Origin of the sequence: Rhodococcus sp. NPDC056743 (assembly GCF_042790355.1) — a bacterium.
Taxonomy (GTDB): domain Bacteria; phylum Actinomycetota; class Actinomycetes; order Mycobacteriales; family Mycobacteriaceae; genus Rhodococcus_F.
Window position 1 is genome coordinate 569,865 of sequence record NZ_JBHTZI010000002.1, and the last position, 52,154, is coordinate 622,018.

At 60.0% G+C, this 52,154-nt stretch carries 46 protein-coding genes (1 of these 46 only partly in view); 18 read left to right on the plus strand and 28 right to left on the minus strand.

Annotation, left to right across the window (positions count from 1 at the left end):
* The 3 genes in view from ACFRFQ_RS07205 to ACFRFQ_RS07215 are tightly spaced (at most 10 nt apart) and all read right to left on the minus strand, a layout consistent with a single transcriptional unit that may run on beyond the window.
* Window positions 1-169 carry the beginning of a glycerate kinase gene (locus tag ACFRFQ_RS07205; RefSeq protein WP_378655100.1) on the minus strand. The gene continues 794 nt to the left of window position 1, outside the view, so only the first 169 of its 963 coding nucleotides appear in the window; its start codon is at window positions 167-169; its stop codon lies off the left edge, out of view.
* Window positions 166-1,155, minus strand: coding sequence for a 2-hydroxyacid dehydrogenase (locus tag ACFRFQ_RS07210; protein WP_378654923.1), 990 nt, complete (start codon window positions 1,153-1,155; stop codon window positions 166-168). The genes ACFRFQ_RS07205 and ACFRFQ_RS07210 overlap by 4 nt, the downstream gene beginning before the upstream one ends.
* 10 nt (window positions 1,156-1,165) lie before the next feature.
* Window positions 1,166-1,831 carry a 4-carboxy-4-hydroxy-2-oxoadipate aldolase/oxaloacetate decarboxylase gene (locus tag ACFRFQ_RS07215; protein WP_378654924.1) on the minus strand — a complete coding sequence of 222 codons (666 nt, stop codon included), beginning with the start codon at window positions 1,829-1,831 and terminating at the stop codon, window positions 1,166-1,168.
* Between the two features lie 248 nt (window positions 1,832-2,079).
* Between ACFRFQ_RS07215 and ACFRFQ_RS07220 the strand changes: the two genes are divergently transcribed.
* Window positions 2,080-2,724: a GntR family transcriptional regulator gene (locus tag ACFRFQ_RS07220; protein ID WP_378654926.1), complete on the plus strand. Its 645-nt coding sequence runs from the start codon at window positions 2,080-2,082 to the stop codon at window positions 2,722-2,724.
* Between the two features lie 32 nt (window positions 2,725-2,756).
* Here ACFRFQ_RS07220 and ACFRFQ_RS07225 read toward each other — a convergent pair whose 3' ends face one another.
* On the minus strand, window positions 2,757-4,061 hold the full coding sequence (locus ACFRFQ_RS07225; protein ID WP_378654928.1) for a diacylglycerol/lipid kinase family protein: 1,305 nt from the start codon (window positions 4,059-4,061) through the stop codon (window positions 2,757-2,759).
* A gap of 1 nt (window position 4,062) precedes the next feature.
* A complete protein-coding gene (locus tag ACFRFQ_RS07230) occupies window positions 4,063-5,316 on the minus strand; it encodes a M23 family metallopeptidase (protein ID WP_378654931.1) in 1,254 nt (417 codons plus the stop codon).
* 171 nt (window positions 5,317-5,487) lie between these two features.
* On the opposite strand from ACFRFQ_RS07230, the gene ACFRFQ_RS07235 reads away from it, so the two are divergent.
* Both ACFRFQ_RS07235 and ACFRFQ_RS07240 read left to right on the plus strand, forming a co-directional pair.
* The gene (locus ACFRFQ_RS07235) at window positions 5,488-6,114 is read left to right on the plus strand and encodes a DUF5701 family protein (RefSeq protein ID WP_378654933.1); all 627 of its coding nucleotides are present in this window, start codon (window positions 5,488-5,490) and stop codon (window positions 6,112-6,114) included.
* A 65-nt stretch (window positions 6,115-6,179) separates the two neighbouring features.
* Window positions 6,180-6,524 (plus strand): hypothetical protein, encoded by a 345-nt coding sequence (locus tag ACFRFQ_RS07240; RefSeq protein WP_378654934.1) that lies wholly within the window; start codon window positions 6,180-6,182, stop codon window positions 6,522-6,524.
* Here ACFRFQ_RS07240 and ACFRFQ_RS07245 read toward each other — a convergent pair whose 3' ends face one another.
* From ACFRFQ_RS07245 to ACFRFQ_RS07270, 6 genes are all read right to left on the minus strand, one after another.
* Window positions 6,525-7,223, minus strand: a complete 699-nt coding sequence (locus ACFRFQ_RS07245) for an IclR family transcriptional regulator (RefSeq protein ID WP_378654937.1) — start codon at window positions 7,221-7,223, stop codon at window positions 6,525-6,527.
* Between the two features lie 47 nt (window positions 7,224-7,270).
* Window positions 7,271-8,632, minus strand: coding sequence for an MFS transporter (locus ACFRFQ_RS07250; RefSeq protein WP_378654939.1), 1,362 nt, complete (start codon window positions 8,630-8,632; stop codon window positions 7,271-7,273).
* A gap of 50 nt (window positions 8,633-8,682) precedes the next feature.
* Window positions 8,683-9,627 carry a 3-carboxyethylcatechol 2,3-dioxygenase gene (locus ACFRFQ_RS07255; RefSeq protein ID WP_378654941.1) on the minus strand — a complete coding sequence of 315 codons (945 nt, stop codon included), beginning with the start codon at window positions 9,625-9,627 and terminating at the stop codon, window positions 8,683-8,685.
* Entirely contained in the window at window positions 9,624-10,490 is an 867-nt protein-coding gene (locus tag ACFRFQ_RS07260) for an alpha/beta fold hydrolase (protein WP_378654944.1), read from the minus strand. The genes ACFRFQ_RS07255 and ACFRFQ_RS07260 overlap by 4 nt, the downstream gene beginning before the upstream one ends.
* Before the next feature lie 36 nt (window positions 10,491-10,526).
* Window positions 10,527-12,251 carry a bifunctional 3-(3-hydroxy-phenyl)propionate/3-hydroxycinnamic acid hydroxylase gene (locus tag ACFRFQ_RS07265; RefSeq protein ID WP_378654947.1) on the minus strand — a complete coding sequence of 575 codons (1,725 nt, stop codon included), beginning with the start codon at window positions 12,249-12,251 and terminating at the stop codon, window positions 10,527-10,529.
* A 304-nt stretch (window positions 12,252-12,555) separates the two neighbouring features.
* The gene (locus ACFRFQ_RS07270) at window positions 12,556-13,404 is read right to left on the minus strand and encodes a fumarylacetoacetate hydrolase family protein (RefSeq protein WP_378654950.1); all 849 of its coding nucleotides are present in this window, start codon (window positions 13,402-13,404) and stop codon (window positions 12,556-12,558) included.
* A 157-nt stretch (window positions 13,405-13,561) separates the two neighbouring features.
* Between ACFRFQ_RS07270 and ACFRFQ_RS07275 the strand changes: the two genes are divergently transcribed.
* Together ACFRFQ_RS07275 and ACFRFQ_RS07280 are read left to right on the plus strand one after the other, a co-directional pair.
* Window positions 13,562-14,548: an alpha/beta fold hydrolase gene (locus ACFRFQ_RS07275; protein WP_378654953.1), complete on the plus strand. Its 987-nt coding sequence runs from the start codon at window positions 13,562-13,564 to the stop codon at window positions 14,546-14,548.
* A gap of 86 nt (window positions 14,549-14,634) precedes the next feature.
* Window positions 14,635-15,948, plus strand: coding sequence for a YhgE/Pip domain-containing protein (locus ACFRFQ_RS07280; protein WP_378654955.1), 1,314 nt, complete (start codon window positions 14,635-14,637; stop codon window positions 15,946-15,948).
* A gap of 13 nt (window positions 15,949-15,961) precedes the next feature.
* Here the strand turns inward: ACFRFQ_RS07280 and ACFRFQ_RS07285 are convergent, their stop codons facing one another.
* On the minus strand, window positions 15,962-17,227 hold the full coding sequence (locus ACFRFQ_RS07285) for an RNA polymerase sigma factor (protein WP_378654958.1): 1,266 nt from the start codon (window positions 17,225-17,227) through the stop codon (window positions 15,962-15,964).
* A 3-nt stretch (window positions 17,228-17,230) separates the two neighbouring features.
* Entirely contained in the window at window positions 17,231-17,659 is a 429-nt protein-coding gene (locus ACFRFQ_RS07290; RefSeq protein ID WP_378654961.1) for a YciI family protein, read from the minus strand.
* A gap of 225 nt (window positions 17,660-17,884) precedes the next feature.
* Here ACFRFQ_RS07290 and ACFRFQ_RS07295 point away from each other — a divergent pair, with 225 nt between their 5' ends.
* On the plus strand, window positions 17,885-18,844 hold the full coding sequence (locus ACFRFQ_RS07295; protein WP_378654963.1) for an alpha/beta hydrolase: 960 nt from the start codon (window positions 17,885-17,887) through the stop codon (window positions 18,842-18,844).
* A gap of 21 nt (window positions 18,845-18,865) precedes the next feature.
* Window positions 18,866-19,930: a helix-turn-helix domain-containing protein gene (locus ACFRFQ_RS07300; RefSeq protein WP_378654966.1), complete on the plus strand. Its 1,065-nt coding sequence runs from the start codon at window positions 18,866-18,868 to the stop codon at window positions 19,928-19,930.
* A gap of 20 nt (window positions 19,931-19,950) precedes the next feature.
* On the opposite strand, the gene ACFRFQ_RS07305 is transcribed toward ACFRFQ_RS07300, so the two are convergent.
* The gene (locus tag ACFRFQ_RS07305) at window positions 19,951-20,604 is read right to left on the minus strand and encodes a TetR/AcrR family transcriptional regulator (RefSeq protein WP_378654969.1); all 654 of its coding nucleotides are present in this window, start codon (window positions 20,602-20,604) and stop codon (window positions 19,951-19,953) included.
* 139 nt (window positions 20,605-20,743) lie between these two features.
* Here ACFRFQ_RS07305 and ACFRFQ_RS07310 point away from each other — a divergent pair, with 139 nt between their 5' ends.
* Window positions 20,744-21,973 carry an oxygenase MpaB family protein gene (locus tag ACFRFQ_RS07310; protein ID WP_378654972.1) on the plus strand — a complete coding sequence of 410 codons (1,230 nt, stop codon included), beginning with the start codon at window positions 20,744-20,746 and terminating at the stop codon, window positions 21,971-21,973.
* Between the two features lie 25 nt (window positions 21,974-21,998).
* Window positions 21,999-22,610, plus strand: coding sequence for a DUF4304 domain-containing protein (locus ACFRFQ_RS07315; protein WP_378654975.1), 612 nt, complete (start codon window positions 21,999-22,001; stop codon window positions 22,608-22,610).
* A 2-nt stretch (window positions 22,611-22,612) separates the two neighbouring features.
* Here ACFRFQ_RS07315 and ACFRFQ_RS07320 read toward each other — a convergent pair whose 3' ends face one another.
* Window positions 22,613-23,770 carry a glutamate--cysteine ligase gene (locus ACFRFQ_RS07320; protein WP_378654977.1) on the minus strand — a complete coding sequence of 386 codons (1,158 nt, stop codon included), beginning with the start codon at window positions 23,768-23,770 and terminating at the stop codon, window positions 22,613-22,615.
* 341 nt (window positions 23,771-24,111) lie between these two features.
* Window positions 24,112-25,002, minus strand: a complete 891-nt coding sequence (locus ACFRFQ_RS07325; RefSeq protein ID WP_378654980.1) for a LysR family transcriptional regulator — start codon at window positions 25,000-25,002, stop codon at window positions 24,112-24,114.
* 102 nt (window positions 25,003-25,104) lie between these two features.
* Here ACFRFQ_RS07325 and ACFRFQ_RS07330 point away from each other — a divergent pair, with 102 nt between their 5' ends.
* Window positions 25,105-25,728, plus strand: coding sequence for a LysE family translocator (locus ACFRFQ_RS07330; RefSeq protein WP_378654983.1), 624 nt, complete (start codon window positions 25,105-25,107; stop codon window positions 25,726-25,728).
* Window positions 25,729-25,871: 143 nt separating this feature from the next.
* Window positions 25,872-29,174 (plus strand): protein kinase, encoded by a 3,303-nt coding sequence (locus tag ACFRFQ_RS07335; RefSeq protein WP_378654986.1) that lies wholly within the window; start codon window positions 25,872-25,874, stop codon window positions 29,172-29,174.
* A gap of 12 nt (window positions 29,175-29,186) precedes the next feature.
* Here ACFRFQ_RS07335 and ACFRFQ_RS07340 read toward each other — a convergent pair whose 3' ends face one another.
* Entirely contained in the window at window positions 29,187-30,107 is a 921-nt protein-coding gene (locus tag ACFRFQ_RS07340; protein ID WP_378654988.1) for an alpha/beta hydrolase, read from the minus strand.
* 285 nt (window positions 30,108-30,392) lie between these two features.
* Between ACFRFQ_RS07340 and ACFRFQ_RS07345 the strand changes: the two genes are divergently transcribed.
* From ACFRFQ_RS07345 to ACFRFQ_RS07355, 3 genes are all read left to right on the plus strand, one after another.
* Window positions 30,393-30,785 carry a VOC family protein gene (locus ACFRFQ_RS07345; RefSeq protein WP_378654991.1) on the plus strand — a complete coding sequence of 131 codons (393 nt, stop codon included), beginning with the start codon at window positions 30,393-30,395 and terminating at the stop codon, window positions 30,783-30,785.
* Between the two features lie 76 nt (window positions 30,786-30,861).
* Window positions 30,862-31,845, plus strand: coding sequence for a hypothetical protein (locus ACFRFQ_RS07350; protein ID WP_378654993.1), 984 nt, complete (start codon window positions 30,862-30,864; stop codon window positions 31,843-31,845).
* Between the two features lie 53 nt (window positions 31,846-31,898).
* A complete protein-coding gene (locus tag ACFRFQ_RS07355; RefSeq protein WP_378654996.1) occupies window positions 31,899-33,467 on the plus strand; it encodes an ABC transporter substrate-binding protein in 1,569 nt (522 codons plus the stop codon).
* Here the strand turns inward: ACFRFQ_RS07355 and ACFRFQ_RS07360 are convergent, their stop codons facing one another.
* The 7 genes from ACFRFQ_RS07360 to ACFRFQ_RS07390 form a co-directional block, all read right to left on the minus strand.
* The gene (locus ACFRFQ_RS07360; RefSeq protein WP_378654999.1) at window positions 33,468-34,253 is read right to left on the minus strand and encodes an IclR family transcriptional regulator; all 786 of its coding nucleotides are present in this window, start codon (window positions 34,251-34,253) and stop codon (window positions 33,468-33,470) included.
* 117 nt (window positions 34,254-34,370) lie between these two features.
* Window positions 34,371-35,201, minus strand: coding sequence for a fumarylacetoacetate hydrolase family protein (locus ACFRFQ_RS07365; protein ID WP_378655002.1), 831 nt, complete (start codon window positions 35,199-35,201; stop codon window positions 34,371-34,373).
* Window position 35,202: 1 nt separating this feature from the next.
* Window positions 35,203-36,132 carry a VOC family protein gene (locus tag ACFRFQ_RS07370; RefSeq protein WP_378655005.1) on the minus strand — a complete coding sequence of 310 codons (930 nt, stop codon included), beginning with the start codon at window positions 36,130-36,132 and terminating at the stop codon, window positions 35,203-35,205.
* Between the two features lie 2 nt (window positions 36,133-36,134).
* The gene (locus ACFRFQ_RS07375) at window positions 36,135-37,835 is read right to left on the minus strand and encodes a bifunctional 3-(3-hydroxy-phenyl)propionate/3-hydroxycinnamic acid hydroxylase (protein WP_378655008.1); all 1,701 of its coding nucleotides are present in this window, start codon (window positions 37,833-37,835) and stop codon (window positions 36,135-36,137) included.
* A gap of 139 nt (window positions 37,836-37,974) precedes the next feature.
* A complete protein-coding gene (locus ACFRFQ_RS07380) occupies window positions 37,975-38,808 on the minus strand; it encodes a siderophore-interacting protein (RefSeq protein WP_378655011.1) in 834 nt (277 codons plus the stop codon).
* 132 nt (window positions 38,809-38,940) lie between these two features.
* Complete coding sequence (locus ACFRFQ_RS07385; protein ID WP_378655014.1) at window positions 38,941-40,203, minus strand: MFS transporter; 1,263 nt, start codon at window positions 40,201-40,203, stop codon at window positions 38,941-38,943.
* A 268-nt stretch (window positions 40,204-40,471) separates the two neighbouring features.
* Window positions 40,472-42,187, minus strand: coding sequence for a flavin-containing monooxygenase (locus ACFRFQ_RS07390; RefSeq protein ID WP_378655016.1), 1,716 nt, complete (start codon window positions 42,185-42,187; stop codon window positions 40,472-40,474).
* A 435-nt stretch (window positions 42,188-42,622) separates the two neighbouring features.
* Here ACFRFQ_RS07390 and ACFRFQ_RS07395 point away from each other — a divergent pair, with 435 nt between their 5' ends.
* Window positions 42,623-44,131 carry a tryptophan 7-halogenase gene (locus tag ACFRFQ_RS07395; RefSeq protein ID WP_378655018.1) on the plus strand — a complete coding sequence of 503 codons (1,509 nt, stop codon included), beginning with the start codon at window positions 42,623-42,625 and terminating at the stop codon, window positions 44,129-44,131.
* Window positions 44,128-45,453 (plus strand): cation:proton antiporter, encoded by a 1,326-nt coding sequence (locus ACFRFQ_RS07400; RefSeq protein ID WP_378655021.1) that lies wholly within the window; start codon window positions 44,128-44,130, stop codon window positions 45,451-45,453. The genes ACFRFQ_RS07395 and ACFRFQ_RS07400 overlap by 4 nt, the downstream gene beginning before the upstream one ends.
* Before the next feature lie 235 nt (window positions 45,454-45,688).
* Here ACFRFQ_RS07400 and ACFRFQ_RS07405 read toward each other — a convergent pair whose 3' ends face one another.
* Entirely contained in the window at window positions 45,689-46,681 is a 993-nt protein-coding gene (locus ACFRFQ_RS07405; RefSeq protein WP_378655024.1) for a hypothetical protein, read from the minus strand.
* Window positions 46,682-46,868: 187 nt separating this feature from the next.
* Between ACFRFQ_RS07405 and ACFRFQ_RS07410 the strand changes: the two genes are divergently transcribed.
* Both ACFRFQ_RS07410 and ACFRFQ_RS07415 read left to right on the plus strand, forming a co-directional pair.
* Entirely contained in the window at window positions 46,869-47,585 is a 717-nt protein-coding gene (locus ACFRFQ_RS07410) for a response regulator transcription factor (RefSeq protein ID WP_138873491.1), read from the plus strand.
* Window positions 47,586-49,085, plus strand: coding sequence for an ATP-binding protein (locus ACFRFQ_RS07415; protein WP_185993346.1), 1,500 nt, complete (start codon window positions 47,586-47,588; stop codon window positions 49,083-49,085).
* A gap of 43 nt (window positions 49,086-49,128) precedes the next feature.
* Here ACFRFQ_RS07415 and ACFRFQ_RS07420 read toward each other — a convergent pair whose 3' ends face one another.
* The 3 genes from ACFRFQ_RS07420 to ACFRFQ_RS07430 all read right to left on the minus strand — a co-directional run.
* On the minus strand, window positions 49,129-50,088 hold the full coding sequence (locus tag ACFRFQ_RS07420) for an Ldh family oxidoreductase (RefSeq protein ID WP_378655027.1): 960 nt from the start codon (window positions 50,086-50,088) through the stop codon (window positions 49,129-49,131).
* Between the two features lie 41 nt (window positions 50,089-50,129).
* Window positions 50,130-51,809 (minus strand): thiamine pyrophosphate-dependent enzyme, encoded by a 1,680-nt coding sequence (locus ACFRFQ_RS07425; protein ID WP_378655030.1) that lies wholly within the window; start codon window positions 51,807-51,809, stop codon window positions 50,130-50,132.
* The coding region (locus ACFRFQ_RS07430) for an amidohydrolase family protein (RefSeq protein ID WP_378655033.1) at window positions 51,806-52,154 on the minus strand (349 nt) is incomplete at its 5' end. The genes ACFRFQ_RS07430 and ACFRFQ_RS07425, both read right to left, overlap by 4 nt.

Genomic DNA, 52,154 nt, shown 5'->3' on the forward strand with positions numbered 1-52,154 from the left:
GCAGTCCGAGCGGGGCGACGAGGACGTCGAGGGTTCCCTCCCCTCCGTCCGCGACGGGCATCTCGATTGCCGCGACGCCTGCGGACCGAATTCCGCGGGCAATCGCGACTGCTACGTCGGCGGCGTCATAGGTGCCCTTGAAGCTGTCCGGGGCAACCAGAATCGTCATGATTGCCATGCCTGCGGATTAACCGGATGTGGGGGAATCTCTCTGCGGGACATAGCAATTGCATTGAGTGCACACAGTTCAGCCATTTTCGACCGCACGGATACGGTCGCGCTGCCGACATGAGGAAGCAGAACCGAGTTCGGCAACTCCGCCAACCCCGGAGCTAACCGAGGCTCGTTCTCGTAGACGTCCAGCCCCGCCGCCGCGATGTCGCCGGACTTCAAGGCCGCGGCCAACGCCGACTCGTCCACCACCGGCCCGCGCGCAGTGTTGACGAGGATCGCAGATCGCTTCATCCGGCTCAATACGGCGGCATCGACGAGGTGATACGTGTTCTCCGCCAAGGGAACATGCACGGAAACGAAGTCGCTGGTCTCGATGAGTTCGTCGAACGAAACGCGCTGACCTAGTTCGAGTTCGGACTCTCCCGGCGCAACACGGTCATGCGGTCCCCTGACCGAACAATGCTGGATCACCATGTCGAAACCGGCCGCACGTCGTGCCGTCGCCGCGGCGATACGGCCACTGCCGATCAACCCGAGGGTGGCGCCACTGACGTCACTGCCCAGGAGCAATGAGGGCTTCCATCCGTCGAAAAGTCCGGCGCGCGTGTATGTATCGGCCTCGATGCAGCGTCGCGCTGCCGCCAGAATCAGCAACATTGCGATATCTGCCGTAGGCGCGGTGAGAACTCCGGGAGTATTGCCGACCATGATGCCTGCGCTGGTAGCTGCTGCGATATCGATGTTGTCGAAACCGACGGCGTAGTTGGCGATACCGTCAATCTTCGCATCGGCCAGCTCCGCAGCGCCCAAGCGGTCGGTCAACTGCGACAGAATCACCGAATAGCGGCCCGACGCAGCGGCTTCGGCCAACTCGCCGGAGGAATGCTCGTGCTCCCACACATCGACGGCTCCCTTCGCACTCAGCAGCGCGTGTGCCGGTTCCGGTAGCGGAGTCGTGATCAGAAATCTCGGTTCGGACACAGCCTGGCCTTCAGCGATCACGAGTACGCTCGTAACCGAACTCGTCGAGCCGATCACGCAGCCCCAACAAGTCGGCAAGGGCCGCACCACCACGAAGCTGCTCGCGTAGTTCATCCTCCTTGTGCACTCGTTCCGCCGAAAGTTCCACTGCACGATCGAGATCGGATTGCGGAACCACTACAACACCGTCCGCATCACCGATGATGATGTCACCAGGATTGACGATTGCGCCGCCGCACGTGATCGGAACATCCACTGCGCCGGGCTGGTACTTGTAGGTGCCTTCGATGCAGACTCCCCGACTGAACACCGGAAATCCCATCTCGACGATGTCGCGGCTGTCCCGTACCGAACCGTCGATGACGAGACCGGCAATACCTTGCTGCTGCGCGTAGAGCGAGAGTACGTCTCCCCACGGCCCGGACTCGACGAATGCCTTCGCGTCGACGACGAGAACGTCACCGGGACGAGCAATGGTGACGGCATACTGAATTGCCAGATTGTCCAACGGCGTGCAGTCGACCGTCAGAGCCCTACCCGCTACCCGCATCGCGGGGTCCAGCGGCTTGATCGAGGAGTGCATCGCGCCGATGCGGCCCAGGGCTTCGTGAACCGTTGCGGCGCCGAAGTCGCGGAGACGCTCGTACTGAGTGGGATCTGCATGCGGAGTGGTCACAAGTGCCCTTTCGGCAGTCTTTCGTACAATTTCCATACAATGTTCAATGCTCGATACGAAAGTTACACGATCGGCCCAGTTTCCGAAAGACAATTGCACTCCAGATTGTATTTTTGGCCATGGGCGGTCAGCGGACGCTCGATCGGAGGAAAGTGCGACGTCGGATAAGGTCGCCTCGGCGCAGAACAGCACTGAACACCGCGGCATCGTGGAATACGACGGCGATCACGCCATAGGGAGGTAGTGGAATGAGTCGCGGACGCGAGACGGTGTACGACACGATCCGAATGAAAATCGTCTCCGGAGAAGTACAACCCGGCGGACACCTCGCCGAGGCACAGATCAGCGAGGAACTGGGCGTGAGTCGCAGTCCCGTGCGAGCCGCTCTGCACAGGCTCGCGGAAGAAGGGCTGGTTCGCCTCGAAGCTCACCGGGGCGCATTTGCATCCGCCTACACCCGTGCCGACATCGAGGAAGTGTTCGAACTCCGACGAATACTCGAGGGACGCGCAGCAAGCCTCGCCGCACTGCACCGAACCTCCGACCACATCGCCAGATCCGAGGTTCTTGTGCAGGAGATGGGCAGAATCGTCGACGCACACTCGGACAGTCGAAGGCAAGAACTTCACGACAACAATCGAGGTTTCCACGAACTGATTCTGAGCGCTGCCAACTCTCCCAGACTCTTCCAGATCGTGAAAACGCTGACGCAGACTTCCGTGACACCCGGGACGTTCTTCTACTACTCCGAAGAGGATCTCACGCGAAGCCTTCGCTTCCACACAGATATTCACCAGGCCATCGCCGACCGGCGTGCCGAGACTGCCGGAGAATTGATGTCGCTTCACCTACGCTACGCACGAGATCTCTTCGTGAACAAGCACTTCGCGTAGTCAGTACCCGACCGCTGCATAAGCCGTACAGATCATGCATCGAGCGCTGCGAACCCGGCCAGTTGACGCAACCTCACCAGATCTATTTTCCGCCGCGGCCGCGTCACCCCGGGACGATTGCGCGGAACTCGAACCCGAAGCGCGCCGGGGCGGACCTCACACCGCACGGGAACTGGAATGACCAATGCTTCACCGTCGACACCGACGGGAATTTCCGGTCGGTCGGCGTCGATGATCACCTCCGATGCCGTGGCCTGTGTCAGTCCCCGCCGGTGTGCGCGGCGAAGCAACCCGATTGCCTGCCGCGGACTGTTGACCGACAGTGCGACAACGCCGAGTGTTCCCAGATCCATCCGCGGGCGTTGCCCGAGTCCGGCTAGGTCGTCCATCTCGTATGGACCGTTGCTGATCAACACCGCCTGCGGTGACTCGATCACGCGGTCCTGCACGTGTACAACAAATTTCGCGCCCTGCTGATCCGCCAGCACGTCCGGGAGCATCCTCACGATCGTGCTGGTCTTGGCATCGCGATACGACGGACTCTGCACCACTTCGGCATACGCACCGAACGACGCGTTGTTCACAAACGGTCGATCACCTACAGTCCCCAGATCTACGTAAATGTCGACGCCGTCGCTCAAGGCATCCAGGCATCGCGACGGATCCTGCAGATCCAAACCGAGATCGCCAGCAAAGTGATTACGTGTGCCTGCGCTGATCACCAGGTAGGGCAGGCCGTGCTCGGCGGCGACCGCAGCCACCAAAGCCTGTGTTCCGTCGCCGCCCGCGACGCCGAGCAGATCTGCCCCGTCGCCCACGGCCTTACGCGCGACGTCTGCCACGTCGACGGGGTGGTCTGCATCGAGAACGTAGACCTGCGCACCCAATTCCTGCGCCTTGTCGATCAGCCCGAACTTTCCCACCTTCCCGCCACCTGAGTGTGGGTTCATCACGAAGAAGGGATGCTCCGCAGGGCTCGGAGAATGTTCCGGGACAAGAGAACCCGTGTGATCGTCATGCAGTGCGGTGCGAGCGCACAACGCTGCCAGAGCCAACAATCCGAGCGCAACCAATACCACTGCAAGCAGATTCGCCCGGATCAGAAAGACGAGCACCACTATCGGCGTCGACACCCCGATTGCCAGAGCGAACCAGCGTACAAACCCGCGACTGGTGAGGAACCAGTACGCGGCAACCACACTCACCACCACGGCTCCGACACCCATGATCAGCAACATCAACGTCTTCAAACCTGCGAAGACCAGCAGAACCACCACTGCTGCGAACGCCGCGATCACGGCCGCTCTGGCTAACCATCGCTGCTTGCTCGTTGCCATGTCAACGCCCCTCTTGACCTACGTCGTACGTCATGACGTCAAACGTGAGCGGCATCTGATTGCTGCGCCGGCCCGTGTCCACATCCGGTGCGAACTGCGCCGTGCCACCGGATTCCGTGACTGAATCGAGGTTGTCCTGGTTCACGATTCGCTGCGTCAGCTCGAACGAACCAATCTCGAACGGAAGCCCGTTCGACGCCAGAGGATCCGGGCCGTCCATGATGTGGAAGTGCAGATGCGGAGCATCGGTGTTGCCGGAGTTACCCAACTTGCCCAGAACTTGACCCGCGCTCAGATTGTCACCGACCTGCAGCGGCACACTTCCCGTCTGCAAGTGAGCGTAAAACGCGAATCGACCGTTTCCGAGATCCTGGACAACATGATTTCCGCCGTATTGATCCAGCGTGAGTCCCACGGGATCAGCGCCCGGAGTCTGCTCCGGAAGATCATTCACCATCGAAACAATCTTTCCCTCGGCTACCGCAAGTACGTCACTGCCGTAGTAGGGATAACTGTCGACGGACGTTCGATCTCCGTTGAACAAGTTCCCGTCGGAGGTTAGTCGAACGTAGTCGACGGCAAACCGCTCGGGCGCAAACAGCCGGCCGTCGAGAGGACTTACTGCCCCGCGGTGTGCCGTCAACCCACAACAACCGTTGCCATCCAACCAGTTCTGTCCGTTCAACGGTGGATCGATCACCACCGCAGACTCCGGGGAAACCTTGGTCCGCGCCACGGTTTCCGTCATCTCGGCCGGAAGCAGCGGCGGAATCGGGGTGGCTACCTGCACCGAGATGCGGTGCTCGACGGCCTCGGGAATCTCCGATGTGGACGGCACCACCACGTCCATCCAGGCCAAGGCCGATTGGCCGGGACCAAGCGTCGTTGTCGGTTCGCTCGCACCGAAAACCCTGATCCACGGCAGGAGACCGTCCGCAATCGGGCTCTGCAACGGCACTCCCTTCGACACCGGCTCGATACTCCGCACGGTGAGCGGCTGCGCGAGCGTGTTCGTCATGAACAACTCGTATGCGAGGTGTACCTTTCCGTCGGTTGCCGTCACCGGGATCGGCGGCGTCAGAGCAGCGGCAGTCAACGGCGTCAGAACCGCCGCAGCGGCTCGTGACATCGGCGCGGAACTGCTGGTCGATTCCGAAGGTGGCGTCTGCGAATCCTGCGCAGTAGAGCACGAGACAACCATTGCCGCGGCAAGAAAGACCAATGCAATACTGTTCTTTCGACGCAGACTTGCCATTTCAGGAATATTAGACCTGAACATGTCCGGTTGCGATAAATGCGCGCGATATTTACCGTATCGAATTCAATTGTCGGATAAGCGGCTTGGTGTATACCCACCCAAGACTTCATGTATTCGTCTTGACGGTATTTTCTCGAGGCGCCGCAAGATTCGCTACCATCGGGGATCGTGCTCCCACCCCTCGAACAGCAGGCTGAACGACTCATTGCTCTCGGCGTCGGCGACATCGCCGGACTGTCCGCAATCGAGATACGTGCAGCGGCAACGCTCTGCGCCGAAGATTCTCTGCTCACCATCCACGAAAAGTACGCTCCCGCTTCGACGTTGGCTCACCTTCTCGAACGCCAAGGTAAACGCGGCTTCATCGTCACGGACATGACCGACGTAGATCAGTTCACCCCCACCGAGCACGCAGTGCCCCCGGACAACCCGCTCTACCTACTCGAAGGCCTCGACCGCGGCGACGCGATGTCCAACTGGAGTCCTGACGAAGCGTTACCCGCAATCCTCGAAGCCGGGCGTACGCCACTGACCCTTACCGAGGGTATCCACTGGCTGATCCAGACTCCTGACGTTCTCGAACGCGGCCACTGCTTCATGACCATCGGCTCCCGCTTGCGCAAACCCAACGGCGCACTGGATACGCGTACCCCGGCACTGTGGATCAGCAACGGGACCGGACGCGATGGTAAGGACAATCGCAACGCCCCCAAGGTCGGCTGGTGCTGGGCCGGCAATCGTCACACGTGGCTGGGATTTGCGTCGGCGAATACCCGAGTTCCTCTCGACGCATAGATCCACGGAGACCGGGTAGACGAGCAGTACCGACTGCTCGCCTACCCAGTCCAGTGGAGTACACGATGTTTCTCAGTGACCAGTCCCTTCGCAACCGCACCCACCGATTCGGGACAGCGATGTCGGGAGCATCGCTGCAGTGGCCACCGCCTACGCCGGCACAACGCACAGCCCGCTGGGGCGAAAGATCGGAGATGCTCGGCGCCCTGTCGGTACTTGTATTCTGGGCTTTCGGCGTGGGCATCGTGCTGGGTGCGGTCGCTATCGCCATGGGAGTGTTCACGTTGCGCCGCCTTCGGCAGGATCCGAGTATCCCGCTGCCAGGAGACGCCGTCGTCGGTCTGATGACCGGCATCATCGGGCTTGCCCTGAGCGCATCGTTCTTCGTGGGGATCTTGCCGCATTTGTAGTTAGATTGTTGTGCCGCTGATCTTTTCAGCAGCCTCCATCAATTCGCGTACTGCGCCGCGGGCCAGATCCTCGGACGCGGTGATCAGTGTCAGACAACCGGCCGGCTCATTGGCCGGCTGGGTCAGCGGCACCCCGAGGCCCCAGTATCCCGGCTCGACTTCGCCGTAGCTGACGACATAGCCGTCGCGGCGGGCATCAGTGACTCGACTCGATTCCCCAGGAACGGGCGGCTGCCCGGCCAACAACGCGTAGCCTGCGGCGCCACGGTCGATAGGGTGGCGCCCACCCTCACGAAACGACACCCAGTATCGGGCATTCTTCGGCTCGACAACGGCGACGGCGACCGCTTCGGAGCCTTCCGCGACAAACAGCGCGACACTCGCGCCCAGTGAATTCGCGAGCCGTCGCAGCAACGGCGTCGCCTCGTCCCGAAGACCGGCGTATAAATCCCGGGCAAGCGCCGCCAGTCCACCCCCGGCCCGGTACTTGCCGTCCGCACCGCGCTTGATGAGCCGGAAGTCGGCGACAGTAGAGAGCAACCGCGACGCAATGGTGCGGTGAACACCGAGTGCATCGGCAACTTCCTGAATTGTCATCCCGTCGGGAGTGGTGGCCACCAGCTCGAGAGCCTGCAATCCCCTCGCCAGTGTTTGCGAACCCGGTTGTTTGCCGGACGACCCATTCGATTCTGAAGCCACGCCCTTGACTCTATTCTCTCGGGGCTTGACGCCGGATCACCACATCCTCACGCACGGACTGCGATGGCCAGGTCCGCCTCGCGGCTCGCCTCTGGAGTCTCCGGATTTTCACTGCGGCCGCGGTAGGTCGCGTCGAGTAGCAACGTCGCGATTCCGGCTACCACCAACACCCCACCGAACATCATGTAGACGCTCTTCGGAGTCCAGCCACCGTCGAGGAGGTACCCGGTCAGAATCGGAGCGATGATCGAGACAGTGCGACCGCAGCCGATCATCCAGCCCACCCCGGTGCCTCGAGCTGCCGCTGGGTAGATGGGCGGGCTGATCGCGTAGAAACCGGTGATGCCGCCATTGGCAAAAATGCCGACCAGTACCGCGAGCGTCAAAGCCAGGGCGACAATGTGGAATCCGGACGCATAACCGATGAACGCGAATACCCCACCGAACATCAAGAGAACCGTCACGACTCTCGGCCGCAACACGATCGACAGGCCGGCAAATATGATGGAACCGATGACACCACCGACGTTGACGAGCACACCGGCGGTCACGCCCATGTTCGAGTCACCCGTTGCATCGGACAGCAACTTCGGCGTCCAGGTATTGGCGAAGTAGAACGACGCGATCAAACACGAGTATCCCAGCCACAAGAAAATGGTGCGGCGCAGCATAATTCCCTTGAAAAGCCCGTCGCGCACCACACGTTCGGTCTTTCGGATAGGGACGGGCAGTTCCGACGACTTCTCGTAACCGAGCCGGTTCGCGATCTCGTTGTACTGCTCCAACGCACCGGCTGGGCGCTTCTCGATGAGGAACTCGATGGATTCCGGCAAAGCCTTGATCACGACCACGAGCATGATAGCCGTGATGATCGTGCCGAAGATGAACGCCGACCGCCAATCGAACACCGAAATCAAGACGCCGGAGATAGCACCACCGACGGCTCCGCCGAGCGGGTAGCCGACGCCGTAGATCCCCAGCGCCGTGCCACGGCGCTTGTCCGAACTGAATTCCGATACAAGAACATTCAGGTTCGCGACCAACCCGCCGATGCCCAGGCCCGCAAACGCACGGAATGCGATGAGCTGTGGAACGTTGACGGCGCAGGCCGACAGCGCCATTCCGACAGTGATGCCGACCAGGCACCAGATCGCGAGTCGGCGCCTACCTATCTTGTCTGCCAACGGGGAGATGAAGATTGCGCCCAGAGCCGTGCCGATGATGCCGGCACTGAGCAGGTAGCCGATCTCGACGGAGCTGATGTCCCAGGACTTTCCGAGGTGCGGCGCTACGAACGCCATGACCAGGATCTCGAAGCCGTCGATCATGCTGAGGATCAGACAGATCGCGATTGTCGAAATCTGATATCGGCGCATCGGTTGCGTCCGAATCGCTTCACGAACATCCATCGAGGTCTACTTTCATAATGTGGGAGGGGGCTTCGCCCGAGTAGCAAGAATCAGATATCCCGCAGGATCGCGGTGGTGACGGCAAAGCCGGAGATGTATTCCTTGATCGGCCGGTAGAACTCGTAGGCGATCTCGTATTCACCACAGGCTCGCAGGGCGGAGTAGGCAGCCACCCAGTTACGCACCTCGTGCGAGGAGTGCCCGGCTACCGCATCCATGTCGTCGGCGGTGTAGCGATCGAAATCCTCGATGCGCCCGGATGCGCAGACGTCGAGAAATGCTCTGTCCCACTCCGGATTCAAATCCATGATCTCGGCCTCGTCCGCCGCGAACTTCACGGCCGTGTCGATGACTCGCTGTTGCCTGGCCGCACGTGCCTCCGGTGTCGGATTCCGGCCGTCGGTGAGCATCTTGCGCTGAGCCTCGTTGGCGGTGGCGATCTGCGGAACCGGCGGATCATGTGACAGTCCACCGGAACCGATGAACAGAACCTTCTTGTCCGAGTTCTTGAAATACGATCCGATGGCCTCACCGAACTGACGTACGCGGCCGACCTTGACAAACGGCCGAGCCACCGAATTGACGAAAACCGGAATCAGCGGCTTGGACGCCACGTCGCCGTAAACAATCTCCATCGGTTGCACCGCACCGTGATCGACCTCCATCTGGCGGGAAATGGCAAGGTCGAGACCCTGGTCCATCACGAACTGCGCCAAATCCTCGGCCATAGCCTCCGGCACGTTCAGCTCACCGGCAAACGAGTCGTAATCGCCACTGCCCTTTGCCTTGTAGCCGATGCAGAACGGCGGCATCAGATCGTAGAAGAATCCGTTGTAGTGATCGGGCCCGAAGTTCACGATCACATCGGGATCGAAATTGTGAACAAAGGCGCGTGCCTGATCGAAGGCCGCTTCCACCGACGCTTTGACGTCAGCCGGAGGGTCGAGATGGTGCAACAGCGGGCTGTGAGACATGCACAGCAAGGCCTGCTTCATGACTTGGTCATTCCTCGAGCGGAAAGGTACGCCGTGATCACGGTATTGAATTCTTCGGCCCGTTCGACCTGCGACCAGTGACCACACTGGCTGAAGATGTGTACGTCGGCATTCGGGATGACATTGAGCAACTCCCACGTACGCGATACGGGGATCACTACGTCCTGGACGCCGTGGATCAGCAGAACCGGAATATCCAAACGCGAGAGCACATCGAAGTCGAGTGGCAACTCGGTACGGTCGCGATCTCGGGCCGCGACTACCTCGGCCAGACGATCCGATGCCGTGTCGTTCAAGGCGGACTGGTACCGCAGAGACACCAATTCGTCAGTGACAAGCGACTTGTCGACAACAAAAAGTTCGAGGGTCTTGCGGATACCAGCTTCGGTCAGGTTCGGGTTGGAGTGACCGGCCAGCGCGCCCGTCAGCTTCGCGCCGCCTGTGCCCATCGACACGATCCCCAAAAGGCGTTCCGGGAAATCGATCGCGAACTGGAATGCGAGCCAACCGCCGAGGGAGTTTCCGACAATCCACGTCTTCTCGATACCGAGGGCGTCGAGAACGCGCACCGCATGGCGAACCCATTCCTTGATGCCGTACTCCGTGCCGCGAGCAACAACGCTCTGTCCGTAGCCGATGGAATCGATTGCGATGCAACGGCCCTGCTCACTGAGCGCCGGAAGATTGAGCCACCAGTTGGCAGCTGCGGTGACGCCGGTGCCTGAACCGTGCAGGAAGAGAATCGGGGTACCTTCGCCCAGTTCGTGGTAGTGGGTGAGTTCGCCGTCGGCGGTCTCGATCCACTTGTCTTCGAGGCCGAAGAAATCGTCTGTGACGTATGCGGGAATCGCGGTTGAAGTCATTTTTCTGGCTTTCTCGTAAATGTGTGTGGCGAACGGCTAGAGCGCGACCGGTACTTTGACTGCGTCCGCGGAAACGCTGGACGGCGTGAACTTCATTGCGGCCAGGATCGCGTCCAACGTTGCCGGGGCATGCTGTGTCAGGCAGGCACCCGCGACAAAGCGGTCGGGGCGAAGGAAGACCAAGGGAGTGGGACGGTCGTCGAACCACTTCTTGAGTCGGCCGGTGTGATCACCGAGAACCAGAACGTCCGGGTCCATGTGCTTGTGCGCCCATTCGCGCTGAGTCTCGGGAACTACCGCAACAAGGCGGGCACCGAGCAGCGACAGCTTCTCGAGCGAGTCCTGCGGGAGCACGTCCTTGGGGCTGTTGCCCCAGACGATCACCGACCACCAGTTGCCGATCGCGTCGTCGAGCAGTTGATCCGACGCATCACACGAGTTCACGCGAGGTTGGGGGAACTGAACGCCAACCGGGGAGTTCTTGACGTTGGCGGTCAGAACCGGAATGAGCTTGCTTGTGAGTTTTGCTGCTGCACTTCCCGATTCCTGAGTATTCGGGTCGGCCAGCACGCCGCTGGTGTACCGCGGCATCGGCTTGAAGCGCATGTCCGCGAAGTAGCTCTTTACCTGAGGGAAAAGATTGAGCACCGACGACGCTGCATCGCGGAGTACAGCACCGACCGGATTGGTGATCTTGATGAGCCGTCCGAATGTCAGCGACAGATCCACCATCGCCTGGGCGTGGTCTTTGCGCTCCGATGTATAGGTATCGAGCAGTGCGTCGTCCGCCTGACCGGAAAGAACGGCGGCCAACTTCCACCCCAGGTTGGTTGCGTCGCGCATACCCGAATTCCAGCCTTGGCCCATCCACACCGGCATCAGATGCGCGGCATCGCCGGCGATCAACTGGCGGCCCTTTCGGAAATCCGAAGCCACCCGGCCGTGATGGGTGAAGACGCGTCGTCGAATGAAATCCAGCTCCGCCGGATTGGGAACATGATCCGCCAGAAGCGCATTCACGTAATCCGGGTCCGTGACCTGCTCCTCGGTCTCGTCGTCGTGCAGCATGAACTCCCAGCGTCTGACCGCGTGGGGCAGACCGATGGACACATACGGGCGCTTCGGGTCGGCGCCCAGGAACACGTTGGGCGTGCCGAGCGGATCGTTGTTGACGTCCACGACAAGCCAACGTGTAGAAGGTGATTCACCTTCGAAGCTGACACCGAGGCGCTTGCGGGTCGGAGACTTACCACCTTCACAGCCCACCAGGTACTGCGCACTGAAACGTCGTTCGTCGACAGTTCCGTCGGGACGCGTCACCAGCGCGATCGCGGTGACCGATTTGCCGTCTTCTTCGACGTTCTCGACACGATGGCCGAACAACACCTCGACGTTGCCGAACCGGGACAGACCCTCGTACAGCGCCTTGTCGGCTTCCGGCTGAATGAACCCGTGCTTGCGCTCCCAGCCGAATTCGACGGTCTGCGGATTGTTGACGAGCATGACCTTTCCGGCCCCGTTGACCAACCGCATGATGTGCTGCGGATTTGTGTGCGGTCGGATCGCCTCCACCAGGCCCACCGTCTGAATGGTGCGGAACGACTCGTCGTCGAGTCCCACACCACGCGGGTAGTCGATCAGCGTGTCCATCGCTTCGAGCACGGTGACGCGTTTGCCGTACATGCCGAGGATGTTCGCCAGCATCAGGCCGGCGGGACCAGCGCCGACAATGAGCACTTCGGTGTCCTGAGTGGTTTTCATGGCTTCCTATCTGCGCTGATGTAACTATCGCGCGCCGTAGCGCACTATATGCACGATGCGTCTATTAGAAACCACGAAACGGGGTACGTCAATGAGCTTTTGTGACGGGGGCCGCATTGGACGCCCGATAGGACGGTGCAGACAGAACGACCCGGGAATCAAAACTGCAGCTAGTGGCTGTATTCGACAGAACTTGTCCGCCCTCCGGATCTGATCGACACACAACAGCTCTGACCGACACACAACAATGGCCGCCCCGGAGGTTGTTCACCTCCGAGGCGGCCATTGCGCAGATCTGAAGTCTTTAGACGGCCCTAGGACCGAACGTGTGGTGCATCTCGCCGATACCTTCTACATACGTCGTCAACGTGTCACCTGCGCCGAGCAGAACCTTCGGGTTACGACTGAAGCCGACACCTGCCGGCGTACCGGTGAAGATCGCGTCTCCCGGCAGAAGAGGCACGATGTGGGCCAGGTACTCGATTATTTCCGGAATCGTGAAGATCATGTCGCTGGTGCGACTCTTCTGCATCGAGGTGCCGTTGACGGAGCAGCCCAGTTCGAGGTCATCCGGATTCTCGAACTCATCCGGTGAGACCAGAACCGGCCCCATCGGACTGAAACCCGGGAACGATTTGGCTAAACCGAACTGCTGAGGCGCGGTACCTCGCCACTGTGTATGACGCTCGGAAACATCCTGCCCGACGGTCAGTCCGGCGACGTGACTCCACGCGTCCGCAGCGCGAACACTCTCCGCCCGCTTACCGATCACAACAACAAGTTCCGTCTCGAAATCGACCGCACCGTCCGGCAACAGAATCTTGCCGTACGGACCCGTCACCGACGCCGGGAACTTCCCGAACACCACTGGAATCTCGGGGATGTCCAGACCCGACTCCAGCGCATGGTCACGGTAGTTCAAGCCGATGGCAAAAATTTGCGGCGGCAACGGAACCGGGCTACTCAATGTCGATTTGTCGATCTCCACGCCCGGACCTCCCTCGAACCCACTGGCCCACTGCGTGAACTCGTCCCACCGCGAGTAGAGGCTTTGCACGTCCGAGGAGAAGGCCCCGTTGCTGACATTCTCGATATCAACCGCCCCGGAATCTGTTCCGAGGAAGGCACGACCCGACATATTGTAAATTCGCATAGCGAACTACCTTTCGAGGAAAGTGACAAACATCGATGCGCACATTTCCCGAAAGTGTGGCCGTTCTCAAGCACAGCTCTCGACAGTCGACAATTAGGCGGCCCGAAGCCTGGGTACCCCGGATCTTGCGCACACTGTCGAAGAAAGGGGCGACACCATGAATGTCAACTCACGCGTCGTGGCATCGCTTGCGGCTTGCGCAGCACTGGTTTCAGCTGGATGCGCGGACACACCGAGCTCCGATGTCAGTACAGCCACTGCAACCCTCGAAAACAGCGACTTCGCCGGATCAGTAGACATCGGTAACGGCCGCAGTATGTATTTGACGTGCAAGGGGACCGGATCACCCACCGTCGTGTTCGTGTCCGGCCGAAGCGATCGCGCAGACATCTGGAAAACCGTGACGGAGCCGAACCCGACCGACACCGCAGTTTTCGACGGTGTCGCCGAGACGACGCGGGTGTGTGCCTACGACCGCCCCGGGACCGTCACCATCACGGGTGAACAGGTAGAACCTAGCCGCTCCACTCCCGTTCCCCAGCCCACGACCGCCGCCGACGGGGCGAGAGACCTCCACGACTTGCTGAGCGCAGCCGATGTTCCCGGACCCTATGTCTTGGTCGCCCACTCCTGGGGCGGGCTGATAGCCCGCCTCTATGCCGACTCCTATCCCACCGACGTCGACGGCTTGGTGCTCGTCGATACCCTCACCGAACTTCTCTACGACGGCCTGACCCCTCAGCAGCAGGAATGGTGGACCACGCTCAACAGTAATTACTCGCCCGATCTCGAGCCGTACAACCAGGAGAAGAGCGACCTCGAACCAAGCTTCCAGTCACTGCGTGATGCCGGCGATCCCCCGCCCATGCCCGTCGGCATCCTCGTCTCCGATCAACCGTACGACCTTGAACCTCTGGCTGCCGCAGGAGATTTACCTCCCGGAGTTCCTGTCGAATTCGGCTCGGCGATCTACTCGGCTCACCTTGCGGCACAGCACGAGTTGGCCGAACGACTGCATGCCAGACTCGTGCTGGACACCAATGCAAGCCATTACGTCCAGACCGAGCAACCCGCACTGACAACCGACGTGATCAACGAGGTTGTCGATGCCGCTCGGACCAATCCGGATCAATGGCTTTCCTGAAGAACATCTAGGCGAAGCAACGCCCCACGATTACGTTTACGCTCAGTCACACAATTTCCGTGCAAGAGAAAGCCGGTCGACTGACGATGAGCACAAACGACAAGCCATCCGCCCGCTCTGTTCTGCACACACCACGATTCTGGCTGGCACCGGTGATCGTCGTGGTTTTGCTGATGTCGGCACTTGCGGCGCTGTACATGGGCGGAATCCTCGACCCCAAAAAGCATCTGGACGAGTTCCCGATAGCTCTGGTGAACGAAGATACCGGCGGCACATTGCCCGGCACCGACCCCACCGCAGTCAAGAATTTCGGAAACGACATCGCCACCGCGCTCGAAAACGGGATCGATCCCGAGAAGATCGACTTACAACAGATCGGTCTCATCGAATCGCAATCAAGACTCGACTCGGGAACGCTCTACGGCGCCATCGTCATCCCCCGCGACTTCACTCGACAAACGATAGCTCTGGCACAGGGAAGCGTCGCCGCCACAGAAGTGCAGCAGCCGATCATCACCATCTATACCAATCCACGCGCCGGCTCGATCTCCGCGTCACTGGTGCAGTCGATCGGAACCACTGCCCTCGAATCGGTCAACAAGAACATGGGTGAACAACTCACCACACTTGTCACACAACAACTGCAGGCGAGCGGGACTGGAATGCAGCTCTCCGGTGCCAGTCGACTTCTACTCGAAAACCCGGTGAACGTTCTCACTGTCGCGCATGATCCGCTTCCCGACGGCACAGGTTTCGGTCTTGTCGCTTTCTATTTCGCGCTGCTTCTCGTGCTCGCCGGATTCACCGGCGCAACAGTCGTCAATTCACTGGTGGACGGGATGCTCGGCTACGCACCCACCGAATTCGGACCACTGTTCGTCCAGAACGATGTTGTCGGGATCAACAGATTCCAAACACTTCTCATCAAGTGGGGCTTCATGATCGTACTGTCCGGTGTTGTCTCCGGATTGTTCCAGTTGATCAGCCGTGCCCTCGGAATGCCTGTCACACAGGGCTTTGCACTGTGGGCATATGGCACCCTCGTCGTCATTGCAGTGGGAGTCACCGCCATGTCGGTGATGGCGGCGTTCGGATCGCTTGGCATGCTCATCAACCTGTTCGTCTTCGTGATCCTCGCCCTGCCGTCATCCGGCGGCACGATTCCCCTCGAAGCCAGCCCCGGCCTCTACTCCTGGCTCGCACAATTCGAACCGATGCACCAGATCTACATGGGCACCCGCGCAATTCTCTTCTTCGGCGCCCACGGCGATGCCGGCCTCACCCACGCCATCTGGATGACATTGCTCGGCCTGGCAATCGGACTGGTGCTCGGATTTGTCGTCACGCGCCTCTATGACCGGAAAGGCTACGAGCGCACCCATCGCGCAAAAACAGCCTGAGACATTTCTGCGCTCAGGTTTCCGAATCACGCAGTGCGTCCGCTTTTGCGATGAGCACCGCCTTCTCACGTTCGTTTCCTGCCAATCGTGCGGCCTCGAGCAACTCGGCGCGAGCCTCCTCGGTTCGCCCGAGTCTGCCGAGGAGCTCGCCCCGGACACTGGGCAGGAGGTGATATCCGGCGAGGTCACCCGAGGCAACAAGCTTGTCGACGTATTCGAGAGCCGGAGCCGGCCCGTACGCCATGGATACGGCTGCAGCATGGTTGAGATCCACGACCGGTGAAGGGGCGAGCTGTTGTAGCGCCTCGTACAACAGCACGATCTTCTTCCAGTCCGTATCTTCGAAAGTTACTGCTCGCGCGTGACATTCAGCGATCGCGGCCTGCAGTCCGTAAGGACCTCGCCCCCGCCCGACATCGTCAGCCCTCGCCAAGGCAACAAGACCTCGAGTGTTCTGAGTCCGATCCCACCGCGCCCGATCCTGATCCGCCAGCAATATCGGTTCACCGTCAGGGGTAGTACGCGCGGAAAATCGTGATGCCGACAGCTCCATCAATGCAACAAGGCCGTGCGCTTCCGGTTCCCCCGGAACAAGTTCCGCGAGAATTCTCGCGAGCCGCAATGCTTCACCACTGAGGTCGGTCCGCATCCATTCGGTTCCTGAACTGGCGGCATAGCCCTCGTTGAAGATCAGATACAGAACACCGAACACAGCGCTCAGCCGACTCTCGAACTCCTCCCGTGGCGGCACTTCGAAGACCACCTTGGCCGCCGTCAGCGTCTTCTTCGCACGAACTATGCGCTGCTGCATCGTTGCGGTAGGCACCAGAAACGCCTTGGCGATCTCTTCCGTCGTCAAACCCCCGACTACACGAAGTGTCAATGCCACCTGAGCTTTTCGATTCAACACCGGATGGCAGGCCATGAAGATCAACGGCAGTACGTCGTCGTCGATGCGATCCGGATCCCAGGCGTCTGCGTCGAAGCTGTTCGCGTCGTTCTCGAGCTCACGCGCAAAATGTGCGTATCGATCGTCGAGGCGTTCTCGTCGTCGCCACCCGTCGATAGCTCGCCGCGTGGCGACGGCGGTCAACCATGCTGCCGGGTTGCGGGGAACACCCGAGACAGGCCACTGCTCGATTGCTTCGAGCAGTGCCTGCCCCGCAACATCTTCGGCGAGGTCCAGATCTCCGACGGTGCGTGTGAGTGCGGCGACGATCTTCGCGCCGTCGATGCGCCACACCGCATCGACGGCGTTCCTCGCCGCATCATCGGTCACGACTCAGCTCGAGACCGGGCGATCCGTACCCAGTTCTTCGCGCCAGCCGGCTTCCTTTTGGATGTACTCATTGCTCTGGTCGAACTCTTCCATCTCCGTGACGCGTCGAACCTCGAGCTTGCTGCCTGGGCCCAGTGGACACCTCTTGGCCCACTCCAATGCCTCGTCCTTGGTAGACGTCTGAATGATCCAGAAGCCCGAGAACAGCTCTTTGGTTTCCCCGTACGGGCCGTCGGACACGAGCGGCGGATCGGAGTCGAAATCGACGATGAAACCCTCCTCCATCGCCAGGCCCTCACCGGCGAGAAGGACTCCCGCTTTGATCAGCGACTCGTTGTACTGACCCATCGCGGTGATAATCGCGTCGAAATCCATATCCTTGGATGCCTCGATGGCCTCGTCGGTCGAACGCATGATCAGCATGTACTTCATGGAATTCTCCTTCGTTTGTGGGCCGCTGATTCGGTCCCTCTGCCTACACGTCGAACGGCGAAGACGCCGATCGACAAAACTTCCGAAAATCGCGCGAATCTACCCCGAGATGTATCCTCGCCACCAGCGTCATCCTAGGAAGATCCGACGGGCGTCGGATGGAGACTCCCCAATTTCCTACAAACGACTGGTGACGCCGGCCAAACCCCACCTGATGATGAAGACATGACGACATTCCCCACCCTCGACCCCGAATTCGCTGTGGCACTCACGATGCTCCCGAAGGTCGACTTTTCGGATCTCCCCGCCACCAGAGTCTCCTACGACGCACAGATAAGCACCGCGTTGGCTGACCTGTCGTACGACGGAGTCACGCTTCGCGAAATATCCGTCCCTGGACTCGATGACGATCCGGAGATCACGATACGTTTCTTCACTCCGGATACTGCAGTAGGTCCGGTTCCGGTTCTGTTATGGATGCATGGCGGCGGATTCGCCATCGGCACAGCAGAAGGCACTGATCCTTTCTGCATCGAGGTAGCGCGCGAACTCGGATTCGCCGTTGCCAACGTGGAATACCGTCTCGCCCCCGAGACTCCCTTTCCCGGCCCCCTCAACGACTGTTACGCCGCACTCACGTACGTACATGCCCATGCCGAGGAGCTGGGTATCGATCCCAATCGCATCGCTGTCGGCGGTCAGAGTGCGGGCGGTGGACTTGCCGCCGGAATAGCACTGAAAGCCCGAGATGAGGGCATCGTCCCCGTTGCGTTTCAATTTCTCGAGGCCCCGGCACTGGACGACCGGCTGACATCAACGTCGATGACAAACTTCGTCGACACTCCGATATGGCACCGACCCAACGCGATTCAGTCGTGGAAGTTCTACCTCGGCGATTCGTATGCAGGGCCCGAAGATCCGAACGTCTCGGTCTACGCCGCGCCCGCCCGCGCAACCGATCTCAGCAACTTGCCCCCGGCCTACGTGTGCACCATGGAACTGGACCCACTTCGCGACGAAGGAATCGAGTACGCCGCTCGTCTACTCCAAGCGGGTGTCAGCGTCGAGCTGCACTCCTTCCCCGGCACCTTTCACGGGTCGGCACTTATCGCGACCGCAGAGGTCAGCAAACGAAGTTCCGCCGAAGCACTCACCGCGCTCCGGAGAAGGTTGCGCACGATATAACCAGTCTCGTAGCTTTGCTGTATGCAAGGACTGATGTACCGGCTTGCCGAGCTCGACGCAGACTCGGCAGGACTGGTACGTGTCATCGACTACTTCGACACCCTCGTGCGGCACGGCGCCGACACAGCATCCTTGCTACGCGCGAGCGCACAGTTGGCGGATTGTGTTGTCGGTATCGAGATCGCTGACGCTAGTCGAAGCCACAAGAATCTGCGCCGATGCGATCCCCGGGGGCGATGGTCACCCGAACCGCAGCTTGCCCCAAGCATCGTCAGGGACATCGCTGTCGACGACGAAGTCCTCGGCACAGTCTGGATCGAGCGCCCGGGTGGCGACTTGCCACTCGACGAGATGCTCGTCGACCGGATGGCTTTGACGGCAGCGATCATCTTGCGGCCGCGACGTTTACTGACCGCAGCCGAACACACTCATAATCTGCTCTTCCCGATGGACGAGCTAGCGGTCCTGACATCCTGTGCGGGACTCGGTCTCGACCCTTCCGCTTCAGTGCGCGTCGTCGTATCCACCATTAATGAGATTGCACACCTGCAGTTCTCGAAGGATTGGACACCGGGAAAAGCTATCGGAATCGAAGCGGACGGCGAGTACCTGAATCTCGTGACCGGGTCATTCATCTGGCCGGCAGAATTCTCTGAAACCGCAAGAGCGATGCCTGTCCGTGCCGGAATGTCCTTGGCTACTGCCGCTTCCGAAATACATACACTCATCGACACTGCTCGATTCGCTCGCAGTCAAACATCCGCCACCACACCCTTCGTGAACGCAGACGATCTCGGCGCACTCAATCTCCTGATACCGGGAAAGAGGATCGATCCCACACAAATTCCGGACCTGGTGCGTGTCAGAGAATTTCGCGGAACCAAAGACGGCATCGAACTACTGGAGACGCTGAGAGTTTACCTACGATCCGGCACATTGAGAGCCACAGCCGACTGCCTGCACCTCCACCACAGTAGCGTCGCCCACCGATTGGCAAAGCTATCCCAGCACATCGGATTTCACGTAGACACGATCGAAAACCGAGCGCGCGCAACGGCCATGATGATGGTGCTCGACGCCATGTAGCTCGCCCCACACAGCACAAACTACGCTTTGATCATCGGCACGAGGAATTGCCTCGCTATTGCTTCCATTTGGGCGTCGTCGTGAAGGTTGACGGTATCGCTTGGAGTCATCAGGAAGGAAGCCGCCACTCGGACGAACATTTCGGCCACAAGATCGACATCCACGCCGTCCGCGATGGTGCCCGCTCGCTGTTCTCTCCGGAGTTGAGAGGCAACGAACTGCTGGACCATCGCGAGCGTTCGTCCGTTATCGCCGACAATCGATCCGTGTAGATGCGGCCCGGCCTCGATGAGAGCCGAGATCAGTGCGTTGTTGGAAATCGCGCGCAGCGAGCTCACGAACCCCAGAACGATTCGATCGTCGACCGTTTCCGCGAGCTCTATGTCAGCGCGAAATTGATCGAAGTATTTGCGGAACTCTCGGAGAACAACCTGCTCGACGAGCGAATCCTTGGTCGCAAACTTCCGGTAGACGGTGATTCGGGACAAGTTGGCTCGGCGGGCCACTTCCTCCATCGACGTGCGCTGAATTCCCACTTTGCAGAACTGTTCGTGGGCCGCGTCGAGTAGGCGGACACGAGAGCGATCTCCCTTGTCGGGATCTTCGCCTCTTATCGCATTCTCTAGATACGTATTCGACTCCAAGGCAGATGAATTGGGCGCCTGTCTGGTCACGTGCGCTCCTTCTCTTCCGGAGGGTGCGCGGATAGAAGATCAGACAAAACACTTGTGGCGCCCATCACGCTATGTTACCAATGATACGACGATACGTTGATTGTTTCATTGCTTCATCGGACTAGCCGGGAGTAACGACATGGACGATCTCAGTAGGCGCAATATGTTGAGAGTGGGTGGCGCGTTCGGCGCACTCGGAGCACTCAGCGCGTTCGCGACACCAGCCAGTGCGCAACCATGGCACTGGTCACCAGCAGGTTCGGTGCCCGGAACCGGGACCGGCGCAGATCCGAGACAAATATGGGACAGCGAAGCTGACCCGCTTGTGGCTTCACTCCTCGACAGAGGAGACGTTCCACAAGTCAACGAACTTTTGCGAACCTGGAAGAAGAACGGCCAACCGTTGCCGGCGGGACTTCCAGCCGATCTCCGCGAATTCATGGAACATGCACGGCAGCTACCGCATTGGGTCGATCAGAACAAACTCGCGGCAGCCGTGCGATTCAATGAGAAACGGGGTCTCTACCTCGGTGTTCTCTATGGCTTCGCCAGCGGAATGATGAGCACTGTCATCCCCAAAGAGGCACTGGCGGTGTATTACTCCAAAGGCGGAGCGAACATGAAGAACCGCATCTCCAAAACCGCAAAGTTGGGATACGACATCGGTTCCCGCAACGCTTTTCAAGCTGACGGCGAGATGATCGTTACCTCCGTCAAGACCAGGCTGGTGCATGCCGCAGTTCGACATCTGCTGCCTCAATCTCCGCACTGGACGCACATGGCGCCGGAGGATGTTCCGATCAGTCAGCACGACATGATGGTCACCTGGCACAGTTTGCCTACGACAGCCATGCGAAATCTCAACGCCTGGAACGTAAAAGTCCCCGCCGACGAGTCCGACGGGTTCCTGCACTCATGGCAAGTCAGTGCTCATCTCCTCGGTATCGAGGATCAGTACATTCCTGCAACGTGGAATGAAGCGGACGCGCAAGCCAAGCAAGTGCTGGACCCGATACTCGCTCCCACTCCGGAGGGAATCAAGCTCGCCGACATTCTTCTCGATCTGGGCGCGGGCCTCGATTTCACTCTTCTGACTCGGCCCATCCTCGGCGCGTTGACCCGTTTCATGCTCGGCGACGAAATAGCCAACTGGCTCAACATTCCACGGGAACCCGTGTGGGGCACGCTTCTGGATACGGCATGGGGTCCATTCGTGAAGGTCCGCGAAGGGCTTCTTCCCGTCCCGCTGGCACCAGACGCCTACTGGACCTTCGACGAACTGCTCCGGCAGTTCGTTCTGCTCTACATGTCCGAACTTCGACCGATCAGCATCGAGATTCCGGAGTTCAACAACCCGAACTATCGTTGACGGTGCCATCTGCGACCATGTTCGAATGGAGCAGCCGACGGCCGAGCAGTCATTTGCCACACTCCTCAAAGAGAGCGTGGTTCCACTTCTCAAGGAGCACGGGTTCCGGAAGCAGAGACTGACCTTCCGACGTGAGCGGGACCGCATGATCGACGTCGTCAATCTGCAACGGTCGACAGGAAACAGTTACGAATCAATACGTTTCTACGTTAACTGCGGTGTCTACTCTCCGGACTTCGATCGAATCATCGGCAAGCCCGAGCACCAGCGCCCAACCGAAGTGGACTGCCAGTACCGACGCCGAATCGAAAACATCGCGTCCGGCATCGGACCACACGTGACCGTCGATGCAGCGACCGACATCCCTGCATCGGCTGACATGTTGCGCGCCGCGCTCACGAGGGCATTGGCGGTAATGGGCCAGCTTCACAGGCCAGAGGATATCGCTCGATTTGCAGAGTCGGACATAGATTTTGACGTGTTTCGATATCGGCTGGCCACAAACGACAAAAGCGGGGCGAACGAACAATACCGGCGGGCGCGCTCACAGTTCGGCGCAGAGCCTCGCTGGCAGCGTCTCGACGAGTTGTTCCGACAAGCATCCGACCCTCACGAATTCGCAGTCGGAGCCGATTGATGTCATGAAGGCGACAGCGCAGTATCCGTCTGCCGACCGCACCCGCCTGCTGTGCGGCGAGCGCATTCGTCGATCACGTCGGTGATGCCGGACTGTGCCAGGGTGCGGCGTTGCACCATTGCCCCATTACCCTGGTCGAAGACCTTCTCCAGTGAGGCAATAACCCGCTCGAGTTCACCGAACTCGGCCAGCATCGGCGCAATGTAATCCACTAGTCGCCGAACCAGCTGAGGAGTCGGCACCAGACGCACGGAGTCCATGTCGAGTGCTCGACCGGCGAGCCCGTCGCGGGCCGCCCGCCAGCACGCGGCGCGCAGTACCTCCTGGTCGATGATCGGGGCAGTGCAACCCGCAGCGATCTCTTTCATCACGGTGACGACAAGAGCATGTACCAGCGTGGCGTATGTGATCGTCTCGTCGACTGTGGCTGGAACATCACTGATCCGAATCTCCACGGTAGGAAGATGATCCGATACCCGAACATCCCAATAGACCATGTGGGGGTCCAGGATGACACCAGCTTCGAGCATCGTTGCGATGGCGGTGTCGTAGTGATTCACGGACTCGAAATACGGCGGCGGCCCGCAGCTCGGCCATCGCCCGTAGAGGATGTAACGCCAACTGGCATAACCGGTATCGACGCCGGCACTGATCGGTGAGTTCGCAGTCAGCGCCAACAAAGTCGGCAACCATGGACGCAGACGATTGATGATCCGAACGGCCTGTTTGCGGTCCTCCACACCGACATGCACATGGCAACCGCACATTACTCCCGCAGTGAGGGCGCCGAATGCACCAGCCATGCGTTGATATCTCGAGGTATGAGTGGTCTCGTGCGGCGGCGGATCGTAGAACGGTGTCCCTACCGCCAGTAGCTGACATCCCGCATGCGCGGCGGCGTCAGCGGCGGCAATCCGACGTTCACGCAGTTGGTCCTGAAGATCACGGATATGGTTCCCGACCGATGTGGCGGTCTCTACCTGACAGCGGGTGAGCTCCAATTGCAGATCCACACCAAGATCCCGTCCCGCGGCCGCAACTTCGGTGTTGAGGAATTTGGGCTGTTTGGTCACTGGGTCGCACAGGAGGAATTCCTCCTCCACACCAAGTGTGGGCGTCCCCGCGGGGACGTCTCGAGATGGAACAGTCGCTTCCACCATGGGGTTCCTCTGGTTGCGAAGTTCGTCGATAAGTTCGCTTTCCTTTGCTCGAGTTTTCAATTCGTCTACTGTCCACTCCTCGTACGAAGCCGACCGACCGCCAGCTTTGGCGACGCTGGAACGACCACGATTAGCTGCCGCGTTGGAGATCCGCGCCGCTTTCTCCTTGGAATCTCCTTTCTTCTCCTCGAGGCAAGCCGATAGACGGGTGGATCGCTGTTTACTTCGGACCTACCCGCATGTGTGTTCGGCCAAACGGGAAGACATGGAAAGATCGACTGCGGGGCTTCGAACGGGTCATGGCATTTTCACCAAAGCGCCCACCAAGCAACAACACTCGGCTAGCCACGCAGGTGTGATTGCAATGCGGCCCCGACGACAGATATCGCATTATCGCTGACCTGATGGGTACGCACTGCGATGTCGATCTTGCGTGCCGGCGGATCCCCCAGTTCGAGAACACGGACTTCGCCAGGCAGTTCGGGACGACCCAGCCGGGGCACGAGTGCGAGTCCGAGGCCCGCGGCCACGAACGGGACGTGCAGCGCGAAGTCGGAGATTTCTGTGGTGATCCGTGGCCGGTGACCATGCACCGCGAACATCTGGGTAAGCCATGAGTGGCAGATCGTGCCCGCGCCGGTGGACACCCAACTGTAGGTCGCAAGGTCTTCGAGCCCGGGCGACTTGGTGAGTGGATGATCTCGGTGGCAGATTACGTCGGCAATATCGTCGACAATCGGGGTCACGGTGATTGCCGGGTTCACCGGCACCCGCTGCCCTTGCCAGTAATGCGTGACCGCAACATCGACCATCCCGGCCGACAGCGCGTGGTACGCCTCGCCGGGATCCATCTCGGCGAGTGAACAGGTGAGCTGATCGTGCTGGTCCAACACTTCGGCTATCGCCGTCAGCGCGCCGTGCCGGATGGCGGTCGTAAATGCAGCCACCCGCACGTGGCCGACAACGTTGGTCGTGCGGCCGGATGACACACCGAGAATCGCCTCCAATCGAGTCAGCACCGGGCCGGCCTCGTCGAGGAGCGCATGGGCTTCGGGCGTCAGGGTCACTCGTCGCCCGGTAGGCGTCAGCAAAGACCGGCCCGTCGCCTTTTCGAGTCGCTTGAGCTGCTGGCTGACAGCGGACGGACTTAATCGCAGCACTGCAGCTGCAGCCGTTACGGTTCCATGTTCCTTGACCGATTGGAGCGCTCGGAGCGTAGCCAGTTCATCCATGAAGCAATTCTTCACGAATTCGTTCGTGAATATGCGATGGACGTGAACAGTGCCAACACCGGAAACTAGTCGAAGTCCGCGATCCAGAACAGAGGAGAGAACATGCTGCCCATGTCGTCGGTAGTCGGGATCGGCCTCGTCGCGCTGGGGATGGCGCTGACCCCAGGTCCGAACATGGTCTACCTCGCATCACGCTCCATCTCACAAGGGCGACGCGCGGGATTGGTCTCGCTGGGCGGCGTCGCACTGGGATTTGTCTTCTACCTGGGAGCGTCCGCCGCAGGTCTGTCCGCACTCTTCGCGGCGGTGCCGGCTGCGTACACGACCGTCAAACTCATCGGCGCCCTGTACCTGGCATATCTCGCGTGGAACATGCTGCGGCCAGGCGGACGCTCTCCGTTCGAGGCAAGAGAGGTCGACGCTCATTCGCCTGTCCGATTGTTCGCCATGGGATTGGTGACAAACATCTTGAATCCCAAGATCGCGCTGATGTACGCGGCCCTCGTTCCTCAGTTCGTGCACCCGGACGACGGACCTGTGCTGGGTCAATTCCTTCAGCTGGGACTGGTTCAGATCACCGTTGCTGCGGCAATCAACGGAGCGATTGTGCTCGCGGCGTCATCGGTCTCCGAATACCTCCGTCACCATCCGCAGGTCATGGCGGCGCAGCGCATCTTCACGGGCACAGTGCTGAGTGCCTTCGCCGTCAAGATTGCCGCAACGTGACCATTCGCCACGGCAATTCGCGCACATATAACTCCACAAAATATCCGATTGGGGTGGCGAACGGTGGCCTCGAGGGTTCATCATCGAGGGGTGAGTTTCGTCGGATTCTCCACACGACGGGTACAGGTAGATCGATATAGTCGATGACCGAAATCGACCCCTTCGCGACGCAGTTCGACGCCGCTGGTTCAGTCGCGGCGGAATTGGCTGCGTCCGGGTTCGAGGATGCTACCGAGATCGGCCGTGGCGGTTTCGGGGTCGTCTACCGCTGCGCACAGCCCTTGCTCGACCGCATTGTGGCGCTCAAGGTACTCACTGCCGACCTCGACGAGGAGAACCGCGCGCGGTTCTTTCGCGAGCAGAAGGCAGCGGGGCGACTGACCGGACACCCCAATATCGTGAACGTCTTTCAGACCAGCGTCACCGGCAGCGGACGGCCGTTCATAGTCATGCCGTACTACGCCCAGGATTCCCTCGAAACCCGGATCCGACAGCATGGGCCGCTCCCTCTCGGTGAGGCACTTCGCCTCGGCGTGAAGATCGCAGGCGCCTTGGAATCTGCGCACCGGCTCGGCATCCTCCATCGAGATGTGAAGCCGGGGAACATCCTGCTCACCGACTACGGTGAGCCGGCACTGTCGGACTTCGGTATCGCTCACTTTGCCGGTGGATTCGAAACTGGCACAGGCATTGTGACGGGTTCGCCCGCGTTCATTGCGCCGGAAGTTGTGGCCGGCGAGCCGGCGAGTGCCGCAGCGGATGTCTACGGTCTCGGCTCGACGTTGTTCGCCACACTGACCGGCCATGCTGCTTTCGAACGTCGAAGTGGTGAACGCCTGGTTGCTCAGTTCCTACGGGTTACCTCGGAGCCTGTTCCGAACCCACGCGAGTTCGGAATCCCGGACGACGTCAGCGGCATCATCGAAAGGGCAATGTCCGGCAACCCACGCACCCGCCCGTCGGCGGAGGAACTGGGACAACTGCTCCGCGAATCTCAACGTCGCCATGGCCTGCCCGTCGACGAAATGTCGCTGTACTCCGAACCTGCACGCGCACACTCTGTTCCACAGGCTACGCTCGCGGTGCAAAGCACTGACGAAAACGAGTACGGCAACACGAGCATTCCTCCGACAACGGATCGGACCGGCGGGCTTCCCCTCGACCTGACCAGCTTCGTCGACCGCCGTACCGAACTTGCCACTGCCAAAAACCTACTGACGACGGCGCGACTGGTGACATTGACCGGGATCGGCGGCGTAGGAAAGACGCGTCTGGCTCTTCGGATCGCGGCAAAGACACAACACAGTTTTGCCGACGGCGTTCAACTCGTGGAACTGGCGGAGTTGCAGGAAGCATCGCTGCTCCCTGCAGTTGTGGCACGCACCCTGGGGATACAAGACCGGTCCGCGAAGCCGGTGCAGGAGATGGTTGCCGAGTTCCTCGCTCAACGAGAAATGTTACTGGTGCTCGATAATTGCGAACAGGTAGTTGGCGCGGCAGCGCAGCTATCCGAATTCCTGCTGCGCGGTTGCCCGGACGTGAAAATTCTTGCAACCAGCCGCGAGCCGCTGGGGATCGGAGGAGAGTCGGTTCTCCTTGTCCCCCCACTGCCTGTCCCGGATCCTGACAACCTACCGAAAGGTACACCGAGTAACGACGCTGTTCGCCTGTTCGTCGATCGCGGAACCGCAGTTATCCCGGGCTTCGAACTCACTGAGGACAACAAGGAAGCCATCGCATCGATCTGCCGGAAACTAGACGGACTCCCATTGCCGATCGAGTTGGCGGCAGCGCGATTACGGGCAATGTCGCCTGAACAAATCCTGCAACGACTCACCGAGCGGTACGCCTTGTTGACCAGCGGGAGCCGGGACGCACCGTCGAGGCAACAGACACTGAGGATGTGTGTCGATTGGAGTTACGACTTGTGCACCCCGGTCGAACAAGCAATGTGGGCACGACTGTCGGTGTTCTCCGGTGGCTTCGAACTCAATGCCGCGGAGAAGATTTGCGGCCAAGGTATGAGCGCAACCGAAGTGCTCGACGCTGTGACATTTCTCGCCGACAAATCAATCCTGATCCGTGAAGTATCAGGCAATACCGTGCGTTTCCGAATGCTGGAAACACTCCGCGACTACGGGCGGCAGAAGGCACAGGAGTCAGGAGAGCACGAGTACACGGAACTTCGTCGCCGACATCGTGATTGGTGTGAATCTCTGGCGATCGCTGCGGATACCGAGTGGATCAGCCCTCGGCAGATCGAGTTGATCACCACTATCGCGCGAGAGAAGCCGAATCTGCGGGAGGCTTTGGAGTTCTGTTTATCCGACAGCCCGGAAATCGGCACTCGGATCACTGCGGCCCTGTTTTCGTACTGGCTTTCCCGAGGCGCACTCACCGAAGGTCGCCAGTGGCTCGACCGCTTCCGCGACTACCGCGTCGGCCCACCGACAATCGAGCGTGCCAGAGCAATTCACACGGGAACCACTTTGGCCGCGCTGCAGGGAGATCTGGCCACGGCCGGAAACCTTGTCGAGGAGGGCAGGAACCTCGCGAGTCACTCGTCCGATCCCCGGGTTCAGGCGTATATCCACCACGCTGAGGGCTATCTCGCGCTGTTCAACGAGGACCTTGCCGGGTCGTGTGTTCACTTCGAAAAAGCTGCTCAGTTGTTTGCCGAACAGAAGAACCTCCACTTCCAGGTAACTGCGATGCTGACCCTCGGTGCGGTACTCGAACTGCTGAATGACACAGAGCAGGCAGCCGGATACAACGAACGCGTGCTTGCCATTACCGTGGAACACGGTGAAACGGTGTATCGATCGTACGTGCTGTGGACGCTGGCCGTCGCGGCCTGGAAGACCGGGGATCGGGATCGGGCATCCCGACTCCTGAAACAGGCATTGCGATTGGGGCGCAACATCAATGATCGGCTGAACGCTGCCATGTGTCTGCAAGGTCTTTCCTGGCTTGCAGTTGACGACAAGAGCCCTCGACGCGCTGCGATGTTGATGGGCGCCGCCGAGGCAGCGAGCCGGTCCGTCGGCGGTGCGTCCGTTGTCGTACCAAGTATGGCCATGTTCCAGGATGCATCTGAGCGTATGGCGCGACTATCGTTGGGTGAGAGCACTTTTAACGAGATCCACGACAGGGGTGCAGCCCTCCGGTTCCACGACGCCGTCGACTACGCACTAGGCGACGAGCGCAGCAACCCTCGAAGCTCCACGACCGGGCCGTCGACCAAGCCGACAAAACGCGAAATCGAAGTCGCCGCTCTGGTAGCCGACGGCCTCACCAATAAGGAGATCGCCGCCCGTTTGGTGATCTCACCACGCACCGCTCAGGGCCACGTGGAACATCTTCTGGTAAAACTCGGATTCACCTCGCGCACACAGGTTGCCGCGTGGTTTGCCGAATCGAAAGGCGATCGCTCTGAACCTCGGTAAGTGGCATCGCTGTCAATTGCCTTGGTTGGCAAGGCCCGCAGCGAGAGCCCTCAACTGTTCGCTACGATAGTCGCGCGCCGGACCCGACCGGGCTTCAATCTGGTCGAAGCCATGGTAGGCACCGCGCACCTCGAAGAGTGTGCATGGGATTCCGGCATCGATCAACCGCTTGGCGTAGGCGACATCTTCGTCGTAGAACAGATCGTTTGTGCCGACACCGATCCATGCCGGCGGTAGCCCGGTGAGATCTTCGTACCGTGCCGGTGCAGCCAGCGGTGGCACATCCGTCATCGCCGATCCAAGATACGCACTCCATCCGTACCGGTTACTGCGGAGACTCCACACTCGAAACCTGCTCTCGTCGAAGTCTGTTCGTGTGTTTGTCCGGTCGTCGAGCATCGGATACGACAACACCTGGAATGCGGGCAGCACCTCACCACGTTCTTTCGCCAGCAAAGTCAGGGCAGCAGCCAAACCTCCACCGGCGCTCTCCCCGGCGACAGCGATACGGCTCGAGTCGACATCATGCTGTTCCGCCAGCCACAGTAGTGCGGTATAGCAGTCCTCCAGGGGAGCTGGGTACCGGTGCTGCGGCGCAAGCCGATACTCCACCGACGCCGCGACAGCACCCAATTGCGTTGCGATACGGCGACACATGCCATCGCCCATCGCCGCGCTCCCGATGAGATATCCGCCGCCGTGGATGAAGAGCACACCCGGACTGAGGTTGTCGGGAAGGTCAGGCCGGAATACCCGGAGCGAAACATTCTCATCGCAACGGACAACTTCCCCGCCTTTGGGTGGAACCAGGGCTCCTAACGAAGTGAGCCTACGAAGGAGTCCCGCTGTCCGCCGGGTGATCACGGTGCGAGGCAGGAATCGTGCGAGCTTCAATGCGGGGTCGAAATCCGTCGCTACCGGATCTGAAGTCATGGCATGTTCGCTTTCCGTCGACGTATTCAGCGAAACTAGCGCACGTAGCGAATAAATAGTCCGGAAACCGCATCTGGATCCCGGACCGAGTAACCGAACCGAGTGACCGAACCGCGATTCATCGCTATGTCGGGCATCACTTCCATGCATTCAAAGGTTGCGCATTCGGCAGTGGAATCGCCGGATTCCCCGCTATTAGATTGACGGAGTTCATCGGTCCACCGACTTGGACTGTCCCACAGCGACCTTCGATCGCACGTTTCACTCACCGAGAAGAGAAGAAACATGACTGCAGCCGATATTGCCTACAGTATCCATCACTCCAACTTCCCGATCCGCGACAAGAAGACCACCGAGAAGTGGTACGGCGAGGTTTTCGGCCTCACTCGGGTCGACCCCCAGGGCCCAGCCAACGCAGACCTGTTGATGCTCACCAACGGTCGGTTCGACCTGCACTTTCACGTCGTCGATACGGACGACCGGACGAACATCGGTATCACTCACTTCGCCGTCGAGGTGACCGACTGGGACGAGTTCCATACTCATCTCGACGGCCTGGACGTGCAGTACATCGATGATGAACGGATTCGCGTACACAACCGCTCGAAGACCGGCAGTCTGATTGATCCTGATGGACATCGTGTCGAGTTCACGTGGCATCCCGATCGAGCTTGGTAGCCAACTCCATGGCACAGCTGTGCATGTCCGCGAGACACCACACACTCATCAGCAGCAACACGAAGGACGCATCATCATGACCACACCGCCGGTTGTTCGAATCGGTTTCGGAGACTACGACCATACTCGAGATCTCTGGAACGGACGTGTCACCGTCCCGGAATGCGAATTGGACTGCACACCAGTCGATAACCTGGGCGAAGTCTTCCGCAGGTTCCTTGAAGGAGGCGAGTGGGACGCTGCCGAACTGCCGTTGGCAACCGTCACCGCCATGTTGGGACAGGGTGACGATTCCCTGGTGGTGTTGCCGGTGTTCCCCGCGCGATCGTTCCGTCACGGCACGATCTACGTCCACAAGGACGGTCCACAGAATCCAGAAGACCTAGCCGGCAAGCGAATCGGCATCCCAACCTGGGCACAGACCACGGGAATCGTCGTCCGAGGCATGCTCGCGTCGGAGTACGGCGTCGACCTGAACTCCATCAGCTGGATTCAACCCGGGGCGCACACTTCGGAACGCAAAGAGACTACCCCGCTCGATGTTCCGGGGTTCGACGTAACGCGTGTCGACGGCACCACACTTGACCAACTCCTCCTTGGCGGCGAGGTAGATGCGGTTATCAGCACCCGCCCGCCGGAAGGTATCGAGCGCAGCGACTCTCCGGTAAGGCGCATGTTCGAAAAGTGGACGTTCGAGGAGATGTCCTACACGCGAAAAACGGGCCTCTACCCGATCATGCACGTCCTTGCCTTGCGGCGCGCAGTCTACGAAGCAGAACCCTCTGTCTACACCGGGTTGGTCAAGGCCTTCACCGGCGCAAAAGATCGAGCAGTCAAACGCGCGACGAACACAACTGTGCCGAGTTATCCTCTCCCCTGGGCACCGTCGAACATGTTGCGGACCAAAGAGTTTCTCGGCGACGACTTCTGGCCATACGGCATCGAGGCAAACCTTCCGACCATCGAGAAGTTTCTCGACGACTGCGCGCAGCAGTCCGTCACACCTCGAAGGCTGAGCATCGACGAACTCTTCGCGCAAGAAGCCGCTCACTCGTACTGAGCGGCAGACCTGGCGTCCTTCAATTCCCGAGTCAGTTTCAGAGAGGACCATTGATGTTCCGAAATACACGAATACTGGCTGTGGTGGCGGCGTGTTCCATCGCGTTCGTCCTGACGGCATGTGGAGGTGGCGCCGCCGGCTCCGAGGCGTCGTCCAACTCCGGCCCGTCGGGTGATCCTGTTTCTGGCGGCACACTGCGCACGGTGCTGCTGAGCGAACCTCGCAACCTCGACCCCGCGATTCTTCAGAACAACCTGCAAGGCCAAGGCACACTCGGCAATTCGTTGTACGGAACGCTCATGTACGGCGATCAGCAAACTGATGAGATCAGCTACTCGATGGCAGAGAGCTTCGCGAGCGACGACGGCGGCAAGACCTTCGTCCTTCACCTTCGAGACGGTCTCGAGTTCTCCGATGGATCGCCGCTGACTGCAGATGCGGTGAAGTTCAACTGGGATCGACTCAAGGACAAGTCGCTCGGTTCCAATTCCACCCCCGATGCCGCACTGGTCGAGTCATCCGAGGTTGTCGACAAAACGTCACTGAAAGTTACTTTGACGCAGTCAATTCCGGCTTACGCCCATCAGCTGTCGCAAACCGCGATGAACTGGATTGCATCACCGGAGGCTTTGGCGCAAGGATCGCAGGCTTTTGATGCCGATCCGATCGGAGCCGGTCCGTTCACCCTCGAGAGCTGGACCCGCGCCGGCAAGATCGAACTGGTCAAGAACCCAGGATTCTGGGACGCTCCACGTCCGTATCTCGACCGACTCACACTCACCTCGTCGGCAGATGAAGAACAGCGATTGAATTCCGTGGTGAGTGGTGGCGCTGACCTGGTGCAGGCCGCCAACTGGTCCGTCGTAGAGAAGGCAACAGACGCCGGGTTCCAGGTTCGGACTATGCCGATGGCCGGCGGAACCTTCGTTGCCCTGAACACGACACGAGCCCCGTTCGACGATGTTCGAAAACGCCAAGCAGTCAGTGCAGCAATAGACCTGGAGACACTGACACTCGCTATAGACAAGGGAGCAGGCGTCATCGCCGAGACATTGTTCCCGGACACCAGCCAGTTCTACACGGAAACTCCGCTACATACCTACGACAAGGCCAAGGCGCAGGGCCTCTTTGATCAGTTCGCCGCCGAAGGCAGTCCCTTGACGTTCACCTTCACAGCGTTCCCGGGTAAAGAGCTTGTTGCCCAGGCGGTCCAGGCACAGCTCAGTCAGTACGACAACGTCGAGATTTCCGTCAATCGTGTCGACTGGGCCGAGTCGGGACGCATCTACGGGCAGAAGGACTTCGACATGATGGTGGCAGCGTCCAACTTCATCGACCCGGAACCCGCATTGTTCCGTTCCTTCCACAGCACATCGCCACGGAGCGCAACGGGGATCAAGGACGATCAACTTGATGCGGCACTCGTAGCCGGTCGTGTCAGTGAGTCGATCGCGGACCGCAAGGACGCGTACGAGACTGCGTCAGAACGTCTTGCCGAGACGGCACCCGCCATCTTCTACCAACGCACGTCGGAGACCGCGATCGCATCCGACAAAGTCGGCGGAATCCAGATGTACGGAGAAGGTTCCCTGTTGACGGCCGGACTCTGGCTCGCTGACTGATCAGCCGTCGCGCACGACGATCTGGTTCGACAATGTGCTGCTTGCGGCCGCTATTGCCGAAACCAGGTCGTCAAGTCGTTTCGGAGGCACCCGACGACGCATGGTGACGACACTCAACGCCGCGACAACCGCACCGTTGCCGCCGAAAACCGGTGCAGCAATGCCGATGACATCAGGGTCTACTTCCGCGACGGACACACTGACGGAATTTGCGCGAATTTCGGACAGTCGATTCATCAGGGAGTCGACATCGACCAGTGTGCTCTCGGTAAAACTCTGCAGAGGCTCTCGGGCAAGTAATTCGCGGGCCTGACTTTCACGAAGCCAGGCCAACAGGACCAATGCAGAGGCCCCGGCGTTGATCGGAAGTCGGCTGCCGCGTTCATAACTGAGCCGGATCAGTTGATTCGCTCCTTCACACCGCTCGATGCAGATGACCGCACTGTCGACCAGTCGGGTCAGCAAAACGGTTTCGCCGAGTTCGTCGGCCAATGCACGCATAACAGGCAGTGCGACCTCGGTGAGGCTGAAACTACGCCGGGCAAGGCGGGCAAGCTCCATCACCCGGATACCGAGCCGGAATCCGCCATGTGGCGCCTCTTCGAGGAAGGACGTGGATACCAATGTTTGCAGGTACCGGTAGGCAGTCGACCGAGCACAGTCGAGTGCGTCGGCAACGTCGGCAGCACTGATGTGGAGTCGATTGTCGGAGAACATCCCAAGTACGGTCAGCGTGCGGTCGGCGGTGGAGTTACGTTCGCGATAGCCACCGGAAGATGCCGTCATAATTCACCGCCCAATCCTCAATAGCAGGAATACAGTCTCATATCGATTCGTCCCTCCGTGTCAGCCGATCCGGCCGCGCCCCGAAGTGTGAGGCGCGGCCGGTTCGGCGGTGCGCGGTCAGGAAAGCTGCTGCGCCACCACCGAATTACGTACGGTACCGATGCCGTCGATCTCGACACTGACGCTGTCGCCGGGATGCAGGAAGAGTTGGGGATCGCGCCGGTACCCCACTCCACCTGGAGTACCCGTCAAGATGATGTCACCTGGTTCGAGAGTGGTGAAGGTAGAAATGGTCGAGATCAGGCTGGCAATGGAGAAGATCAGGTAGGAAAGATCTGATTCCTGTACCTTCTCGCCGTTGACGATGGTGCGAATACCGGCCGCGGTGATGTCCACCTCGCCGGGAGTCACGACGGTGGGACCGACTGGAGTGCTTGCATCCCAGGCCTTTCCCTGAATCCACTGGTGAGTCTTGTACTGAAAGTCGCGCATGGTGATGTCATTGGCCGCCGAGTACCCGAGGACATGGTCGAGAGCGTTCTGTTCGGAGATTCGTCGTCCGGATCGCCCGATGACGACCGCAAGTTCGCCTTCGTAGTCGACCTGCTCGGACTCCGGCGGCACAGCGATGTCGTCGTAGGCTCCGATCAAGCTCGAGGCGTACTTGGCGAACATGACCGGGTAGGTCGGGAGATCGCGCTTGGTCTCGGTGACATGATCCCGGTAGTTCAAACCGACGCACAGGATCTTGGTCGGATTCGGCACGACCGGAAGCAGCGTGACGTCGTTGATCGCGACGGAGTCGGCTCGACGACGCGGTGCTGCCGCAAGGACGTCGATCGACGTCGAAACCCCGATCTCGGTGATCCCTTCGAGAGGAACGATATGGTCGCCGTCGACCTCGCCGACACCGCGCGCTCCGTTGAATTCATATGTTGCGTATGCCATGTCAGTTTCCTTCGCTCGTCTTGCGCCATGTTGCGAGTTGGCCACCCCACAGGTTCACCGAGGTCGGAATCGGCTTCCAGCGGCGCGGCACATAGGTAACGCGGTCATCATGAAACTTCTCCATTTCGGCCGACAGTTCGATGTGATTGCCGGCCGGGTCGTCGAAGAAGACGAACAGGTTGTTACCCGGTCCGTGGCGACCCGGTCCCCAACTGACGTCGACACCGAGATCGGTGAGTCGATCGCACCAGGCTTTGAAGTCTTCCCATTCCGCGAGGTCGTAAGAATAGTGATCGATGTCGCCCGCCTTGCCGATCTCGACGACGGCCAAGGTGTGGTGGTCGCGATCACTGCGAAGCCAAGCGAACTTACCGTCCTCGAGTTGATCGGAGATGCGGAACCCTACAACATCGACGAAGAACGCCGCCATCGCCGCGACATCCACGGTGCCAACCGTGGTGTGCTGGAACTTGATCGGCCGTCGTCCGGTATCCGCAGCATTCTCACCTTGCCGCTCTACCGGCCCGTGGAAGTGCACGATGTTGCCGTCGGGATCCGGAACGGAGATTCCGTCCGCAGTACCGAGTGCGTAGTCGATGAAAGACGGATCGAGCTCGGAGACGTCATGTCCCGCAGCAAGCAGACGCTTCCGGATTCCTTCGATGCCGTCTGTGTCGCGCACCTCGAAACCGTAGTATGCCAAACTCTTTTCGCCTTCGATCAGGTCCACGACATGGTGACCGGTACCCCAGCCCAGGCGCAGACCGCCGTCTTCGAGTTCGCCTTGAACGACGAGGCCGAGAACGCGACCGTAGAAGGAAGCTGCCGCAGCCACGTCGGGAACATGGAAACCGATGTGAGAGACGGCAGTGGAGGTAAGGGTGCCTGCAGCATCGCGTTCCTGCAGGACAACACGATTCGGTCGTTCCATGATTATGCCTTTCCTAATGATTCGGAGTGGGATGTCTGAAAATCAGGGGCCCAGGTACTGAGTACATCGGTAACCTGAGCCGTATCCTGGGGATACCAGGCAGCCGCGACGAAGTGATCTGGGCGCAAGAGAACAAAACGTCCTCGGTAACAATCGAATTCGCGATTCAGTCCGCCGTCGACGTCGATCAGCACTCGCTGCTGGAGCCGGGGCAGGATTTCGTCGACGGGCACACATGCGGCAGTTGCATCGAAAAGCGTGGCCACTACCGACACGTTTGCCCAGTCTTCCTCGGTGGTGACATCGACACCAACCAGAGCCCAGCCGTGACCGAGGGACTGATCCAACAGACCGATGCGCTGGTCGATCGTGTCGAACGCCCGTGGCTGCCCTACGGGGACACCGACGTTCGGCCCTGAGACAACGAGTCCGTCAGTGAACTGTTGAACGGGGCGGTACCGCATTTCCTCGAAGAATGTCCGCCCTTCCGATGTAGCCAGTGCAGCCCCGACCAATTCGTCGCGACGGCGAGCCAGTCGAGTTGAGGTTGTCATGACGACTCGTCCGAGCCTCTCCGACGCGCGCACGGTTGCGACTGCGTGCGGACTGCGTTCGCTTTGGTAGCTACGCAGGGAGTTTTCATGCAATCGCCCGTCCAGCACATCGGCGATCTTCCACGACAGATTCGCCGCGTCCCGGATTCCGGAGTTCAAGCCCTGACCGGCGAATGGCGGCATCATGTGAGCAGCATCGCCGAGCAGGAAACATCGACCGACCTGCCAGTCGTCAGCGACAACGGCGTTGAAACGGTAGTTGACCGCCCGCTCGACCTGTTCGGGAGTAATGGCGCGATACCGGCGCAGCAACCGTTCGATCAGTTCGAACGAGGGTGTGTCCGTCGGTTCACCCTCTCCGGAGAACAACCGGAATTCGTAGCGGCAACGACCACCGAGTCCTGGCACGATGACGTGTGGACGTTCCGGATCGCCGTGGTGCATTCCGAAGCGTTCGGTGTGGAAATCACCGAGCGTGTCGACGACGAGCCAGACGTCAGGGTAGCTCCGTCCACTCATGGTGACGCCGAACAACTCCCGCATTGTCGAGCGACCACCGTCGCAGCCCAATGCGTACCGAGCCACCACGTCACCGTCCGTCGTCGAGATCGTGACGCGATCCCGATCTTGTTCCACTCCGGTTACTTCGGTGCCGAAATGCACGTCGACATTCGGATGATCATGGAGCGCTGAGAGCAACACTCGCTCGAGGTCCGGTTGTGCAAAGGGATTCTTGAACGGATATCCGAGCCGGTATGGAACGGCGGCACGTGCATGGAACAGAGGCTTGTTGTCACTGTCGAAGTACTGGGTTCCGGTACCAGGCACCATTATTCGCATCACCGCATCGGCAATGCCGGCCTGCTGGTAGACCCGCAATGCCTCGTCGTCGATGCTGATCGCCTTCGGCTCATCGCTGGTGGTCATGCGTTGCTCGAGTACAACCACGTCGAGGCCGCGGGCCGCGAGTAGCGCTGCCGCGGTCATTCCGACCGGGCCTGCGCCGCAGATCGCCACGTCGTACCGGCGGCCTCGAAAAATCGAGTTCACGAGTTCCTCCTCTGGGATCGCCACCAGAAGTGGCGTGCAGAAACGGTAACTCGCCGTCCAGTTATCCAGGAATAGATTCCTGCAACATAGGACGCACACTTAGGTTTACATCAGTGGAGTACCTCGACAGCGAAGGCTGGACAGCATTCCGGCTCAATTGCCAATAGCTACTGCGCAATTGAGCCGGAGTTCACGCACCTACGTCACTGCAATGGAGGGAGGCCCCAGTCCAACTGCCCTAACCTCGGCGTCGGCCCCGCCCCCGGCCACCGGCAGGGTCCATCTCGGACTTCCATTCCCGGAACCCTTCTTCTGTACTTCCGCGGCGCCAGTATCCGGAGATCGAAACCTGGTCGCGGAGCAAGCCACGTTCACTCAACAGATATGGCCGCAGACCATGCATGATTGCGTCGGCTTCGCCATGCGCGAATACCTGAACGCGCCCCGGGAGCCAGGCCAGGCCGCGCACGGAGTCCACCAACGCACTGTGGCCGGCATCCGCGTCGCGGTGCACAAAGACGATCTCGGCCCCGGTCGGTCCCAAGTCTGCCAGCGGCGGCTCGTGCGCGGCCGAGTCCACCTCGACCACAACCCGTGCCACAGCGTCCGGCGCGGCATCTGCCAAGGCGGCGAGAGCGGCACTGATCGCGGGCACTGCAGACTCGTCACCCACCAACAGGTGCCAATCAGCAGCCGGGTCCGGCGCATATCGCCCGCCCGGTCCGTTGACCATCAGTGTGTCGCCGGGTTGCGCTGTAGCCGCCCACGGTCCAGCGACGCCTTCGTCTCCGTGAATCACAAAATCGATTGCCACCGTCCCCGCCTCGATGTCGGGGTAAATCGCTGTGTACGTACGCACCACCGGCAGGTCCTCGGGTGCCATAATGCCGCGCAACGCACGGACGTCGAGCGGCTCGGGGTACACGACACCGGGCTTGGGAAAGACCAGCTTGACGTAGCGGTCGGTGGACACGCTGCCGACGAACGCCGAGAGGTCGTCGCTGTGGAACCACACTCGCCGAAGCGACGGAGTGATGGGTTCGCTACTGGTCACGGTCAGATATGTAGTCAAGACGTCTCCTTGATCGGACGCATTCAGAATGAAAACGATATACTTCTATCTATATCACGATATATCGACGATATGGATGTCAGCTGGCTCATAGATGGGTCCAGCGTAGGTTGCCGGAGGACGGCAGTTTCCTCAGCGAACGGTTTGACTCGGGTAGGAAGTCCCCGTGTCGGAAGACTCGGCTCGCGCTGGCCAACCGAACGCCGCCACAGCCCCGGCCACACTCAACAGAGCCACCGCCGCGCCGACGAACAGCGTCCACCGCGGCCCGAAGGTCTCGCCGATCCATCCGATAATCGGCGCTCCGACCGGCGCACCTCCCATCGACACCATCACGTAAAGGGCGGTGACACGTCCACGAAACTCCGGATGGACCTTGAGCTGAATATTGGCCTGAGCGGCGGTGATCATCGTCATGGCACTGAGTCCGATCAGCGGAGTCCAGATCGCGAAAGTCAGATAGGTCGGCATCAATCCACCCACTGCAAGCGCACCACCGAACGCCAACGCCGCAAACATCACCAGACGGCCGGAAATCGTGGATCGCCTCGCCGCGGCCAGAGCACCGGCGAACGACCCGACCGCCATCGCCGAAGTCAACAGGCCGAACTCTCCGGCGCTCTTGCCGAATTCCTGCGTCGACATCAACGCAGTGGTCAACTGAAAGTTGATTCCGAAGGCCCCCACGAAGAAGACAATGACGAACACGAAGAGAAGATCGGGCCGACCACGCAGGTAGCGCACCGCTTCGAGCAGCATCCCCTTGCGCCGCACCTGCGGCTGAGGTGACGAGAGCAGATCGGGATTGATCGATTGAAGAGCGTAGATCACTGCGATGTAACTCAAGGCATTGAGAAGGATCACCCATCCCGCCGCCTCAGCGCCGGAACCGAACGCCGCAATCAAGACGCCCGCCACCGCAGGACCGACAACCCGCGCGGTATTGAACGATACGGAGTTCAAACCCACCGCATTCGTGAGATCCTCGGGGCCAACCAATTCCGGCACAAACGACTGTCGCGCAGGAGCATCCAAAGCCGCGCCGATACCGAAGACGAATGCTATGACGTAGACGTGCCACGGGTGCGCCGCACCTGTGACTGCCAGGATTCCCAAGATGAGTGCAGGGACTGCCATCATCACCTGAGTCACCTGCATCAGGCGGCGCTTCGGATAACGGTCTGCCAGTAGACCTGCGAGGGGAGAGATCAGCAAAACCGGCAGGAACTGCAAACTCGTCGTGATACCGACCGCGGTTCCACTGTTGTCTGTCAACTGAAGAACGAGCCAGTCCTGGCCGATGCGTTGCATCCAGGTGCCCACGTTCGACACGACTGCGCCCGCCGCGTATATGCGGTAGTTGGGGATTGAGAGTGAGCGAAAAGTTTGGAGCACTACTGCGCCTATCTTGTCGGGGTCGAACCACTGCGGTGGACGGAAAGTGAAGCACACAAGTTACTTTCAACCGGTGAATCGAAAGAGCAACTCCAGACCCCAGCACTGAGACCGTATCGACGTCGACGGGATCGCGTCAACGACACCAACTTCAACCTAAGTATGCAATGCACGGAACCCGAACAGCGGCCACATCTGCTAGAGCGAAAACATAACCTGTGAACTATGCAGTGCTGCAGCACTGTTCGGGTGACATCGGCTCCGCGCCCTACATCATGTGCTTCGGATGAACGGATGAGGGCATCAGCTGCAACATCGACATCCGGAATGCCATTTCCCGCCGATTGTCGACCAGTTCGGAATAGAGGTCCTCACGCGCGGCTTGACCCAGATTGTGCGGCCCGACGATCCGGTAGCAGGCTTGATTGAAGCTGCCGAACCACAGTTGAATGAACAGCTTCGGGTTCAGGATCATCTTCCGCATCGGAACCATACAGCCGATTTCACGCGCGAGTGCGTCCAGGTAGAGAACCTGCGATGGTATTGCCTCAGTGTGCCGCGGACTCAGGGCAGTCCAGTGCTCTTCCCATTCCTTCTCTCGTCCGATGACTTCGTCGAGATTGCGGGGAAGCTTCAGCTTGCCGCTGAGCACACGCGCAAAGTAGCGCGCCTGCATCTCCGCACAGATGGGAATGCCACCCGAGAATGGGCGAACAAATCCGATGAATGCCGCGGTCCCTTGGTGTTCCGGATGAAGGAAGTGCTTGTAGAGGTTGCGGACGTTTCCTTCCTTGACCTGCAGGTCGCCAACGGAGAGTTCCTCGTTGCTGAAGCCCGTGCAGAGCACGATGGTATCGAATTCACCGACCTTCGAATCCTTGAAGACGACCTTGTTGCCTTCGGACGTCTCGATTCCCGCGTCGTTCAACACGACTCGGCCGTCCACAATGCTCGGGATGAAGCTGACGTTCTTGCAGAAGATCGTTCGCTGTGTCCAGCTTCCATCGGGATGAGATCGTCGATTCCAGGTTTTGATCAGGTTCCAGTTCTCGTCGTTGTGGACCGTTCCGATATCGAGCTTCGGGGGATAGACCGCCTCGCCCATCGGATTGAGCGCGGGCGCAGCGGCGCGCATGCCTGGAATAAACTTGTCTCGGTACACGCGCAGAGCGCCCAGAGCCGTCGTGACAACTCCGAGAACCACCGATACGGCAAGAAAGAGAGCCTTCGCGAGGGAACTGCGTCCCCAGACGGTGTCGAGAGGGAATGGATAGTCGGTTGCTCGCCTGAGCATCTCGTGATGATGCGATCTCACGGTGCCGTGATCCGTCGTCCTGGTGCTGTTGAACACCCGGGGCAGCAGATAGTTGTACGACCTGATCGACAAGGTGCACGCATCCGCCACATCGCCGATTTCACGAACGATATCGGCCCCTGATTCCGCCATACCGACGATCAGGACACGCTTGCCCCTGAATCGCTCGTTGTTCCGATATTCCGACGAGTGCACGATCTCTCCGGAGAAGTTCTCGAGCTCGGCGATGTTCCGGTTGGGTGTCTTGAACGGTCCGGAACAAATTGCGACCGCGTCGAACTCTTCCACCACCTCGACACCGTCGCGGCGAACCGACACGGTCCACGTATCGGATTTCCGTTCGACATTCGTCACCTCGCTGCCGAACCGAATGTGGTTGCGTAGGTGGTAGAGATTTGCATATTCCTCGAGGTACTCGAAGTACTGCCTACGGGTGTAGAACACTCGTTCCCCTTTGAACGGGTGATCCGAGTAGGCCATCAGCTTGATCGAGATGGTCAGATGAAGGTTGTCGTATGCCTTCATCTTGTCGCCGTCACCTTCGTGGCGAAGCCAGATTCCTCCCACGTCCGCGTTCTTGTCGAAGCAGACCACCTCATGCCCCTCGTCGAGAAGCTGTTTGACGGTTGTCAGCCCGCACGGACCCGCTCCAACGACACAAACCTTCATATATTGCCTCCGAGATTCCCGAGTAAGAAACCGAACTAACTTCGATCAGCGTCGCGACCACATGGGTCAGGACGTAAAAGATGTGAGGATCATGTGCATTCTGTAACGGCCTGACCATCCAGCCCCGATGCGCATAAAATTAGGTTAGGCTAACGATGCTAGTCGAACGTGGTCAGGGGTGAGGATGTTGCCAACCTCACCATCCACCCAGTCGGGCAACAACTTTCAGTAACCACAACAAGGACACCCATTTACATTTAGGATAGCCTAGGCTGTCTACCGCCGTCACAGGAAGATAGAGAGACTTCACGAGGCAGGCGATAGTAAAGATTCGATTTCGAAAGACTTGAACCTTTCTTTAGGTTCTCATCTTCGAATAGTGGGTCGATCACGTCTCGTAACAAAGAGTTACACCTGACTCGAAAGGGATCGGAAATGAGCAGTCGTGTCGACGAGGTCGACGTAGTCGTCGTAGGCGGCGGACCCGGAGGGTCCAGCGCTGCAACGCTATTGGCCAAGGGCGGTCACAGAGTTGTGCAGTTGGAAATGGAGCAGTTTCCGCGCTATCAGATCGGCGAATCGCTTCTGCCCGCCACGGTCCACGGCGTGTGTCGACTGCTCGGAGTGGAGAAGGAGATGGAGGATGCCGGATTCATGCGAAAGCGCGGCGGCAGCTTCCGCTGGGGCAAGAACCCGGTGCCGTGGAACTTCTTGTTTGCGATAACTCCCGAGTTCGCCGGACCCACGTCGTACGCCTACCAGGTCGAACGGATGAAATTCGATCACATTCTCTTGAAGCACGCGCAGAAATGCGGAGTCGACGTACGGCAGCAGTCCACCGTCACCGGACCGATCCTCGACGACAACGGACGAGTAGTTGGTGTCACGTATACGGATGTGGACGGCGACGTCTGCGAGGTGCGTGCGAAGTATGTCGTCGACGCCTCGGGAAACAAGACTCGGTTGACGAAGCATGCCGGCGCCGAACGTGTCTACTCCGACTTCTTCCAGAACGTAGCACTGTTCGGATACTTCAACGGGGGCAAGCGTTTTCCCGAGCCTGACTCAGGAAATATCCTGTGCGCGGCGTTCGACGAAGGATGGATGTGGTACATCCCGCTCACCGACGAGCTCACCAGCGTGGGTGCGGTGATCGCGAAGGAACACGCGGCAAAAATCCAGGGCGATCCGGAACAGGCTTTGGCGAAGTTCGTCAAACGCTGCGCAATTGTCGACGACATGCTCTCGGACGCGACCCGAGTTACCGATGGCGTGTACGGGCAGATCCGTACCCGAAAGGACTACTCCTATGCCAACACCAAATTCTGGGGTAACGGCATGGTATTGGTCGGCGACGCAGCATGTTTCATCGATCCGGTATTCTCCACCGGGGTGCATCTGGCTACCTACTCGGCTGTTCTTGCCGCACGCTCGATCAACAGCGTCTTGTCGGGGGAACTGAGCGAGGAGCGAGCGTTCGGCGAGTTCGAGGGACGGTACCGTCGGGAGTACGCAGTGTTCTACGAGTTCTTGTCCTCGTTCTACGACATGGAACAGTCTGAAGACTCGTACTTCTGGAAAGCTCGTCGTGTGACCAACTTCGACGGTCAGGACATGACGGCATTCGTGTCTTTGGTGGCGGGCGCGTATTCGCAGGAGGACGTGCTGACCGACGCCGACGCTGTGGTGAAGCGATTCTCCGCGTCGACCAAGGCATTGACTGATGCGACTGTGAAAACTGGTGGCATGGATACAGATTCAGGTCAACGGATGAACCATCTCTTTGCCACGCCGGTAGTTCGAGAGGTGATGGAAGAGATGAATTCATTGCAAGCGCGTGGCGCGAGCAGTTCGATTCAGACTCCGCCGCCTTTGCTCGAGGGCGGGTTGGTCCCTTCATCTGATGGGCTGGCCTGGGTAGAGCCCGCTCTCGTAACACGGTGAACATCTGGGCGGCTGCGGATCCCGTACCGCAGATCGGCGAGCATGCGCTGCTGATTCTTCTGACACAAATCGCTGTGCTGATCGGCGTAGCCACGGTCTTGGGCAAGGTGGCGAACCGGTTCGGATTGCCGAGCATCGTCGGCGAGTTGTCAGCCGGAATCGTGATGGGCCCCTCGATCCTGGGGAGCATTTCGCCTGACGTGGAGAACTGGTTGTTTCCGGCCGTTGCGGCGCAGCAGAATCTTCTCGACGCAGTGGGGCAGATCGGCATTCTCTTGCTGGTGGGTTTGTCTGCGGCGCAACTCGATACAGCATTTGTTCGACGGCGTGTCGGCGTGGTCGCCTCGGTGAGTGCCGGGGCATTCGTGGTGCCATTGGGAGCAGGTATCGCAGCGGGCTTCCTCCTCCCCGACACCTTGATCGGCAAAGGTACGTCCAACGTCACCTTTGCGGTGCTGATCGGAACTGCACTGTCGGCCAGCGCCGTTCCCGTGATTGCCAAGACACTGCTTGAAATGGGACTCCTGCATCGCAACGTCGGCCAGTTGACGCTTGCCTCGGGCACCGTTGTCGATGCTGCAGCCTGGGTGATGCTTTCAGTGGTGTCGGCCATGGCGACCGTTGGTGTACGCGCGGGCAAGATCGTGTGGACAATTGCATCGTTGGTGTTGCTCGTGGCGGCGGCGCTCTTACTGCTTCGTCCGCTCGTCAAGGTCGTCCTCGATCGCGCCGAGAAGCACTCTGATCAACGGACGACCATTGCAACGGTCGTCGTCGTCATTCTCGGGTGCGCCGCTGCAACACAAGCACTACATCTCGAAGCGATTCTCGGCGCCTTTGTCGCCGGAGTGGTGGTGGGACAGAACCGAGCTGCGTTGTTGGCACCGCTGCGGACCGTCGTGATGACGGTATTTGCGCCGTTGTTCCTTGCCACTGCCGGTTTGCGCGTGGACCTCTCGGTACTTGCTGATCCGCGGGTGTTGCTGGCCGGCGTGGGTGTGCTGGCGGTGGCGACTGCGAGCAAGTTCGTCGGCTCCTATGCCGGCGCACGTGTGGTTGGCTTGCCGCGCTTGGAATCGGTGGCATTGGGCGCAGGGCTGAATGCACGTGGCGCAGTGGAGATCGTGATCGCGATGGTGGGTCTGCGACTTGGCGTCTTCGGCGCCGAAGCGTATGCGGTCATCGTCTTCGTCGCGGTCGTGACGTCCGTCATGGCACCACCGATCCTCCGATGGTCGATGTCGCGAGTAGATCACACGACCGAAGAGGAACAGCGAGCACAACTCCATGAGAAGTGGGAAACAGCTCCGGGCCGAGAATGACCCGGTAAATCCCCGAACGTTGCGTGCCGACCTGATCAGTTCACCGATCAGGTCGGCACAGCCGTGTCGAAATATCTGTGCACCAACGGCATTCGTCATAGCCCAATCGGCTGCGGCGGTGCCAACGGACTGGGATGGGCACTGATACCTGCCCGTGTGGCCACTTCTCATCCACTCGGGCGACTACGCCGGTTTCCTGCAGATGACGCCGAATTCCCTTGTTCGCTTGCCTATTTCACAAATCGATTCTACCGTCAGGGAAAAGTATCGTGGCCGTTTCGGTGAGAGTCCAGCGCGCGTGTTCGGCGCCGAGGTCTCCACCCCCGTAGTTTGCCGCAGTTTCACGAGAGCCCAGCGCAATGATGTACCGATGATCGTCGCCGGCGATTCCTGTCGACAGGTGAATCCAACTATCGTCGATGCAGCACATCCACCCCTGTTTGACAGCGATATCGGATTCAGCGGTAAGCGCGTCCGGGATTCCGAACCGTTGGTAGTAACCGTCAGCGCCGGTAGTGGTGAAATCCCCGATGTCACTGAGAACAACTGCAGTCTGATCCGCTTGCAGACCCCCACTACCGTCGAGCAAGGCTGCGTAATAGCTCACCATGTCGGACATGGTTGTCTCCGTTTCCCACCATGTCTCGTTCCATCCGATGGAAGTTGACGGAAGCGGGTACCGCTCTGTGATGCGGTCGATGATGTCGTTGCCCCCGAAGCGATTCCACAGCAGATCGGCAGCTGAGTCGTCGGAGGAACGTAGCATGTCGTCGATCAATGCTGCCTCGTCTTCCGACAGCGTGAATTCGCCCTGTTGTTCACGGAAAAGAATGTCGTCGGCGATGAACAGTTTGGACACCGAAGCGGTATCGATCGGTTCGTCGTTGCCGTTGGTAACGCGAACGCCCTCGAGGCGGTCGAAGATCACAATGGACACTTCCGCACCCTGCTCGCGGGCAAACTCCGTCGCCAATGTCATTCGCGACGCAAGTGAAGTCTGTTGCTCTGCACCAGGCGCGGCCAGTTCGGCCACCGTCGGTGTTGCGGCGGTTTCGGTCGGTAGTGGTTCGGGTATTGCCGAACCACTCGACTTGGCTGCAGCCGCGCAGGAGCCGTGTGCGCAGGACATCGACGCTGTCACTGCAATCAGAACCGTGATGACTGCCAAGGCCGTGCGCGACCCGTAGCGTCGCGTCGCTGGCTTGAAATGTCTCGCTGGCCGTTGCATGTTGCGCGAGAATAGACGGTGTTTCGGTGGATTTGATGTGGGAACATGTGAAGTTTCTGTGCGCTGACTTCTAGCATCACTATCGAGCGTGCTCGTAAGGAATAATGGTGCAGTGTCGAGATCTGCTCCGGGTGCCGCGTCCTCCGACTCTGGCCGACGACGCGCAGTCCTTGCGCGACTCCCCCGGATGTACCGTTCCGACGGATCCCCGATTCGGGTGTTGGTTGTGGACGACGAGCCGGCGATCACCGATTTGGTCAGCCTGGCGCTTGGATACGAGGGATGGATAGTCTCCGTCGCACACGACGGAAGAACTGCCCTGGAACTGCAGCAGGAGCAACTGTTCGACTTGGTGGTCCTGGACATCATGCTGCCCGATATCGACGGAATCAGCATGCTCGAACGTCTGCGAATTCTGGGTCGCGGGACGCCCGTCCTCTTCCTCACGGCTCTCGATTCGATCAACGACCGCGTACTCGGCTTGACTGCCGGCGGCGACGATTACATGACCAAACCGTTCAGCCTCGAAGAGCTTGTGGCGCGGTTGAGGGGTTTGCTCCGACGGACCGCCGATTCGATGTCCGAGCATGACACCGTGCTCGTCGTCGGCGATCTGTCCCTTGACGGAAGTTCGTACGAAGTCAAGCGCGGTGGCGAGACAATTCCTTTGACTACAACAGAATTCGAGCTACTTCGCTACATGATGCAAAATTCCAAGCAAGCACTCACCCGAGCCCAGATCCTCGACCGAGTATGGAATTACGACTTCGCGGGCAAGTCGAACATCGTGGACCTCTATGTCTCCTACCTACGACGCAAGATCGATGCCGGCCGCGATCCGATGATTCACACTGTTCGCGGAATCGGATACATACTGCGGCCCACTGAATCTCAGGACCGCTGAATGCCAACCCTCGCCGGAGTGCTTCGCCGTCGGCCGTGGGGACTGCAAAAACGCCTCGTCATCGCCATGACAGGGGTGATCGCGGTAATTCTCCTCGTCGTTGCCGTCGCAAGCATCATCTCGCTGCGCACATCGGTCACGAGGCTGGTCGATTCGCAGTTGACCGGATCGATGGCCTCGTTCAGCCATTTGATCGACAAGTACCTCGGCGACCCTGGAACCGATCCTTCCACGGGTGCAATGAGGGGCAGAAAACCACTGACCGACTACGCCGGCCAGGCTCCCGGGACGGTCATTCTCCTCCTCGACAACGGCACCGTAGTCGATTCCGCGGTGTTCTCGGACTCCGAATCCGTTCCCCTGAATGCCGAAGCTGTTACCCAAGTCCAGAACCATGACTGGGCGGACGGCGAACGGCAAGACCTCACGCTGGCAGGCGTCGGCGATATGCGAATGGAAAGTATTGCTCACAAAGGAAATTCATCGCTGATTGTCGGAATTTCACTTGCAGCCGCCAACGACGCCGTTGTACATGAAACGCGCGTGCTGTCTGTTCTCGCCCTTCTCGCCCTGGCAACTACTGTCATCAGTACTGTGCTCGTCGTCCGGCACGCCCTGAAGCCGCTCGCCCGGGTGGTTGCGACCGCAAAGAAGGTGACCGAGCTTCCGCTCAGCGTCGGCGAAGTCTCCTTGGACGTACGCGTCGAGGAATCGGACACCGACCCTCGCACCGAATTGGGGCAGGTCGGCGAGGCTCTCAACCATCTTCTCCATCATGTCGACGAGGCGCTGTCGGTTCGGATAGCCGCGGACAAAAGCGTCAAGCAATTCGTCACGGATGCAAGCCATGAGCTTCGGACCCCGCTTGCATCCATCCAGGGATACGCGGAACTCACCCGCCAAGACAGCGACCGACTACCCGACATGACGGAGTACTCACTCCAACGGATCGAGTCCGAAGCCAGGCGCATGGGTGCGCTGGTCGAAGACTTGCTGTTGCTCACGCGGCTGGACGAAGGCCAGAGCCTGCAAACCTCGGATGTCGATCTTGCGGAACTGGTCGTCAACGCCGTGAACGACGTACGCGTCGCCGCTCCCCTGCACAAATGGGTGATCGACGTACCCGAATCCGCAGTGATGGTGAACGGAGACAACGAGCGTCTCTACCAATTGGTGGCGAATCTGCTGTCGAACGCACGGGTCCACACGCCGCCGGACACCACCGTGACCGTCGCCCTGCGTGTGACAGACGACAGTCCTGATCATGGGTCGGTCGAATTGACCGTCACCGACAACGGTCCCGGTGTCGCCCCGGATATTCTCCCCCAACTGTTCGAGCGGTTCGTTCGAGGAGACAGGGGACGTTCACGAAAGACCGACAGCACGGGACTCGGTCTGGCGATAGCGGCCTCGATCGTCGAGGCACATCACGGCACTGTGACGGTGCAGTCCCGCCCCGGTCTTACAACATTCTGCGTCTGCCTACCGCGCTCGGAATGAACGACAACCGAGCCGAGCATCGACTCGATTGCCGCCCGCATCGCTAACGGAAGTCCGACGGGACGCCCGCACTCAGTTTCTCGGCCGCAGTCTCGAGCTCGTCCAAAAGCTGAACATCGAGGGGGATGCCGTCCACACGACGTTCGTGAAGTGTCTTGACTCCCTGCTCCCCCGGGTACGACGGGTCGACTGTCGAATCGGTTGCCGGCAATCTGTTGATGGCCTCGATCGTGTCGTCGACCGTCCCCATGAATTCTTCCGGAGCAACAAACGCCGAGATGTCGACTGCCATCAGTACTGCATTCTCCCGGTGGCGGCGTCCCTCCGGCTTGTCCGAGTGAAGGCGGCTGACGATCGGATTCGAGGCCAACCCGCTGGCAAGAAGCTCGAGAATCAGTGACATTCCTGCCCCCTCCCCACCGCTGGACGGCAATCCGCCTGGCGGGCACAACTTCGGTGTCGCCGTCTCGAGCAGAACCATCTGACGCCTCCCGGCGGGCAACGCCACGGACAATGGGTTCGTGGCCACTGCCGCCCCACCGCGTCCGGGGTGCGCCGGCGTGGGCATACCCGCGACAATCCCCAAACCCGCCATCCCGTAGTCGGCGGCCCGCGCCGTGTAGTACCCGAGAGCGCCCGTATGGACGGTGCCCCTGACGCTCACCCAGGCAATACCGACTGTGCGCGCCAGGCTCATTGCGTGATCCATGGCGGTGGACAATGCAATCGGACCCGGCGCCGAATCGGCATCGACGATGGCAACCGCTGACCGCGTCTGGTCCACGGTGATATCCGGAGCCGGGTTGGCATCCCCGCTGTCGAACAATTCGAGGTAGCGCGGAATCCGCGACACTCCATGAGCGTCGACCCCACGCAGATTCGCCCATACGAGGGCATCTGCGATGAGATCGGCGTGTTCCGCAGAACATCCCGCGGCGACGAAGATGTTGCCGGCGAACACGCGCAACGTCTGCTCCTGGACGCGAACACGAGTAGTAGACATGACAGTGCCTTCCTGGATCCAAGCGGACTGGAACGCGCCGATCAGCGCGCTACGTGAACATCTACGAGTGCTGTCGTTCCGCCGCGCACGCTGGCCAGCGCACGACTCAGCGCTGGGCCGAGTTCGTCGGGTCGTGTCACGGTCAGACCGAGCATCCCGAAGGGTTCGACCAGGGAAGCAGCCGAAGGTTGGTCGTGGAGATTGACCCCGCGGAAGTTCTGGTCGGTCTGCGCAGCGCCGTCGGGATAGAAGCGCAAGTGGTTGAGCTTCATCGACAGATACTGGTGGTTGTTGATTACGACGATCAGGATGGGTAGATCCAGCGACTTCGACGCCGCCAACGCCTGCACGATCGGGTTGTACAGGAACGACCCGTCACCGATCGTCAGTGCCACCTCGCGTGACGGTTCGGCGAGCTTGACGCCGAGTGCCACACCGATTCCCTGTCCGAGTCCACCCTGGACGTACTGGTACCGGCCGGGCTTGTCCGCTTGAAGTCGGTCGGCGACGACGCGGCTGTGCGTAATCGTCTCGTCGACGACGGATGCCTCCTGGTCCAGCGCTTCACGGAGCGCGTCTACCAGATCTGCAGCGGTGATCGTATCCGTCGACGGCGTCGATGCCACTGCGGGACGGGCCGCGGCGGAACGTGATTCGCGGCGCTGCGCTACCAGCCACTCGTCCGGCCCGATCGACTTGACGGTCGCGCTCAGCGCTCGCAGCGTTGGACCGACTTCACCCTCGAGGTACTGATCGGCGCCGAGGATCTGATAGTCGATGTACTGACGATGCGGCACCTCGTCGATGACCAAGACGTCTGCCGCTGCCGGGCGGTCACTCGGCGGATACCACGGCGCACGGCAGCAGACCAGAATGATCAGATCTGCGTCACGAATAAGCTCCGAACCGGCTGCGCCGGCATGTAACTCGTGGTTGCGCGGGAAATTGGTGGACACCGCGGCCGGCGGTTCGATCACCGGCACCGACAACAGCTCGGCGAATTCGAGCAACGCGTCGAAACCGTCCGGGTGTCTGCCGGCGGACTCCGTGATGATGACGGGTCGCTGCGCAGCCAGGAGACGGCGAGCTGCGTCGTCGATTTCCGACGCGAGACTGATACGCCGACCGGGAGCCGGCGCCGGCCGTACTGCAGCACGATCCGCATCCCACGGTTCGAGAAGCACCTCGACCGGCACGTTCAAGTAAACCGGTCCCGCTGGACCGCGTCGCGCGATATCCGCTGCACGAACAACAGATCCGTACAGTGTCTCGACACTGCCGACTTGGGTCGACCACTTCGTGAACGGGGCAGCAACGTTCTGCGGACCACCGACAATGGAGAGATTGCGGTACCACTGTTGCCCCGGGTCCACGTCGGTCTCACCGTACGTGATCGATTCGGAGCTGCAGACGACCATTCCGACCTGAGCAAGGAGGGCACCGTGAATTCCACATGCACCTTGCAGGAGCCCCGGCACGGCATGCAGGAGAACCATCTGCGGCCGACGAGTGACGATCCCGTAGCCCGTTGCCATTGCGACAGCAAGTGTTTCGTGCATCAAGTCGATGTAGCGCGGTCCGTCGACGCCGTCGCGCTCCTGGTGCGCAAGCGCTTCCCACATCGGCGCCCATTCAGACCCGGGAGAGGAGAAGATGATGTCGATTCCGATGCTGCGGCACGCTGCGAGGATGGCTTCGCCGCCATCGATCCTGTCGTTCACGACTGCCCCTGCGCTTGCGCCAGTACGGGTCGATCTGTTTCAGACACGACGGGCCAGTCGAGGCATTCGGCGATACCGCGACCCATGATCCACTCGAGTTCCTGCTCGGTGAAATCGAAATGCTCCGTGAACTGCTCGACCGTATCCGTCCACGTCAACCCGTGACCGAGCAGACGCGTGATGTCGGTACCGAAGAAACAACGCTCCGGACCCATCGCATCGACCATCTCCCGCACATACTTCGCGATACTGAGATTCGGGAACGGCTCCGTCGAATACCCCGGAATCGCAGAAACCTTCACAAAGATATTCGGATGAACATGCAGATCCGCCGTCTCCTTCACC

What these genes read in the sequence shown, in the direction of transcription:
- ACFRFQ_RS07365 (WP_378655002.1), bottom strand. Translation starts at nt 35,201, where the DNA reads ATGGCATACGCAACATATGAATTCAACGGAGCGCGCGGTGTCGGCGAG.
- ACFRFQ_RS07390 (WP_378655016.1), bottom strand. Translation starts at nt 42,187, where the DNA reads ATGAAGGTTTGTGTCGTTGGAGCGGGTCCGTGCGGGCTGACAACCGTC.
- ACFRFQ_RS07250 (WP_378654939.1), bottom strand. Translation starts at nt 8,632, where the DNA reads ATGGATGTTCGTGAAGCGATTCGGACGCAACCGATGCGCCGATATCAG.
- ACFRFQ_RS07300 (WP_378654966.1), top strand. Translation starts at nt 18,866, where the DNA reads ATGCAAGGACTGATGTACCGGCTTGCCGAGCTCGACGCAGACTCGGCA.
- ACFRFQ_RS07345 (WP_378654991.1), top strand. Translation starts at nt 30,393, where the DNA reads ATGACTGCAGCCGATATTGCCTACAGTATCCATCACTCCAACTTCCCG.
- ACFRFQ_RS07275 (WP_378654953.1), top strand. Translation starts at nt 13,562, where the DNA reads ATGAATGTCAACTCACGCGTCGTGGCATCGCTTGCGGCTTGCGCAGCA.
- ACFRFQ_RS07280 (WP_378654955.1), top strand. Translation starts at nt 14,635, where the DNA reads ATGAGCACAAACGACAAGCCATCCGCCCGCTCTGTTCTGCACACACCA.
- ACFRFQ_RS07410 (WP_138873491.1), top strand. Translation starts at nt 46,869, where the DNA reads ATGTACCGTTCCGACGGATCCCCGATTCGGGTGTTGGTTGTGGACGAC.
- ACFRFQ_RS07355 (WP_378654996.1), top strand. Translation starts at nt 31,899, where the DNA reads ATGTTCCGAAATACACGAATACTGGCTGTGGTGGCGGCGTGTTCCATC.
- ACFRFQ_RS07320 (WP_378654977.1), bottom strand. Translation starts at nt 23,770, where the DNA reads ATGGTGGAAGCGACTGTTCCATCTCGAGACGTCCCCGCGGGGACGCCC.
- ACFRFQ_RS07310 (WP_378654972.1), top strand. Translation starts at nt 20,744, where the DNA reads ATGGACGATCTCAGTAGGCGCAATATGTTGAGAGTGGGTGGCGCGTTC.
- ACFRFQ_RS07220 (WP_378654926.1), top strand. Translation starts at nt 2,080, where the DNA reads ATGAGTCGCGGACGCGAGACGGTGTACGACACGATCCGAATGAAAATC.
- ACFRFQ_RS07295 (WP_378654963.1), top strand. Translation starts at nt 17,885, where the DNA reads ATGACGACATTCCCCACCCTCGACCCCGAATTCGCTGTGGCACTCACG.
- ACFRFQ_RS07225 (WP_378654928.1), bottom strand. Translation starts at nt 4,061, where the DNA reads ATGGCAACGAGCAAGCAGCGATGGTTAGCCAGAGCGGCCGTGATCGCG.
- ACFRFQ_RS07290 (WP_378654961.1), bottom strand. Translation starts at nt 17,659, where the DNA reads ATGAAGTACATGCTGATCATGCGTTCGACCGACGAGGCCATCGAGGCA.
- ACFRFQ_RS07405 (WP_378655024.1), bottom strand. Translation starts at nt 46,681, where the DNA reads ATGCAACGGCCAGCGAGACATTTCAAGCCAGCGACGCGACGCTACGGG.
- ACFRFQ_RS07335 (WP_378654986.1), top strand. Translation starts at nt 25,872, where the DNA reads ATGACCGAAATCGACCCCTTCGCGACGCAGTTCGACGCCGCTGGTTCA.
- ACFRFQ_RS07255 (WP_378654941.1), bottom strand. Translation starts at nt 9,627, where the DNA reads ATGAAGCAGGCCTTGCTGTGCATGTCTCACAGCCCGCTGTTGCACCAT.
- ACFRFQ_RS07340 (WP_378654988.1), bottom strand. Translation starts at nt 30,107, where the DNA reads ATGACTTCAGATCCGGTAGCGACGGATTTCGACCCCGCATTGAAGCTC.
- ACFRFQ_RS07350 (WP_378654993.1), top strand. Translation starts at nt 30,862, where the DNA reads ATGACCACACCGCCGGTTGTTCGAATCGGTTTCGGAGACTACGACCAT.
- ACFRFQ_RS07370 (WP_378655005.1), bottom strand. Translation starts at nt 36,132, where the DNA reads ATGGAACGACCGAATCGTGTTGTCCTGCAGGAACGCGATGCTGCAGGC.
- ACFRFQ_RS07230 (WP_378654931.1), bottom strand. Translation starts at nt 5,316, where the DNA reads ATGGCAAGTCTGCGTCGAAAGAACAGTATTGCATTGGTCTTTCTTGCC.
- ACFRFQ_RS07325 (WP_378654980.1), bottom strand. Translation starts at nt 25,002, where the DNA reads ATGGATGAACTGGCTACGCTCCGAGCGCTCCAATCGGTCAAGGAACAT.
- ACFRFQ_RS07395 (WP_378655018.1), top strand. Translation starts at nt 42,623, where the DNA reads ATGAGCAGTCGTGTCGACGAGGTCGACGTAGTCGTCGTAGGCGGCGGA.
- ACFRFQ_RS07415 (WP_185993346.1), top strand. Translation starts at nt 47,586, where the DNA reads ATGCCAACCCTCGCCGGAGTGCTTCGCCGTCGGCCGTGGGGACTGCAA.
- ACFRFQ_RS07360 (WP_378654999.1), bottom strand. Translation starts at nt 34,253, where the DNA reads ATGACGGCATCTTCCGGTGGCTATCGCGAACGTAACTCCACCGCCGAC.
- ACFRFQ_RS07420 (WP_378655027.1), bottom strand. Translation starts at nt 50,088, where the DNA reads ATGTCTACTACTCGTGTTCGCGTCCAGGAGCAGACGTTGCGCGTGTTC.
- ACFRFQ_RS07260 (WP_378654944.1), bottom strand. Translation starts at nt 10,490, where the DNA reads ATGACTTCAACCGCGATTCCCGCATACGTCACAGACGATTTCTTCGGC.
- ACFRFQ_RS07265 (WP_378654947.1), bottom strand. Translation starts at nt 12,251, where the DNA reads ATGAAAACCACTCAGGACACCGAAGTGCTCATTGTCGGCGCTGGTCCC.
- ACFRFQ_RS07330 (WP_378654983.1), top strand. Translation starts at nt 25,105, where the DNA reads ATGCTGCCCATGTCGTCGGTAGTCGGGATCGGCCTCGTCGCGCTGGGG.
- ACFRFQ_RS07270 (WP_378654950.1), bottom strand. Translation starts at nt 13,404, where the DNA reads ATGCGAATTTACAATATGTCGGGTCGTGCCTTCCTCGGAACAGATTCC.
- ACFRFQ_RS07315 (WP_378654975.1), top strand. Translation starts at nt 21,999, where the DNA reads ATGGAGCAGCCGACGGCCGAGCAGTCATTTGCCACACTCCTCAAAGAG.
- ACFRFQ_RS07240 (WP_378654934.1), top strand. Translation starts at nt 6,180, where the DNA reads ATGTTTCTCAGTGACCAGTCCCTTCGCAACCGCACCCACCGATTCGGG.